The sequence below is a fragment of the Streptomyces sp. AP-93 genome (genome assembly GCF_022808175.1).
GTDB lineage: Bacteria > Actinomycetota > Actinomycetes > Streptomycetales > Streptomycetaceae > Streptomyces.
Window position 1 is genome coordinate 286195 of the sequence record NZ_JALGBX010000005.1, and the last position, 56771, is coordinate 342965.

Below are 56771 nucleotides of genomic sequence, written 5' to 3' on the forward strand. Positions count from 1 at the left end.
CGGGCGTTGGAGGAGTTCGGCATAGGAGTAGGAGCGCGGGCGGGAGACGCCCTTGCCGTGGATGCGCAGCCGCCAGGTGCCGGCGTCGACCCTGGGGACCACGAGAGCGGTGTCGACACGGTAGAACTCCTTGTTCGGTGTGGTGAAGGCGCTGACCCCTGGGATCCGCAGGGCAGCCCCGGCCGGGATCGGCGCGGCCGGCGAAGCGGGAGCGGGCAGGCGTACGGCAGCCCGCGAGGCGGTGGCGCCCTGGCCCCGCCGGCCGGTCAGGGCCCGGCCGAGGGCGCCCGCGCCGGTGGAGGCGATCGCGGTGACCCCTGCCGCGAGGAGGAAGCCCCGGCGGTTCCAGGCGGCGGGCGGGCCGTCCGAGCCGCTTGTCGAGGTGGCCGAGGTGGCGGTCGAGACGTCCGTCGAGCCGCCGACCTTCCCCACCAGCAGGTACAGCACCAGCGCCCCGGCCGCTGCCCCCACGAGCGAGGGCAGTACGTCCGCCGCACCGGCCGTGTCGGGCCGGCCGAGGGCCGCCGCCGCGCCGAGGACGCCGAAGGACAGTACGCCGGCCGCCCCCGTACGGAGGTGGCGCAGGGCGAACACCCCGAGCAGGACCGCCAGGAGACCGACGGTGGCGAGGATGCCGAGCTGGAGGACCAGCTTGTCGTTCTCGCCGAAGGTGCGGATGGCGAAGTCCTTGAGGGCCGCCGGCGTGCGGTCGATGGCCGCCCCGCCGATCACCGTGACCGGTCCCGCCTGCGGCCGCACCAGGGACGCGGTCAGCTCGGCTGCGGCCAGAGCCGCGTAGCCCGCCAGCAGGCCGCTCGCCGCGGCGAGGGCGCCCCGCTCGACTGTCCTTCGGTTGATGCTCACGACCCTCATTCGGTGCGGGATCCCTCCCGGATGGGCCGGTCATCCGAACACGTGAAGATCCGTCGGTGTGTTGACCTGTGCGCGCGGGCCGTACGGCGTCGCTCCGCAGGCCATGGCTCCGTACGGCATCGCTCCGTTCGGCACGGCTCCGTACGGGCCCGCGCACGCGGGCGGCGGCGCCGACGGCCACCGCCTGCGCGGGTCCTGCGGGACCCGGCGGCGCTCAGGAGTGGCGACCCACTCCCCGCCGGTCCGCAGGACCACCGGCCCGCCGCCGCCCCGTAGCCGGCGGCGGGCCGGAGACCGTGGTCCGTGCGATCCGTCAGGCGTTGACGCAGGTGTTGCCGAAGGCGGGGTTCAGCAGCCCGATCACACTGCCCGAGTTGCCGCACGCGTTGACCGGGATGTGGATCGGGATCTGGATCAGGTTGCCCGAGCCGACCCCCGGGGAGTGGGCGGCGAGGCCCTGGGCTCCGGCGTCGGCCGAGGCCACCGAGGCCCCGCCGACGAGAAGGGCGCCCGAAGCGAGGGCGAGTGCGGCAGTCTTGAGGACACGCGACACGACAGATCTCCTTGCTGGCTGTGCGGCGGCGGATTCCGGGGCCGTTCGCCCCCTCACCCGCCGAGCGGCGGCCCCTGGACCGGGCCCGCGACCCTCCTTCGGCCCGGACCCCCGGCGCGGTTTGGTCCAGGGGGCCGGTTCCCCCGAACGGATGCCCTTTCGCGTGTATGCCGGCCAATCCGCGCACGGACCGGCTCCGAAGACAGGGTGAGACAGCAAGGACCCGGCGCGCACCGCGACCCCGGCGGACGGGGAACGGGTGCGCCTGCCACGAAGGATCGTTCATGCGATGGATGGACCGGCGAGACCCGCTCGCGGCCCCGGCGAGCCCGCCCGGGCCCGGCCGTATTCGGGGGCCGCTCAGGTGAACCCCGAGAAGCTGCGCTTCCCCGGCCCCGGCCCCGGCCAGGGCCCGGGCAGCGGCCCAGGTTCCGGCCCGGGCCCGGCCACCGGACCCGGATCGGCCGCGGCCGAACTCGCGGAGCTGATGGCGCGCGTCGCGCAGGGAGACCAGGACGCGTTCTCCGCGCTCTACGACGCCGTGGCCGGAACCGTCTTCGGCATCGCCGTCAAGGTGGTGCGCGACCGCGCACAGTCGGAGGAGGTCGCCCAGGAGGTGATGATCGACGTGTGGCGCCAGGCCGCCCGCTACCGCCCCGACCAGGGGAGCGTCATGGCCTGGGTGGCCACGATCGCCCACCGCCGGGCGGTCGACCGGGTCCGCTCCGCCCAGGCCTCGGCCACCCGCGAGCACGACGTGGGCGTACGCGGCCAGGAACGGCCCTTCGACGAGGTGAGCGAGCAGGTGGAGACCCGGCTCGAACGCGATCAGGTCAAACGCTGCCTGCGCCGGCTGACCGAGCTCCAGCGCCAGGCCGTCACCCTCGCCTACTACCAGGGGCTGACCTACCGTGAGGTCGCCGAGACCCTCCAGACGCCTCTTCCCACGATCAAGACCCGGATGCGCGACGGACTGATCCGCCTGCGCGACTGCATGGGGGTGACCACGTGAAGCACGACGAAGAACTGCACACCCTCACCGCGGCCTACGTACTGGACGCGCTCGGACCGGGTGAACAGGAGGCCTTCTCCCGGCACTTGGCCCGCTGCGCGCCGTGCTCCGGGGACGTGGCGGAGTTCTCCGCCACGGCCGGCCGACTGGCCTCCGCCGTGGCCCTCGTGCCCCCGCCGCAGCTGAAGGCGGAGGTCCTGGCCCGCATCGAGACCGTCCGTCAGGTCCCCCCGAGGGTCGGCGTCCGCCGGGCGGCGAGATTCCTGGACCGGCTCCCGCGCAAGGCCGGTGCCTTCGTCGTCGCCGCTTCCCTCGTCGGGGCGGCGCTCTTCGGCGGGGCCGCGCTCCACGAGAGCGGGCAGGCGGACCGGGCCAGGCAGGAGGCCCGGCAGGCCGAGGCGCGCAGCCAGGAGCTGCGGGCCGTGGTCACGGCCCCGGACGCCCGTACGGTCCACGGCCGCACCAGCGGGGGAGCCGCCGCGACGGTGATCACCTCCGCGGCCCGGGACCGGGCCGTGTTCCTCGCCGACCGGCTGCCGGCTGCCGGGGAGGGGCGCACGTACCAGCTCTGGCTCGCCGACGGCGGCACGATGCGCCCGGCCGGCTTCCTCGCCGGCGACGGGGCGGCCGTGCTGGACGGCGGCCTGGGCACGGCCACGGCGGTCGGCCTGACGCTGGAGCCCGCCGGAGGATCGCCGCAGCCGACGACCAGGCCCCTGGTGCTGCTCGCTCTCCCGGCGTAGGGCGTACGGCGCACCCGGGCGGGTGGCCCGGAGCGAGGGCTCCGGTCACCCGCCGGCGGGGTTCACGGGCCGGCCGAGCAGCGCCGCCGCGTTCGTGTCGAGGATCGCGGCGGCCTCGCGCGGGGGCAGCCCCGACTCGCAGACGTAGGAGACCGCCCGCACGAACACCTCCCCGTCCTCGTAGGGGAAGTCCGTACCGAGGACGAGGCGGTCCGCGCCGAAGGAGGCCGCCGCCGCGACCAGGGCGGGCCCGTGGCAGTGCGCGACGGTGTCGTACCAGAGCCGGCGGGCCGCCACCGAGGGCAGCTCGGGCGTCTCCGGGGACTCGAAAGCCAGGTGGTCGTCGAGCCGGCGGAGCAGCATCGGCAGTGCGCCGCCGAGGTGGGAGGCGAGGATCCGCATCCGGGGGTAGCGCCGGGGCAGGCCCGCCAGGATGAGGTGCATGACGGCGACCGTGTCCTCGACCGGAGCTCCGACCATCCACGTCATGCGGTGCCTGCTGATCAGGGGGCTGCCGGCGCCCTCGCCCGCCGGGTGGACGTACAGCACCGAACCGCGCCGGTCGAGCTCCTCGTACAGCGGATGGAAGAGCGGATCGGCCAGGGTCCGGCCGCGCACGGTCGTGGTGACGGCCGCGCCCACCATGCCGAGCTCGTCGAGGGCGTACGCGAGCTCGCGCAGCGCCGCGTCGACGTGCGGCAGCGGCAGCGCGGCGAAGGCCAGGAAACGCCCGGGCCGGCCGGCGGCCAGCTCGGCGTAGGACTCGTTCACCGCGCGGGCCAGCTCCACCGCGTCGGCCTCCCGGGGCAGGTGCGGCGACTGCGGGGGTACGGAGAGCACCTGCACGCGGATGCCCGCCCGGTCCATGAGGGCGAGGCGGCGGTCGAGGTCGGCCGGTGTGGCGTCCGCGCCGATCCCGCGCTGGGTGCCCGTGTCGGTCCGGCCCAGCCGCTCCAGCCGGTCCAGGTAGGCGGGGGTCCACAGATGGGCGTGCACGTCGATCCGCGAGCCCGGCGCCGGTGTCGGTGTGCTCACCCTTCGATGGAACGCCCTGCCCGCGAACCCGGCCAATCGGGGGCCGCCGCACCGGGCCGCGCCGCACCGGCCCCGCCCGTGGTCTGGCCCCGCCCACGGGGCGCGTGGATCATGAGGGGGCGCCGGAGCGAAGGGGCCCCGGCGCCAGCCACCGAGCCCAGGGGGTCCATGTGCCGTCCGTGCCGTCCGTGCCGTCCGTCGAGCCGAGTTACGCGTCCGGGGCCTGCGAGGTGCCGCTGCTGGGCGACACCATCGGCGAGAACCTGGACCGTACAGTCCGCAGGTTCCCCGGCCGCGACGCCCTCGTGGACATGGATTCCGGACGGCGGTGGACGTACGCGGAGTTCGCCGCCGACGTGGACGACCTGGCGCTCGGACTGCTGGACCTCGGGATCGCCAAGGGGGACCGGGTCGGCATCTGGGCCCCCAACCGCCCCGAGTGGACACTGGTGCAGTACGCCACCGCCCGGATCGGCGCGGTCCTCGTCACCGTGAACCCGGCCTACCGCTCCCACGAGCTGGAGTACGTCCTGCGCCAGTCCGGGATCCGGCTGCTGGTCGCGGCGGACCGGTTCAAGAGCTCCGACTACGCGGCCATGATCGAGGAGGTCGGGCCGCGCTGTCCGGCGCTGGAGTTCACCGCCCTGCTGGACGGCCCGCTCTGGAACTCCCTTCCGGAACGCGGCCGCCGCGCCGACCGGGCCGGACTGGTCCGCGCCCAGGCCGCGCTGAGTCCGGACGACGCCGTGAACATCCAGTACACCTCGGGGACGACCGGCTTCCCCAAGGGGGCGACCCTCTCGCACCACAACATCCTCAACAACGCCTACTTCGTAGGCGAGTTGTGTCACTACACCGAACAGGACCGGGTCTGCATCCCGGTGCCCTTTTATCACTGTTTCGGCATGGTCATGGGAAACCTCGCCTGCACGAGCCACGGTGCGGCCATGGTCATCCCCGCGCCCGCCTTCGACCCGGGGGCCACCCTGGCCGCCGTCGAGGCGGAGGCCTGTACTGCGCTCTACGGGGTCCCCACCATGTTCATCGCCGAGCTGGCCCACCCGGACTTCGAGACCCACGACCTCTCCAGCCTGCGCACGGGCATCATGGCGGGCTCGCCCTGCCCGGTCGAGGTGATGAAGGAGGTCATCGACCGGATGGGCATGCGCGAGGTGTCCATCTGCTACGGCATGACGGAGACCTCACCGGTCTCCACCCAGACCCGCGTGGACGATTCCGTCGAGTGCCGCGTCTCCACCGTGGGCCGGGTCGGACCGCACCTGGAGGTCAAAGTCGTCGACCCGGCCACCGGCCGGACCGTCCCGCGCGGCGAACCGGGCGAACTGTGCACCCGGGGCTACTCGGTCATGCTCGGCTACTGGGACCAGCCCGAGCGCACCGCCGAGGCCGTCGACGCGGCCCGCTGGATGCACACCGGAGACCTCGCCGTCATGGACGGGGACGGGTACCTGAGCATCACCGGCCGGATCAAGGACATGGTGATCCGCGGCGGCGAGAACCTGTACCCGCGCGAGATCGAGGAGTTCCTGCACGCCCACCCCGACGTCCTGGACGTCCAGGTCATCGGCGTGCCCGACCCGAAGTACGGGGAGGAGCTCATGGCGTGGGTGCGGATGCGCGAGGGAGCCGAGCCACTGACCGCGGCGGCCGTGCGCGCGTACTGCGAAGGCCGGCTGGCCCACTTCAAGATTCCGCGCTACGTCCACGTCGTGGAGGAGTTCCCCATGACGGTGACCGGCAAGATCCGCAAGGTCGAGATGCGGGAGACGGCGGCCCGGCTGCTGGGCCTTCCCTCCTGACGGGGGGCAGCCCGCGGACGGGCCCTGCGGTGTCCCGTACCGCCGTCGCCGCGGTACGGGACACCCGGCGGGCGCCCCCGGCCGCACCCGCTCAGCGGGCCGCCCCGGCGCCCTTCCCCGCGACCGTGTTGCTCGTGACCGCGCCGTCGGCGCCGGCCAGGGTCACGGCGTGCCGGACGCCGTCGGAGCCGAGGACCACCACGCGCCAGGCGCTCCCGCCGCCCTCCTGGGCGATCACGCGCAGGGCTTCGGCCTTGCCGCCGGGCACGGCGGCCTCCGCCTTCTCCAGGGCCTGGGCCGCCGGCAGCGCCGGCAGGGGAACGGGGGCCCGGCCGGGCCCGTCCACGACGAAGCCCTCCTCGCCGTCGGGCATCCCCGGCCGCACCATCGCGTCCGGCGGGAAGACCCCCCGCTCGCCCTTCTGGCCCCGCAGGCCGGGCTTTCCGGGCTCGCCCGGCTTCCCGGGGCGAGCGGGAAGCGGAGCCGTCATCTCGCCGCCCCCCTCCCGCTCGACGTCGAACCGGTCCCACATCCGCTCCGCGCGCGTGCGGCGGACGTCATGGTCCTGGTCCGCCACGGCCACCACCGCGCCCCCCGCGCCGGCGGAGGCCACCACCACGAGCCCGAGCGCCACCCAACGTCCCCGGCCCTCACGGGCGAACCGGGTGAAGCGGGCGATCCGGGCGCCGCGCCCCGCCGCCTTGCCGGCCGGGTCGCCGCCACCCTCGCCGCCCTCGCCGCCGCCCTCGCCGGGAACAGCGGCCGGGGGGTACTCGGGCGGCTGCGGACTGGACTGAGTCATCTGGATGCTCCTCGCGTTCTCCGGGCGACGTGCCCGGCTCGGCCGATCCTGCGAGCAGGATGCTGAAGCCCCGCTGAAGCGAGCTGAAGAACCCTTCAGCAAGCCGGCGGCGCGACCTGAGAACCTTGCCCCATGCGCGTACTGGTGGTCGAGGACGAGCGGCGGCTGGCCGCCGCCCTGCAACGTGGTCTGCGGGCCGAGGGCTTCACTGTGGACACGGCACACGACGGCCCGCAAGGCCTGTGGATGGCCGGCGAGCACGACTACGACGCCATCGTGCTCGACATCATGCTGCCCGGCCTCAACGGCTACCGCGTCTGCGCCCGGCTGCGCGCGGCCGGCTGCGAGTCCGGCATCCTCATGCTCACCGCCAAGGACGGCGAGTACGACGAGGCCGAAGCCCTGGACACCGGCGCCGACGACTTCCTCTCCAAGCCCTTCTCCTACGTGGTCCTCGTGGCCCGCCTGCGGGCCCTGATCCGGCGCACCGGCCGCCGCAGCCCGCAGGTCATGGAGTTCGGCGACCTCCTCGTCGACCCGGCCCGGCAGCGCTGCACGCGCGGCGGCGTCGAAGCCCGGCTGACCGCGCGAGAGTTCGCCGTCCTGGTGCACCTGGCGCGCCGGGCCGGCGAGGTCGTACCCAAGAGGGACATCCTCGAGCACGTCTGGGACGCCGCCTACGAAGGGGACCTCAACGTCGTCGAGGTCCACGTCAGCGCCCTGCGCCGGAAGATAGACGCGCCCTTCGGCCGGGCCGCGGTGGAGACCGTCCGGGGCGCCGGCTACCGGCTGGCGGCCGACGGTGGCTGAGCCCGACCGGTCCTGCGCGCCCTCCGGCCCCTACCTGCCCCACGACCTCTACGAGGACCGGGACCGCCCCCGCGCGTCGGCGTACCGCCCGCGCGAGCTCGCGTCCCGGCTGCGCCGGGCCGCGTCCCGGCTCCGTCCCAGGTCCGTCCGCGCCCAGGCAGCCCTCGGCGCGTCCGCAGTGGTGGCCCTGGCCCTCGGAGTGGCCTCCTTCGCTCTGCTCGGGGCCCTGGAGACCAACCTGACCATGAGCGCCCAGGAGGATGCCGAACGGCAGGCCGTCAAGGTGGCCGCGCTGGCGGCCACCGGGCAGCTGGACCCCGTACCGCCCCCGGGCCGCGGGACCGACTTCTTCCAGGTCGTCGACGCGCGGGGCCGCGTGCTCGCGGCCAGCCCCAACCTCACCGGCCGCCCCGCCCTCGTCCCCGAACCACCCGTCGCACCCGGCACGGTCCGCAACACCTGGAAGGGCGGCCGGGCCCGCCAGGAACACCGCCAGCGCGTCGTGCAGGTCACCACCGTCACCGCGAAGGGCCTGGTCACCGTCTACGCCGGGACCTCGCTGCGGGACGCCGACACCGCCGACGCGACCATCATGGCGGTCCTGGCCGTCGTGGTCCCGCTGCTCGTCCTGGTCGTGGCCCTGATCACCTGGCGGGTCACCGGCTGGGCCCTGCGCCCCGTCGAGGCGATCCGCGCGGAGATGGCCGAGATCGGCGACCGCGAACTGCACCGCCGGGTACCCGTGCCGCCCACCCGCGACGAGGTGGCCCGGCTCGCCGTCACCATGAACGCCACCCTGGACCGGCTGGAGGCCGCCGGCATCCGCCAGCGCCGCTTCATCGCGGACGCCTCGCACGAACTGCGCAGCCCCATCACCGTGCTCCGCACCCAGCTGGAGGTCGCGCAGGCCCACCCGGATCCCGAGCTGTGGGGCGAACTGGTCAGCGGCGCGCTGGAGGACACCGTACGGCTCCAGGACCTGGCGGCCGACCTGCTCCTGCTGGCCCGCCTCGACACCTCGGAGCCGCCGCCGGCCGCCGCCGTCGACCTCACGGAGGTGGCCCGCGAAGCGGCCCGTACGCGCAGGGGCGCCCGCGTCCCCGTGCACGCCGACATCGCACCCGGGATCGCGGTCCGCGGCAGCACGATCTGGCTGTCGCGGCTCGTCACCAACCTGCTGGACAACGCCGGCCGCCACGCCGAGCAGCACGTCACCCTCGTCCTGCGCGTGGACGAGCCCCGGGGCGAGGCCGTCCTGGAAGTCACCGACGACGGAGCGGGCATCGCTCCCGACGACCGCGAGCGGGTCTTCGAACGCTTCACCCGGCTCGACGACGCCCGCGCCCGCGACGAGGGCGGCACCGGGCTGGGCCTGGCCATCGCCCGCGACATCGCCCTGCGCCTCGGCGGCACGCTCGCCGTCCGGGACTCCCCGAAGGGAGCCCGCCTGGTCGCCACGCTCCCGCTGGGCCCCTGACGGCGCTCACCCGGCCGGGCTCAGCACACCGGCCGGCGTCCCGCGTCCCGCGCGGCCTCCTCCTCCGCCGCGACGGGCGCGGGCAGCCCCGGGACCGGATCGGGCGGGGTCACCAGCAGGCCTTCGTGGCCCGGGGGGCCGAAGAGCGGGGCGGGCTTCACGGTGACCCGGCCCGTGGAGACGGCCCCCAGGGTGCCGCGGGCCGAGACGTACGCCGGGAAACTGTCCGTGTCCCGCCGGTGGCGGGCCGGCTCCCGGTAGTCGCCGAGGGCCGGGTAGCCGTCCTGCCCGGTGAGCGTGTACGAGGTGGTCACCACGCGGTACGAGGCCTCCGGCCGCAGCGGGACACCGTCGACGAGCACGTCGCCCGGTGCCACCCGGTCCCCGACGGCCCCCGCCGCGTCGAAGGAGTACCGGACGTTGTCCGACACCGCGAGCGGGGCGTACGTCAGCACGCCGGAGGCGTCCAGCGCCCACTGCTGCTCCAGGGCGTCGTGGAGCCGGCGCCCGCTCACCTCGGCACTGACCAGCGGGCATCCGTAGCCGACGGCCCGCCAGGCCCGCTCGAAGCTGACCGGGTCGTTCAGGGCAGTTCCGGCGAGCAGATCGGTGTTGATCACGCTGCGGCCCACGCGCGGGGCGACCGCGATGAGCGCCAGGTCCGCGCCGGACCGGGCGGGCCGGGGACTGGTGTCGAAGGAATCGGGCGCCTGACGGGCGGCCCACAGCGCCCAGTCGGCGACGAGGTTGCCCATGGTGGACTCCCCGGCCGGGGAGAGCCGGCGGCGGAAGGAGGCGCGCTGGCGTCCGATGACTCCCGCCCCGCGCCGCTGCGCGTAGCCCGTCCAGTAGTCGACGACCTCCCCCAGCACCGGATCGGGGTCCACGTCGCGGGTGTTGGGGTGGTTCACGGAGCTGGTGAGCGCGCGGACGACCGTACCGGTGTCCGGGTCGAGCCGCAGGGTGATCTCGCCGATGATCTGCCCGTGGCAGCCGGCCTCGACGAAGGGCCGCGGCCGTCCGTCGGGCCCCGGGAGCATCATGTTGAAGGCGCAGTGCCAATGCCCGGTGACGATCGCGTCGATGTCCGGGGACACGCGCAGCGCCAGCTCGTACGCGGGACCACTGGGCTCGCTGCCGGAGTCGAAGTCGCTGCCCGCCACCGCCCCGTCGTGCATGCTCAGCACGATGGCGCCCACCCCGAGCGCCTTGAGCCGGGCCGCGCACAGGTTGGCGGAGGCGACCTGGTCGAGGGTGGTCAGGCCGGGCTGGAAGGAGTTCCCGAACGCCTCGGTGCCGACGACCGTCAGGTGGATGAACCCGATGGGCAGCCGCTTCCCGCCCGGCGCGTCCACCCACTCGATGTTGTACGGGGGGAGCAGCGTCTCCCCGCTCGCCGCGGACACGGCGTTGGCGCTGTAGTAGCGGAAGTCGGCGCCGTGGAAGGGGGCGCCGCTCGAGTCCGGGAAGGAGTTGGTCAGTCCCGCCCCGTCGTAGGGGACCCCTTCCTCCATGTGCCGGCGCAGGAAGCCGGGCGTGCGGTCGAACTCGTGGTTCCCGGCGGTCGCGAAGTCCAGGCCGAGCCGGTTCAGTGCCTCGATGGTCGGCTCGTCGGCGAGGGTGAAGGCGGGGAACTCCCAGCCGGAGAAGAGGTCGCCCGGCGCGAAGAAGAACGAGTTGGCCTTGCCGGCCCGCAACCGCGCGAGATGGGTGGCCATGTAGGCGACCCCGCCCACCGCGTACGTACGGCCGCCCGCGCCGTAGATCAGGGAATCCCGGGCCGGGGGAGCGGACAGATAACCGTGCAGGTCGGTGATGTGCAGCAGCTGTACGTCCACGTACCCGGCCGCGCTGGCGGTGTCGTGCGCCGCGGCGGTGGCGGCCGCCGCGGTACCGGTGAGCGCCTTGACGCCGACGGCCCCGGCGGCCCCCGCGGCCCGGGCCAGGAACCGGCGCCGGCCGAACTCTTCCACGAGCGCCCCCGATTCCGCGGGCGGGTCAACTCCCGCCCCCTCGAAAGCAGTCTGTAGGCACCCGGTGACCGTCCGTGGCGGGGCGCCCGTCGCCGCGGCGAAATTCCGGGAAACTTCACCCCGTCGACGAACGGCCCGCCGTCGGCGGCGAGCTGCTGGACGGCGAGCACGGGGTTCGGGACGTCGAGCTTTCCGCGTCGGCCGGGTTCGGGTCAGCCCTGCGCGGCCCTGCCCTCCTTGACGGCCTCGGTGATGTCGGCCGTGTCGGCGGCCGGCGGGACCGCGATGTCTTTCGCGACGCCGAAGGACAGGAAGTCCACGTTGACGGTGACGTCCCCGACGGTCTGGTTCAGCCGTGAGGGCATCCCCTTGTCGTCGACCCAGATGTCCGAGACGAGCTCGGTCGCCGTACCCGCGCCCACCGCGCCGAACATCGCCTTGGTGTCGCCCAGTTTGTCCACCGGAACCGTGGCGCGGTAGTGGACGGAGTTCTTCCCGTTGACGTCCTCCTGGCCGACCTTGGTGACGTTGCTGGCCCACTTGAGCGACTTCAGTCCGGCCGTCGGGTCGCTGTTGCCCGCGTTCATCCCGGCGGCGCCGTGCTCGCCGAGCACGGCCGAGGCCTCGACCTTCAGCCAGGTCTTGCCGGCGAACGGGCCGCTCGGCGCCGGATCGATGCCGTAGTAGTACGCCCCCTGGACGAGCCGGTACGTGATCGTTCCGTCGGCGACCAGTTTCTCCATCTGGAGGTCCTCGGCCGGCATCTCCGCCTCCATCGCGAGGCCGTTGCCCCAGGAGTAGACGCCGTTCATCTGGACCGGCTTGCCGCCCGTGTCGGGCATCGTCACGCTCATCTCGACCTCGGCCGAGCCGGCCTTGGAGGCCTCGTCGGAGACCTTCGTGAGCGTCGCGACCAGCGTCTCCGCCGAGTCCGCCGCCTGCTTGCCCACGGAGGCGCCGGCCGTACAGCCGCTCAGGCCCGCCGTCACGGTCAAGGCCGCCGCGATGCTCGCGGTGACTGTTCCCGCCTTCATTCCCCACCCCTTGCTCGGTTGTCGTCCCTGTCCCCCCGGACGGGACCGGATCGTCACACGCTCGCACAACTCTTCGACCGGGAGCGAGGATTTCGGCCTCCACCGCCCGGTCACCGCGTCCCCGGGAGGCCCCGTAAACGCACGGGCGCCGCTCCGAGCAGCCCGTATATCCTGCCCGGCATGCTGCGACTCGAACGCCTGCGGGCCGGTCACGAGGACGCCCTGCTGGCCTTCGAGCGGGACAACCGGGCGTACTTCGCCCGCTCCGTACCGGACCGCGGGGACGCGTACTTCACGGAGTTCGCCGCCCGCCACCGCGCCCTGCTCGCGGAACAGGACACGGGCGCGTGTCGGTTCCACCTGGTGATGGACGCCGCCGGCGAGCTGATCGGGCGCGTCAACCTGGTCGACCTGGCGGACGGCGCCGCCGACCTCGGCTACCGGATCGGCGAAAGGGCGGCGGGCCGCGGCGCGGCCACCGCCGCCGTCCGGGAGGTCTGCCGGCTCGCCGCCACGGAGTACGGGCTCAGCGTCCTCACCGCCTCCGCGGCCCTGGACAACGCGGCCTCGGCGGCGGTGCTCCGGCGGACCGGATTCACGGTCGTGGGGGAGACCGTCCTGGACGGCTGCCCCGGGCTGAGCTACCGGCGGGTGCTCACCGCCGAGGGCTGACCGGCCCCCGCCCAGCCCCGCCCGGCCCCGTCCCGTCGCGAACGGGGCGACAGCCGCGGGCCTGGTGCGTACGGGTGACGGTCCGACAGCGATGCGTCACCCCATCGGTGGCCCCGGCGCGCGCGCACGGCGTTGATCACCGAGTGTGTGGATCACTGGCAGCGTGCGCTGCCCGTCGGCCCCCGCACTGAGGAGTCCCCGGCCCCATGGCTGTCGCCGCCGTCCTCTCCGTCCCGTGCGCCGCCCTCAACGCGAGGGGCGCCGCGCAGCTCGGCCCACGGGCGTGCGCGGGCACCTCGGCGCCGCCGCGCCCGGCCGCGTTCGCGGGTACGGCGTCCGGCCGGTCCGCCGGCTCGACCACGCCTACACCCCGGGCGTGCACGTCGAGCCCGCCGCTTTCCACGAGGCGCTGCGCCGGAGGGCCTTCGTGACCGCGCACGGCATCTGAGACACCCCGCTTCCCGCTTCCCCCTTCCCCCACTAAGGGTTCCCATGTCCCGTCCCGGAGTCGCCCGCGCCCTGGTCGCAGGCAGCCTCCTCGGTCTGCTCCCCGCCGGCCCCGCTGCCGCGCACGAAGCCCCGTACGATCCGGACGCCGCGCGGCCGGCACCGTACGTCGCCCCCGAGCGGGTGCGCCGCGAGATCGGCGCGGACGAGCGGCGCAGCCTCGGTGAGGACCACGCAGAGGAGCACGCCCGTACCCGCCTCGCGCTGCGGGACGCCGCCGACTACCCCGACACCACCCGCCGCGCCCGCCTGAAGGCCCTCACCGAGTCCCAGGCCGAGGCCAATGCCGCTCTGGCGCCGGAGCAGTACGGCGTGTTCAAGGAGTACTTCGACTCCCCGGACTTCGCCGCCCACATCGCGCTGCTGCCCACCGGCAAGGTGCTGCTCTTCTCCTTCGAGCGGATCGAGACCAACCCCACCAAGGAACCGGCCCCCACCAACATCATCGGCCCCACGAACGCCGGCCGCGCCTTCCTCTGGGACCCGGCCAAGGGCACCGGCGCAGCGGCGTTCACCAAGGTCACCCCGCCGGTGGTCGACATGCCCGACGGCACCCACTCACCGCGCCCCGCACCGTTCTTCTGCTCCGGGCACTCCTTCCTGCCCAACGGCATGCTCGGCGTCTTCGGCGGCAACCTCGGCTCCAACGGAGGCAGCGGCGCCAAGCTCTCGCTGGTCTTCGACCCGTGGACGGAGACCTGGAGCCGAAGCCAGGACATGGCCACCGGGCGCTGGTACCCCTCCGTACCCCGGGAGAAGACGGACGTCCCGCGCGACGCCCCGGTCGGGCCGTTCAAGGCGAAGGCCCCCTTCACCCGCGACTACCCCCATCTCTTCTCGCTCCGCGACGGCCTGGTCTACGGGCTCGACAAGCCCCGGGCCTTCGGCCGCACCCAGGACAACACCCTGCTGATGCCCGACGGAACGCTGCTGACGGCGAGCGGCGGATACGACATCCGCGACTACGGGAACGGGGTCCTGAACCCCAACGCCGATCTGAAGTACCGGCAGTTCGAGATGCGCGACGGACAGGGGAACTGGAAGCTCGGCCCCGCCCAGCGGCTTCCCCGCGGCTACCACTCCAATGCCGTCGTCCTGCCCGACGGCCGGGTCGTGGTCACCGGCGACGAACTCCAGCAGCTCGCCAACGACGCCGACATCACCGACGAGATGAACGGCACCATCGAGATCTACGAGCCCGCCTACCTCCACCAGGGCGCCCGGCCCGCCCTCGGCAGGGCGCCCGCCGGCCCGGTCGGCCACAACACCCGCTTCGAGGTCACCACGAGCACCCCCGGCCAGGTCGAGCGGGCCGTACTGCTGGCGCCCACCACCGCCACGCACGCGGTCGACACCAGCCAGCGCCACCTGGAACTGCGGATCAAGCGGCGCGCGGGCGACACCCTCACCCTGCAGGCTCCGCCGGACGCGGCCGCCGCCCCTCCCGGCTACTACATGCTCTTCCTCCTCGACGCCAAGGGAGTGCCCAGCGTCGCCCAGTGGATCAAGCTCGGCGCCGGAGCGCCCGCCGCGCCCCTGCGCTGAATCCGGCCGTTCTCCCCCTGTATGTGAATCCCCTCCCCGTCCCACCGTCACTTGGAGCAAGCCGATGGCCCTCGCCCCGTCGCCGCCCCCGGGCTGCCCCCACACCGGACCCGCCACCGGACCCGCCACCGGACCCGCCACCGGACCCGCCACCGGACCCGCCCGCAGGACCGTGGTCCAGGCGGCGGCCCTCGCCGCCGCCGGAGTCACCGCCGGCCTCGCGCCCACGGCGTGGGCCACCGAAGCCCCGGCCCGACCGGCGGCGGGCCCGGCCGCGGAGCCCGCGCGCAGGGCCACGGACCCCGAACCCCTCCCGCTGCGCACCGACCGCGACTCCCAGGGCGACATCCTCGCCGGGTTCCGCAAGGACCACGCCTGCTTCCTCTTCCTCCACTTCCGCGACGCCGACAAGGCCCGGCACTGGCTGGCCGGCCTGCTGCCCTCGATCTCCACCACCGAGGAAGTGGCCCGATTCAACCGGGCCTTCAGCCGGGCCCGCCGACGCAGCGGCGGCATCGACCCCGACTCCATGGCCACCCTGTGGACCGGGCTGAGCCTGACGCATCCGGGGCTGCTCCTGTTCGCGGGCAAGGAGCCCTTCCCCGCGGCCCCGGCCGGCTCCAGTGCCGAGGCCTTCACCCAGGGCTCCGCCGCCCGCGCGCAGCAGCTCGGCGACACCGGAACCAGCGCCCCGCAGTCCTGGCTGTTCGGCTCCGAGGAGCCCGGCCGCGTGGTGCACGCCGTCCTCACGCTCGCCGCCGACCAGCCCGAACGCCTCGCCGCCGCCGTGGCCGAGCACCGCGCCGGCGCGGGCGCGGCCGGCGCGACGGTCCTCTTCCGCCAGGACGGGGCCACCCTCCCCGGCGAGCTCCGCGGGCACGAGCACTTCGGCTTCCTCGACTGCATCAGCCAGCCCGGAGTACGGGGCTTCGACGAGCCCGACCCGGCCGACCCCACCGGCGTGCTCGGCAAGCCCGGAACCCGGCTGATCCCCGCCGGCGAGTTCGTCGTCGGCGCCGAGCGGGTGGGCAAGCGCCCCACGGGCCTGCCCGCCTGGGCCACCGGCGGCGCCTTCCAGGTCGTACGCCGCCTCGCGCAGGACGTGCCCGGCTGGTGGACCCAGGTCGCCCTGCGCCTCGCCGAACTCCAGCGCGCCGGCGCCGCGCCCGCCGACGCCGGCCGGGAATGGCTCGGAGCCCGCCTGATGGGCCGCTGGCCGGGCGGGATGCCGGTCGCCCTGTGCCCCGCGGCGGAGCAACTGCCCCTGCCGGGAGAGCACCCCGACGCCAAGCTCGACTACAGCCAGGACCCGCAGGGCTGGCGGATGCCGCTGTTCGCGCACATCCGCAAGGGGAACCCGCGCGGCGGCCTCGTCCTCACCCCGGGCCGTCCCCCCGTGGCCCAGGCGGAGCTCGACGCGCGGCGCCTGATGCGGCGCGGAATCCCGTACGGCCCCGTATACAAGCCCGAGCTGGGCGAGGAGCACGGGCCACAGGCCTCGCGCGGGCTGCTCTTCGTCTGCCACCAGTCGGACCTGGTGGGGCAGTTCGAGCTGGTGATGCGCAAGTGGGTGAACGACCCGGACTTCCCGGCCGGCCGCAACCCGCGCACCGGCTGCGACCCGGTGCTCGGCCCCGATTCGCCCATCGCCTTCGAGACCCCCTCGGCCGACGGCACCGGCAGCCGGGCCAACACCCTCCACTTCGCGCGGTTCGTGCGCACCGAGGGCTCCGTGTACGCCTTCAGCCCCTCCCTGCCCGTCCTGCGGGCCCTGGCCAAGGGGGAACTCGACGCGTCCATCGAGTTCCACACCGGTTCCGTCCTGCGCCCCGGCGACGTCCTCGACGCGGGGAAGGCCCGGCTGACCCTCGACGCCTCGGGTGACCTCGCACTGCTCGACACCCGGGGCACCCGTACCTGGCACACGTACACGGGCGGCGTCGGCCACGACGCCGTGCTCACCCAGGACGGCGAACTGCTCGTGCGCGACGCCGACGGCGCCACGGTCTGGTCCAGCGGAACCACCGGCCACCCCGGCGCGCGCCTGCTGCTGCGCCCCTCCGGAGAGCTGGTGATCCTGGACGGGAAGCAGGTGCTGTGGAAGGCGTCCGCCTCGTAGGGTGACGGCATGGCGATCACGGCACCAGTGACAGGCGACACCCGGCTGATCTACGGCTGCATGGCTCTCGGCGGGAGCTGGGAACCCGGCCCGTACCAGGCCGAGGACATCGACGCGGCCGAGGCGGTGATCGAGGCCGCGCTCGACAGCGGCATCACGATGTTCGACCACGCCGACATCTACCGGCACGGAAAGGCGGAAGCCGTCTTCGGCGAGGTGCTCGCCCGCACCCCCGGCCTGCGCGAGCGCATCACGCTGCAGACCAAGTGCGGCATCCGCCTCGCCGAAGGCGACCGCCCCGGAATCTACGACCTGCGGGGCGCGAGCATCCTGCGCCGCGTCGAGGAGAGCCTCACCCGGCTGCGCACCGATGTCATCGACGTCCTGCTCCTGCACCGGCCCGACCCCCTGGCCGACCCGGCGGACATCGCCGAGGCGCTCACCTCGCTGCACCGCCAGGGCCTCGTGAGGCAGTTCGGCGTCTCCAACATGAACGCCGCGCAGTGCGCCGCCCTGCAACGCCACCTCGATGTCCCGCTCGTCGCCAACCAGCTGGAAATGAGCCTGCAGCGGCGGGACTGGCTGGAGGACGGGGTCCTCGTGAACACCCCGGCCGCGGCCGCCGTCGGCTTCCCGGCCGGCACCGTCGAGTACTGCACGGCCAACGGAGTCCGCCTCCAGGCCTACGGGGCGCTGGCCCAAGGCCGCTTCACCGGGCGGGAGTCGAGCGTCGGGGAGCACGCGACCGCCGAACACCTGCGCGACCTGGCCAAGGCCAAGGGCACGACACCGGAGACGATCCTGCTGTGGTGGCTGCAACGCCACCCGGCCCGGATCGCCCCCGTCATCGGCACCGGACGCCCCGAGCGCATCCGGGCCTGCCGCGACGCCGCGCTGCGCGCCCCGGACCTCGGCCACGAGGAGTGGTACTCCCTGTGGCTCACGGCCCGGGGCGGGCCGCTTCCGTAGCCCTGCCCTGTCTTGCCCTAGCCGGGCGAGCCGACCGCGCACACCAGGATCGGGGTGGCGCGGCGCGGGTCGAGGGCGTTGCGCACCATGTGCCAGACGTTGAGGTCGTAGGCCTCGCCGATGTGGCCCACCGGGTCGAAGGGGCAGAAGTCCTGCACGTACTGGTTCTTGACCCCCGGCTCGCGGACGAACGCCGTCTCGGTCGGGGTCACCAGCTCGTCGTAGCGCGAGGTGATGATGGTGTACGCGATCCCGGGCTGGGCCACCGGACCGTCGTTCAGCGCCAGGATCGCGGGACCGCCGGGCACCTCGTCGGCGAGCACCGGGATGCCGATGGTGGTCACGATCTTCTTCATGGCCGCCCGGCCGATCAGCTTGTCGCCCAGGTCCAGCAGCCCGGCGGCGTTCGTGCCGTGGGTCGGGGGAGCGATGGCCACGACTGCCTTGATGTGGGGCTGAATGCCCTGCATCTTGGCGAGGTAGAGGGCCTGGAGCCCGCCCTCGGAGTGGCCGACGACCGAGACCTTGGCCGCGCCGGTCGCGCCGCGCACCTTCTCCACGTACTCCTTGATCTCCAGATTGGACACGGCCACCGGCTTGAGGCCTCCGACCAGCGGGAAGCCGTCGTAGGCGCCGTAGGCCAGGGCGAAGGTGCAGTAGCCGCGGGCGGCGAGGTCGAGCTGGAGGAAGTTGAGGTCCTCGTACCAGGTGGCGAAGGTGCCGTGGAGCAGCACGACGGGCTCGGGGTGCGCGGCGCTCGGCCGGCAGGAGAAGTCGTTGACCCCGCCGCCCGTGACGCCCTCGGTGGAGGCGTGCGCCGGGAAGGCGGCGCCGAGCAGGAGGGCCAGCGGGAGAGCGGCTCTGGCGAGCAGGGTGCGCGTGCGCGACGCACGGGTACGGGGGGCCATACGACATCTCCTGACGGGGGGTCGTGCACGGGGCGGACTGCACAGAATGCTCCGGCGCGCCGCCGGTGTCCCCTGGCGGTACGCGCAGAATGCTTCCTCCCGCGTTTGTGCACGGTGACAATGCCGGGATGGACGACACGGGCGGGACGGCGGGCGGCAGCGCGGGCGTTACGGCGGGCGGGGAGTCCGCGGCCGGGCCGGGGCTCGCCGCCGCGCTGCTGCCCCGGATACCGGAAATGGCGGCCGAGACCGTCGCCCGGCTCACCGCCGACATCCCCGCCTACCGGCTGCTGCCCGACAGCGTCCTCGGCGGAGACCTCGTGGCGAACACCGAAGCCGTGCTGAAGCTGTTCTTCACCACCGTCGCCGAAGGGCGGGCACCCACCGAGGCCGAGCTCGCCGCCCCCGTCGCCTGGGGCGCCGAGCGGGCCCGGGACGGGGTCCCCCTGGAGGCGGTGCTACGGGTCTAACCGCTCGGCGCCCGCCGGGCCTGGGAGCTCGCCGTCGCCGGCCCCGAACCCGTCGCAGACCCGTACGCCCTGGTCACGAGCCTGCTGGCGTTTCTCGGCGAGGTCATGCCCAAGGTCGCCGAGGCCTACCTGCGCGAACAGGCCGACCTCGACTGGGAGCAGCGCGAGCACGGCCGCAACCTCGCCGGGGTCCTGCTCGCGGGCCGCCCGGCCCGGCGCGCGGCCGAACGGTACGGACGCACCCTCGCCGAACGGTACGAGGTGGTCGTCCTGCGGCTCCCCGAGGCACCCAGCGGCGCCACGAACCGCATCCTGCGCGCCCTGCGCTCCGAACTGGACGGGAACCCCGAGGTGCTGGCCGCCTTCAAGGGGGAAGGGGGTGTCCTTCTGGTCCCGCTCGGCCCGGACGGGACGCACGCGCCGGACGGCGCGACCCGGCGGCTGCTCGCCCGCCTCGACACGGCGGCTGAACTGCGGTGCACGGCGGCGGCCGCCGTCGCCGAGGACCACGGATCGATCCCCGGGGCCCAGGCGGAGGCCTCCGAAGTGCTGTCCCTGGCCGAGGACGTGGGGCGCCCGCCGGGTCTCTACCGACTGGCCGACTTCGCCGTCGAGTACCAGCTCGTGCAGCCCGGCCCCGCCCGCGACGCCCTGGCCAGGGTCCTGGCACCCCTCGAGGACCAGCCCCATCTGATCGCCACACTGCGGGAGTTCATCGCGGCCGGGTACCGGCGCACCGAGGCCGCCGAAGCCCTCACGGTCCACCGCAACACCCTGACCTACCGCCTGGGCCGCATCCGGCTGCTCACCGGCCACGACGCCACCGACCCCACCGGCGCCCGCCACCTCGCGGCCGCCCTCACGGCGTACGGCGCGGCCCGCCGCAGCGGCCCCTGAGGCGCGGTCCCGGGCGGGGCGCGGGGAGGTTGCGGTAGCCCCGCGATGGTGCCGGGCCGCCCGGGGCCGCCGACGCGCAGCCGGGAGGTCCGGCCGGCTCAGGTGAGGGGGAGGAGCCGGGACGGCCCGTGCGCCGACGCGGGCGCGGAGGCGGGCGACGCGAGCGGGGAGGCGGGCGACGCGAGCGGGGAATCGGTGTCGGCGCCCAGCGCGCTGCCGGCCAGCCAGGCGTCCCAGCTGAGGTTCCAGTCCCCGAACCCGTTGGCGAACGGGGCCATCGGCTCACCGCCGCTGTTCACCACCGACACCACGTCCCCCTCCCGCACCGTGTCGAAGAACCAGGCCGCGTCGGCCGTGCTCATGCCCGTGCAGCCGTGGCTGACGTTCTCCTCACCCTGCGCGTCGACCGACCAGGGCGCGGCGTGCACGTACTCCCCGCTCCACGTCACCCGGGTCGCGTAGAAGACGGGCAGGTCGTAGAACTCGCTCGTACCGCGCTTGATGCCCACGCTGTCCCCGCGCATCCGCACCTTGCGCTCCTTGCCGAGCACGACCTTGATGCCGGTGCGCGTCAGGAAGCCCGCCTTGCCGGTGGTCACCGGGATGGTCCGGACGGTCCTGCCGTTGCGCCGTACGGTCATCTCGTGCGCGGCGGCGTCCGTGAGCGCCTCGATCCGGTCCCCGATGGTGAACCGCAGGGACTCCGACGGGCCGCCGTACTGCCGCTCCCCGAGCTCGACCCCGTCGAGACCGCTGACCACGTGCACCACGGCGTGGGCCGGCCAGTAGGTACGGGGCCGGTAGTGCAGGGTCGAGTCGTCGACCCAGTGCCAGGCCCCCTCGACCGCCGGCTCGGAGGTGACCCCCAAGGACCGCTCCAGCCGGGCCCGAGCGGCCGGATCGCCGGCGGGGACGGGGTGGCTCAGGGAGGCCGTCACGATCTGCCCCGCCCCGTACGTGCCGGGCCGGGGCCCGAAATCGGCCGTGAGCCGGTCGTCCTCGGCCGCGGGAGCGGTCCGGAACATCATGGTCACGCCGACCGGGGTTCCGGCCACGTCCTGGGCACCGACGCGGACGGTGTAGGTCTCGCCGGCCCGCAACGGCTCGGTGTTGGCCCAGTGGTGCCCCCGGGCGCCCAGGGCGCCGCCCACGTGGCGCCCGTGACCGTCGTGGACGGTGACATACGTGAGGAGCCCCGGCCCGGCGAGGGTGATCTCCAGGGGGCCGGCCGCGTCGGTGGGCAGGACGACGGTGTGCGCGGCCGCCCGGGACACGCCGCGGGACGCGGGATCGCGCACCACGGAACCGGCTCCGCTGGAGGTGGCCCGGACCACCTGCTGTTCCAGCCCGCCGCACAGCCCGGCCCGGAAGGCGTCCATCGCGCACCGCCGGCCGCCGTCCTCCAGCACCCGGCCGACCAACAGCTCGACGGAGCCGGCGTGCTCGGCGCCGGCCTGCCGCCCGTCACCGGACCGCGACGCCGACTGCGGCGCGGCGGCCACGACGAAGACCACCCCGGCCACCGCCCCGGCCACGCTCCACGTCCTGCTCCGTCGCCGGAGTCCTCCACGGTGTGTCGATGACAGCATGCGCGCCACGCAGCCCTCCCAGATCGCCTTCGGCCGGATGGCAGCATCAAAACGATTTCCGGGCAGCCTGATGATCATGAACTCGGCCCGTGGGGCCGAATGGGCACCGAAGAGGGCTCGTACGGAGTAGGGGAGGGCCGCTTCGGGCCGTAGGGGAGCCGCGCGTCAGGCCGTGACGTCGGCTACGGCCGTGACGTTGCCGACGGCCGTGACATTGCCGAAGAACGCGGCGAGGTTCGCGACCGTCCGTTGGATCTTCTCCTCCAGCGTGAGCGACTCGTGGAGCCGTGCGCCCGGGCCCGCGTCCTTCTTGCCCCGTACGTAGAGCGAGCAGGCGAGGTCGCCGCAGATGTAGGCGCCCACGGAGTTCCCCTGCTGCCCGGCCTTGCCCGCCTTCGGCGCGACCATCAGCGAGACGCCCCCGGTGTGGGTGGTCAGGCACAGCGAACACATGCTGCGCCGCGCCTGGGAAGGGGCGGCGGCGGAGGTGCGCAGCGCGAGGGCGACCGGGCGGCCGTCCAGTTCGGTGGCGAGGTAGGCGCGCTCGGGGGCCTTCGGGTCCCACCAGCCGAGGAAGTCCAGGTCGTCCCAGGGCCGTTCGGCCAGATCGCGGGGTACGGACAGGCGCTTGGCTTCGCCCTTGGTGCAGTTCACGAAGGCGGTACGGATCTCTTGCTCGGTCAACGGCTTCATGAGCGGCAGGCTAATTTGCCTAAAGCTTTTAGGCAAATGCATAATGGCTATCGCCAGCTAGGAGGCACATGATGGTTCGAGCAGGACTCACCACGGAGCGGCTGACCCGGGCGGGCGCGGAACTCGCCGACGAGGTCGGCTTCGAGCAGGTGACCGTCTCGGCGCTCGCCAGACGGTTCGACGTCAAGGTCGCGAGCCTCTACTCGCACCTGAAGAATTCCCAGGACCTCAAGACCCGGATCGCCCTGTTCGCCCTGGAGGAACTGGCCGACCGGGTCGCGGCCGCCCTCGCCGGGCGGGCCGGGAAGGACGCCCTCGCCGCCTTCGCCGACGCCTACCGGGAATACGCGCGGCAGCACCCCGGCCGCTACGACGCCGCACGGCTCCGCCTCGACCCCGAGACGGCGGCCGCGAGCGCGGGCGTACGGCACGCCCGGATGACGCGGGCGATCCTGCGCGGCTACGACCTGACCGAACCGGACCAGACGCACGCGGTCCGGATGCTCGGCAGCGTCTTCCACGGCTACGTCAGCCTGGAGCTGGGCGGCGGCTTCAGCCACACCGCCGTGGATCCGCAGGAGTCCTGGAACTGGATCGTGGACTCGCTCGACGCGATGCTGCGTAGGCCCGTAAGCCCGTAAGCCCGCACGCCGGTAACCCCGTAACCCCGACCATCACGAGGCTGAGGCGATGACCACCGACCACGACTGGATCACCACGCCCGTCACCGAGGACCTCCTGCGCGGCGCCCTCGACGTGGAACGCACCGCGCACGGCCTGCTGCCCCACCGGCTGCCCGCCCGGGCCCGCCCGCAGATCCCCGACGACCAGCTGGCCACCGCCGAGGCCCGCCCGTCCGGCGTGCGCCTGGCCTTCCGTACCCGGGCCACCGTCATCGAACTGGACGCCCTGCCCACCAAGAGGGCCTACCGCGGCTTCCCGGCCTCGCCGGACGGCGCCTACGACCTCGTGATCGACGGCGTGCTCACGGCCCGGGCCACAGTGCCCGGAGGCAGGGTCCGCACCCTCGACCTGGCCACCCAGGCCGTCGAACTCGAAGAGGGGCCGCCCGGCACCGCCCGCTTCGCGGGTCTGCCCGCGCGCGACAAGGACGTCGAGATCTGGCTCCCGCACACCGAGATCACCGAGCTGATCGTCCTGCGCACCGACGCCCCGGTCACGCCGGCGCAGGAGAGCGGGCGCAGGGTGTGGCTGCACCACGGCAGCTCCATCAGCCACGGCTCGAACGCGGAGCGTCCGACCGGCACCTGGCCGGCCCTGGCCGCGGCGCAGGGGGCGGTGGACCTGGTCAACATGGGATTCTCCGGCAGCGCCCTGCTCGACCCCTTCACCGCCCGCGCGATGCGCGACACCCCCGCCGACCTGATCAGCGTCAAGATCGGCATCAACATCGTCAACCTGGACGTGATGCGGCTGCGCGCCTTCGCCCCCGCCGTCCACGGCTTCCTCGACACCCTCCGCGAGGGTCATCCGGCCACTCCGCTCCTGGTCGTTTCGCCCCTCCTGTGCCCGATCCAGGAAGACACCCCCGGGCCCCTCGCCACCGATTTCAGTACCGGGACCCTGCGCTTCAAGGCGCTGGGCGACCCGGCCGAACGGGCCGCCGGGCGACTGACGCTGGGCGTCATCCGGGAAGTGCTGGCCGGGGTGGTCGCGCAGCGGGCGGCCGAGGACCTGCACCTGCACTACCTCGACGGCCGCGACCTCTACGGCGCCACGGACCACGCGGAGCTGCCGCTGCCGGACGACCTGCACCCCGACTCCGCGGGCCACGTACGGATCGCCGGGAACTTCGCCCGCCACGCCTTCGCCGCCGGGGGCCCCTTCGCCGCCGTGCCCCCCCTTCGCCGCCGCGACCGGCTGAAACCGCCTGCGGCGTCCGGCCGGTGCAGCCCCCTCGGGTGCCCCGCCGGACTCGCCGCCGACCCGGCCGCGCGCCACACTGACGGCACGCCCGTCCAGTGCCCGGAAGCTTCACCGGCCCGCCATTTTGCATGAACATGCATCATCGCGCATACTCATCCCATGTCAAAGGTTCTCACCTCCCTGCCCACCGGCGAGCGCGTCGGTATCGCCTTCTCCGGCGGCCTCGACACCTCCGTCGCCGTCGCCTGGATGCGCGACAAGGGTGCCGTCCCCTGCACCTACACCGCCGACATCGGCCAGTACGACGAGCCCGACATCGCGTCGGTGCCCGCGCGCGCCACGGCGTACGGCGCCGAGATCGCGCGCCTCGTCGACTGCCGTGCGGCGCTCGTGGAGGAGGGCCTGGCGGCTCTCGCCTGCGGTGCGTTCCACATCCGCTCCGGCGGCCGCGCCTACTTCAACACGACGCCGCTCGGCCGCGCCGTGACCGGCACGCTGCTGGTCCGCGCGATGCTGGAGGACGACGTACAGATCTGGGGCGACGGGTCGACCTTCAAGGGCAATGACATCGAGCGGTTCTACCGCTACGGCCTGCTCGCCAACCCGCACCTGCGCATCTACAAGCCGTGGCTCGACGCCGACTTCGTCACCGAGCTCGGTGGCCGCAAGGAGATGTCGGAGTGGCTGCTCGCTCACGAGCTGCCCTACCGCGACAGCACCGAGAAGGCCTACTCCACCGACGCCAACATCTGGGGCGCCACCCACGAGGCGAAGACCCTGGAGCACCTCGACACCGGTGTCGAGACCGTCGACCCGATCATGGGCGTCCGGTTCTGGGACCCCTCGGTCGAGATCGCCACCGAGGACGTGACCATCGGCTTCGCGCAGGGCCGCCCGGTCACGATCAACGGCAAGGAGTTCGCCTCCGCCGTCGACCTGGTCATGGAGGCGAACGCCATCGGCGGCCGCCACGGCCTGGGCATGTCGGACCAGATCGAGAACCGCATCATCGAGGCGAAGAGCCGCGGCATCTACGAGGCTCCGGGCCTGGCCCTGCTGCACGCCGCGTACGAGCGCCTCGTCAACGCGATCCACAACGAGGACACCGTCGCCCAGTACCACAACGAGGGCCGGCGCCTCGGTCGCCTCATGTACGAGGGCCGCTGGCTGGACCCGCAGGCGCTGATGATCCGCGAGTCGCTGCAGCGCTGGGTGGGTACGGCGATCACCGGCGAGGTGACGCTGCGACTGCGGCGCGGCGAGGACTACTCGATCCTGAACACCACGGGCCCCGCGTTCAGCTACCACCCGGACAAGCTCTCCATGGAGCGCACCGAGGACTCGGCGTTCGGCCCGGTGGACCGCATCGGCCAGCTCACCATGCGCAACCTCGACATCGCCGACTCCCGCGCGAAGCTGGAGCAGTATGCCGGCCTCGGCATCGTCGGTACGACCCACCCTGCCCTGATCGGCGCCGTCGAGGCGCCGGGATCGGGCCTGATCGGCGCCATGCCCGAGGGCGGCGCCGAGGCCATCGCCTCCCGTGGCGAGGTCTCCGGCGACGACGAGCTGCTGGACCGTGCCGCGATGGAGTTCGGCACCGACTAATCGGTACCAGCAGGATGTGAAGCGCCGCCCGTGGTCCCCGCAGGGACCGCGGGCGGCGTTCTGTTTGGCCGGGAGGCCGGTCAGGAGGCCGTGGTCATCCAGGGGGCGACCGCGCCACCGCGGACCCGGCGCACCTCGCCCCGGGAGCCCAGCAGCCGGAGGTCGCGGTGGATGGTCATCGCGCTGACGTCCAGTTCGCGGACGAGGCGTTCGAGGGAGACGTACCCCTCGCGGCAGGCCGTCTCGACGATGTGGCGCTGCCGGGAAGCTGCGGTCAGCTTGCCCGTCGCCAGGCTGATCCGGCGCACGTGATCACTCGCGGCCGTCTCCCCGGAGTCCCGTCGGCTGCTCATCCCGTGCGCTTCCTTCCGTCTGCGTATGGACCAGATGTAGACCAAAAATAGACCACCAGGTGGGTGCGGAACGTGGTCGAAGGTCCCGTGATTCCAGGCCCCTGGACCGGATCGGCCCGAACGGGACTCGTCCTTCTGGTCCATTCCTGGTACAGGCTCGGGCCCGCCGAGGTGAATACTGGAGGGGTGAATCAGCCTCTCGACCTGCGGCCCGTCCTGCGGGACGGGTCGCGGCCCGTCCACGTGCAGGCGCGCGACGCGCTCGCCACCGCGCTCGCCGCCGCCGCCCTCGCTCCCGGAACGCGCCTCCCCTCCGAGCGCCACCTCTGCGAGCGCCTCGGCGTCAGCCGGGTCACGCTCCGCAAAGCGCTGCACGCGCTACAGGAAGAGGGGCGGGTCGGATCGGCGGAACGGGCGGGCTGGCACGTCGCGGCCGGGGCCGGGCCCGCCCCGGCCTTCGAGCACACCTCGGAGCTGATCGGCGGGCTCAACGAGTACGGCCGCCGGCTCGGGTTCACCCCGACCGCGCGCGTCGTCGCCGCCAGGCTGCGCCCGGCGGACTTCGAGGAGGCGGACACCCTCCAGGTGCTGCCCGGGGCGGAGATCCTCGAGCTGGACCGGGTACGGCTCTTCGACGAGGCGGTCATGTGCCACGCCGTCACCCTCGTCCCGGCCGAGCGCGCCCCGGGCATCGGCGAGGCCGACTACACCACCGCTTCGCTGTACACCGAGCTCACCGCACGCGGCGTCGTCCCTACCCGCGCGAGCTACGCCGTCCACTCCGCCCTCGTCCCGCCGGACGAGGCCCCCCTGCTCGACCTGTCCGAGGGCTCTCCCGTCCTGCACATCGAGCAGCTCACCTACGACCAGCTCGGCCGCCCCTGCGAGTACAACCGCGTCGTCTACCGCGCCGACCGCTACCGCTTCCACGCCACCCTGGCGGCCGGTCCGGGACGGGACTGAGCGCCTTAGGCCGCCGAGCGCCGTACGTGCAGGTGGCCGTCGAGCGGGAAGGCGGGCGGCGCGGCCGGCAGGATCCCGTGGAACCCGTAGCCGGCCTTCTCCGCGACCCGGCAGGACGCCGAATTGTCCACCTGGTGGAGGAGTTCGAGCCGCTCCAGACCCTGGGCCCGGAAGACGTCGAGGGACCAGGCGGTGACGACCTCCAGGGCGCGCGGAGCGACCCCCTGCCCACGGGCCGAAGCCGCGGTCCAGTACCCGACCTCGGCGGAGGCCTTGCCGGGGGAGAGCTCCTTCACCACCACGCTGCCCACCAGCCGTTCCTGCGGCGCTCCGGGCGCGGCCTTCAGAACGGCGAAGCCGAGCCGCTCGCCCGCCGCCCACCCCCGCTCCTGGTCACGCACCCAACGCAGCCCGTCCTCCTCGCTGTCCACCCGAGAAGTCGCCCACCGGCGCAGCCCGGGGTCCCGGTGGATCTCGACGAGCGCGGCAACGTCCGCCGCCCGCCAGGGGCGAAGGGCGAGGGCGGGAGCGGTGGTTGTCGCGGCAGCCGTGAGCGTGATGTGAGGGGGCACGGGCAGATCTTATGAGTCGCCCCCGCTGAACGGGCCGCCGTCCTGGCAGGATCGGGGCATGGAACGTGTGCTGGGAATCGGTGGGTATTTCATGCGGGCGGCAGATCCGGCGGCCCTGGGCGCGTGGTACCGCGACTGCCTGGGGCTGGACTCGGACGAGCACGGTCTGTGGCGTCAGGGAGCCGGACCGACGGTGTTCGCGCCGTTCGAGTCCGGGACCGACTACTTCGGTTCCCCCGCCCAGCAAACCATGCTCAACTTCCGGGTCCGCGACCTGGACGCGATGCTCGCGCAGTTGCGCGCCAAGGGGGCCGACGTGGCGCCGGAGACCCAGGACATGGCCGGTGTCGGCCGGTTCGGCTGGGTCACCGACCCCGAGGGCAACCGGATCGAGCTCTGGCAGCCCGCCTGATCACGCCTTCACGCGGTCCCTCACGCGGTCCCTCAGGCGGTGGCCGTCGCGGCCGGCTCACGGGTGGCCGCTGCCGGGGATACCTCAGGCGCGGGTACGGGTGCCGGCGACGGCTGGGCCGCGTACACGGCCTCCGCCGGGAGGTGGCGTTCCAGCCGGGTCAGGGCGAGTGCCGCGCCGAGCGCGGCGACGGTCAGGAAGGCCCAGGGCAGGCGGCCGTCGAGCGCGAGCAGCCCCGTGAAGAGGGACGGGGCCAGCGCGGTGGCCAGGGAGTACGACAGCTGGTAGGTGGCGAGGTAGCGGCCGCGTACGGCCTCGGGCGCGGCCGAGACCGACAGGGCGCCGCCCGAGGGACTGTGGACCAGCTCGCCGACCGTGTAGACCACCACGATGACCAGCAGGGCGACCAGCGTCGCGGTCTGTCCGGGCCGGACCGTGCCGAGCACGATCTGCCCCACGAAGGCGGCGGCGAAGAGCAGCGCCCCGAGCGCCGCGGCGCGGGTGCGGCGGGCTCCGGAACGGCGGACCCGGCTCGCGATCAGGACGCCGATCCCCGCGCAGAGGGCGGTGTTGACGGTGAAGGCCGCACCGGTGAGGGAGTCGGGTCCGTGCAGCCACGTGGTGATGTAGAGCGGGAAGAGGACGGACAGCGCCGAGTATCCGAGCGCGGTCAGGAAGTTGGCGGCGGTCAGGCCCAGGAAGGGCCGGTCGGCGAGCACCATCCGGTAGCCGGCCGGCGGACGCTTGGCCGTGCCGGGTGCGCCGTCCGTGCCGGGCTCGCCGTTCGCGTGGCCCCGTAGCGGCTTCACGCGGCTGACGAGCAGTCCGGCGAGCGCGAAGGCCAGCGCGTTGCCCCAGGCGGTGTAGGTGAACCCGTCCGTGCCCCACAGGGCCAGTACCCCGGAGACGGCCAGGGCGCCGGCGCCCATGCCCGCGTTCTGCAGGGCCCGGATGGAGGCCTGGAGCCGGTCGCGGGCGCCGCCCCGGGCCACTTCCCCGATGAGCGACTGCTGCACGATGGAGAAGGACCGGTCGGCGAGGGCCGTGACCAGTGCGACGGCGGCGAAGGCGGGGAGCGACCCGGCGAACGGATAGAGGGCGAAGCCGAGTGCCCGGACCGCGTAGAGCAGCAGGTTGACCTTCCTGGCCCCGAACCGGTCGACGGCCGAGCCGGCGAGCGGCATGACCGCGAGTCCGGCCAGGCCGGTCGCCGTCAGCACGATGCCGACGAGGGCGAAGGAGAGGCCGGTGACGTGGTGGAAGAAGACGAGCGAGAAGGGGATGTACATCCCGATCCCGATCGCGCTGATGCCCACTCCGAGGAGCAGCGACCGTTCGCCCGCCACCCGTTCCTCGCGCATGCGCATGCCCTTGACCACGTCGATCTCTCCCCCGAATAGATTGCTGGAAAGTAGCTTATCGCTAAGATGCTTTGGGTCAAGGGGGTTTCCTCGCGGCCGCGGGCGGAGCCGGCTACTCGCCGCCCGGGGCCTCTGCGCCGCCGAGGTTCCACGCCTCGATGTCGCGGTAGTGGATCGGTCCCGGGCCACGGCCGATGTTGCTGCCGACCAGGTGCAAGCGCTCCGTCCGCCAGCGGCGCCCCGTGAACCCGGTGAGTCCGGCAGCGGCCTCCACGGCCGAGGAGGCGTCGTTCCGGCGGGCCCGCGCCAGCGTCAGATGGGGGCGCAGCGGCCGGTCTTCGAAGGGGATGCCGCAGTCCTTGACCACGGCGCGCACCTCGGCGGCGAGCCGGTGCAGCCCGTCGAGATCCCCGTCGATCCCGCTCCAGAGCACCCGCTCGCCGAAGTGCCCGCCCCCGCGCAGGGCCAGGCGTACGGGACTGCGCGCCGCCGCCAGCTCCGCGAGCGGCGGCCGCAGGAGGGGGACGGCCTCGACCGGCAGCTCACCGAGGAACGCCAGGGTGATGTGCCAGTCCTCGATGCGGTTCCACCGCATGTGCGGGTACGCGGCGTAGGCGGGGCCCAGTTCGCGCGCGAGTTCCTCCTTCGCGTCGTCGGGCGGGGCGAGCGCGATGAACACGCGAAGGGTCGTCGCGGGCCGGGTCTGTTCGTTCACATCGTTCACAGGAGACTTCGTACAGTCCTTCGGGCGGTCCGGTCGTTCCACGGGTCGACGGGTCGACGGGTCGACGGTTCGACGTGGTCAGGTGTAGTCCGCCGTGTTGTGCACGTCCCCGAACCGGGGAAAGATCCGCTCCACGGTGAACTCGTGCTCGTCGGCGGCGAAACCGGACATGGCGTCGGCGACGAACTCCAGCTCGTAGCCGTGGTCGCTCGCGGCCCGCGCCGTGGACTCGACCCCCATCGTGGTGACCAGTCCCGCGAGCACCAGCGTCTCCACGCCCATCCCGCGGAGCCGCTCGTCCAGCCCGGTGCCGTGGAAGGCGCCGACGGTGTGCTTGACGATCAGGACGTCGCCCGGCTGTTCCAGCCCGTCGGCGAAGCCGCTGCCCGGCGGCTGCTCCGCGACCCCCGGCCGGTCCACTCGGACGAGCACCACCGGGCGCCCGTCCGCCCTGAAGGCCTCGGCCAGCCGGAGGCAGCGGGCCAGTACCTCTTCACCGGAGTGCGGGGCGACAGGCAGGCCGATGATGCGGGGCATCAGGTCGATGAGGATCAGCGCGGAGGTCACGGGAACGATCATAGGACAGGGGCCCTGCCGGCGCCGGGGCCGTCGCACCAGGGCGTGCTCGTGAAGGAACGGCGGTAGGAGCGCGGCGGAACTCCCCTGCGCCGCACGAACTGTTCGCGCAGGACCGCCGCGCTGCCGTAGCCGACCCGGCGGGCGATCTCCTCGACGGGCAGGTCCGTGCTCTCCAGGAGTTCCTCGGCGCTGCTCAGGCGCAGGTTCCGCAGCCAGGCATGCGGGGTGGTGCCGGTCGCGGCGGTGAAGCGGCGGGCGAAGGAGCGCTTGCTCATCACGCGGCCCGGCGGGCCAGCTCCGTCACGGGAAGCGGCTCGTGGAGGTGCTCGCGGGCCCAGGCGAGCACCTCGGAGAGCCGCTCGTCCCGGCAGTCCTCGGGGACGGGCGCCGCGACGTACTGGGCCTGCCCGCCGTCGCGGTGCGAGGGCAGCACCATGTCCCGGGCGACGGCGTTGGCCATCGCCGCCCCGTGCTCCCGCCTCAGCAGGTGCAGGCACAGATCGAAGCCGGCGGCGGCTCCCGCACCCGTGACGATCCTGCCTTCGTCGATGTAGAGGGCGTCCGGTTCGACGGCGACGCCCGGATGGCGGTGGGCCAGCAGCTCGGCGAACCGCCAGTGCGTGGTGGCCCGCAGCCCGTCGAGCAGCCCGGCCTCGGCGAGCGCGAAGGTGCCGACGCAGTGGGCCGCGAGCAGGGCGCCGCCCCCGTACGCGCAGACCAGCGCGTCGAGTACCGCCGGACCGGGCGGTGTACGGAAACCGGCCCCCGGCAGAGCGATCACCAGATCGGCGGCGGCCAGCCGGTCGAGGCCGTGCTCGATCGCGAGCGGCACGCCGATGTCGGTGGGGACCGGCCCGGGCCGCTCGGCGCACAGGGCGAAGCCGAAGCCGGGCAGCCCCTGCCCGTGCGGGCCGAAGACCTCGGTGACGATCCCGACGGCGAGCATGCCGACACCGGGCGGGACGTACGCGGCGACGGTCGTGAAAGGGGACACGGGGGCAGTCTGCCACCAGTGGCACGAATCCTGCGATCACTGGCATGTGTGCCACTCGTACGCTCCCCACCGGCGCGGAAGGATGACAGCCATGACGAAGACGACGACAGACATCGCGGCGCGCACGACGGCGCGCACGACGGCGCACACCACGGCTCACGCCACGTCGGCCGGTGCGGCAGACGCCAAGGTCACCCCGCAGGATCTCCGCACCGACGCACCGCTCGGCCGCAGCGCCGTCTACAAGGTCCTGACCACCGGCTACGTCGGCTCCACCGGCCCCGGGGTCGCCGCCACCGTCTCCTACGTATCCGATGCCGGCCGGCACCTCATCTTCGACCCGGGCATGGTGGCGAGCCACGCGGACATCCTCGGCCCGCTCGCGGAACTGGGGCTGGGCCCCGAGGACATCACCGACGTGGTGCTCAGCCACCACCACCCGGACAACACCATGAACGTGGGCCTGTTCGGCCGGGCCCGGGTGCACGACCACAAGGTGGAGTACCAGGGCGACCAGTGGACGAACCGGGACGCGGAGGGCTACGACCTCACCCCCTCCCTGCGCCTGATCCGTACCCCCGGGCACAGCCACGAGGACATCACCCTGCTGGCCGGAACGGACTCGGGCGTGGTGGCCTTCGCCGGTGACCTGTGGTGGCACGCGGAGGGCCCCGCCGACGACCCGGTCGCCCCGGACCGCGAGGTGCTGCGCGCCTCCCGGCTGCGGGTGCTCGCCGCGGCGGACCTGATCGTGCCCGGCCACGGAGGCCCGTTCGCCGCCGGCGGCACCGTGCCGCTCTAGGCAATCCCTCCCGGATCGCGCCGGTGGATGCTGTTTTGCGTCAACTCTCCGCTCATTTAGGAGAGTTGCTGCCACCCTGACCTATCTTCCATGGGGCATACCGGTTCGCCCCAGGAGGTCAGATTGCAGTCCAGGCGCTTCCTCGCCCCACCCCGCGCGCTGCGCCGGTCCAGGCTGCTGCTCATAGCCTTCGGTCTCGGCGCGCTGCTGATCGGCTTCACGCCGTGGCTCGGGGTCGCGAGCCCAGCACCCACCCCCGCGCCCATCGAGGAGCAGGCGGCGCAGCAGTCGCCGCACCATGGCATCGCGCCGGCGAACGCCATGGAGCCGACGGCCCCCGTCCTCGACCGGACCGGGTGGACGGCCGCGGCGAGCGACGAGGAGACGGCCGGCGAGAACGGCCGCGCGGCCAACGTCCTCGACGGTGACACCGGCACCCTCTGGCACAGCAAGTGGTCGGGCACCGCAGCCCCCTTGCCGCACAGCATCACCATCGACATGCACCGCACGGCGGTCGTCTCGGCGCTCGTCTACACCCCGCGCACCAACGGGGCCAACGGACGCGTCGGCGAGTACACCCTCAGCGTCAGCGCGGACGGAGCGACCTGGACGGCCCCGGTCGCAAGCGGCACCCTCGCGGACGACGGCAGTGCCAAGACGCTCGGGTTCGCCCCGCAGGGGGCCCGGTTCGTACGGCTGACGGCGCTCACCGAGGCGGGCGGCCGCGGCCCGTGGACCTCCGCCGCCGAGATCAGCCTGCTGGGCGACCCCGGCACCCCGGAGGCCACCGTGGACCTGGCCCGGACCGGATGGACGGCCGCGGCGAGCGACGAGGAGACGCTCCGCGAGAACGGCCGCGCCGCGGGCGTCCTCGACGGCGACACCAGCACCCTCTGGCACAGCAGGTGGTCGGGCACCCCGGTGCCCCTGCCGCACAGCATCACCATCGACATGCACCGCACGGCCGCGGTCTCGGCACTCGTCTACCACCCCCGTACGAACGGCCCCAACGGCCGGGCGGGCGCCTACACCGTCACCACCAGCACCGACGGCACCGCCTTCGGCACACCGGTGGCCGCGGGCACGTGGCGCGACGACGACACCGTCAAGACCGCCACCTTCACCCGCAGCGCGAACGCCCGCTTCGTACGGCTGACCGTGACCACCGAGGCCGGCGCCCGCGGCCCGTGGACCTCCGCCGCCGAGATCCGCCTGAGCGGGCCGGCGAGCCCCGCCGTCCACGGATCCTGGGGCCGGATCACCGGCTTCCCCCTGGTCCCCGTGGCCACCGCCGTCCTGCCGGGGGACAAGCTGCTGGCCTGGTCCGCGTATGCGGTGGACCGCTTCGGCGGCAGCAACGGATACACCCAGACCGCGATCCTCGACCTGAAGACGGGCAAGGTCACCCAGCGCCGCATCGACAACACCGGGCACGACATGTTCTGCCCGGGCATAGCCATGCTGGCCGACGGCCGCGTGCTGGTCACCGGGGGCAGCAACGCGGAGAAGGCCAGCATCTACGACCCCGCCACCGACGACTGGTCCGCGGCCGGCAACATGAACATCCCCCGCGGCTACCAGTCCATGACCCTGCTCTCCACCGGCGAGGCCTTCGTCCTGGGCGGATCCTGGAGCGGACCCGCGGGGGACAAGGCCGGCGAGGCCTGGTCGCCGGAGACCGGAACCTGGCGAGGGCTCCCGGGCGTTCCCGCCCTCCAGGCGTCCACGGCCGACCCGGCCGGACCCTACCGCGCCGACAACCACATGTGGCTGCACGCCACTTCGGGCGGCAAGGTGCTGCAACTGGGCCCGAGCAAGCAGATGAACTGGATCTCGACCACCGGTGCGGGCAGCATCACCCCCGCCGGCACCCGGGCCGACAGCGCCGACGCCATGACGGGCAACGCCGTCGCCTACGACATCGGCAAACTGCTCACCCTGGGCGGCTCGCCCGCCTACCAGGACACCCCCGCCACGCGCCGCGCCTACACCGTCAGCATCACGGGCAGCCAGGTCGAAACCGCCCGCACCGGAGACATGGAGTACGCCAGGGCCTTCGCCAACAGCGTGGTCCTGCCCGACGGCAAGGTGATCGCCTTCGGCGGACAGAGCCGCCCGGTCCCCTTCAGCGACGCCACCTCGGTCCTGACCCCCGAACTGTGGGACCCCTCGACCGGCGCCTTCACCCCGCTCGCCACCATGGCCGTCCCGCGCAACTACCACAGCGTGGCCAACCTGTTGCCGGACGGGCGGGTCTTCTCCGGCGGCGGAGGCCTCTGCGGCGACTGCGCCACCAACCATCCCGACGGGGCGGTCTTCACACCGCCGTACCTCCTCAACCCGGACGGATCGCCGAAACCGCGCCCCGAGATCACGGGAGGCGTCCCCACCAGCACGCACCCCGGCACCTCCCTCACGCTCTCCACCTCCACCCCGGCCGCATCCTTCGTCCTGATGCGGGCCGCTGCCGCGACCCACTCCACCGACAACGACCAGCGCCGCGTCCCCCTCGCCTCCACGGCCACGGGAACCGGCACCTACACGGTGTCCATACCCGCCGACCCGGGCGTGGTCCTGCCGGGCACCTACATGCTCTTCGCCCTCGACACCCAAGGAACACCGAGCACAGCCCGGTTCCTCACCATCTCCTGACCCTCACCCGCACACGCCGCCCCGCCGGCCGGCCCCGCAGCTCCCCGCCCGGCCGGCCGGCCCCCGACCCGCACCGTCCCGTCTGCGAAGCGGCCATCAGCTACGGAGCCCATGGCCCATGCGCCACTACACTCTGCCCATGGCTGAGGACTGGCGGATGGACCGGATCGGGAGCGCGCTGCGCGGCGAAAACCCTACGGTGCTGCGGCGCCTGCAGGCGGGGTTCGCGGTGATCGGCGATGTGCAGTTCCTGCCGGGCTACTCGGTGCTCCTGGCGGACGACCCCGACGCGGAGAGACTGTCCGACCTGCCCAGGGCGAAACGGCTGTCCTTCCTGTCCGACATGGACCATCTCGGAGAGGCCGTCGAGCGGGCGTCCCGCCGCGCGGATCCGGCCTTCCGGCGGGTCAACCTGGAGATCCTGGGCAACACCGACGGGTTCCTGCACGCCCACGTATGGCCACGCTTCGACTGGGAGCCGACCGACGTGGTGGGCAGTCCGGTGTGGCTCTACCCCCGCGACCGCTGGGCCGACGCACAGTTCGCCCTCGGTCCCCGGCACGACCCGCTGCGCAAGGCGATCGCGGATGAACTGGACCGCCTCAGCGTGGAGAACTGACTCCGCCCCCCGGGGCGGTGACGAAGCCCGGCTCGTCACGCGGGTGCGGGTGCCGGTCGACGGCCCGGAGCCGTCGGCAGCAGCCGCGAGCCGTCCAACAACGCCCGCGACTGGCTGCCCGGACCCGCCTCCTCCGACACCCCGTGACCCTGCCGGCACCGCTGCGGCCCGGCACCCGCGCGGTGCGGGGCCGGGCCGGAGCGTCGTACGGTCGGCTCAGGGCGCGAGGAGGTAGGCGTTCGTGATCGTCTCCCGCACCGTGTTGCCGGCCTTGTCCCTGAGGTCCACCCGGAACGACACGGCCTTGGCCGACGCCGGGTGCTTCACGGTCACCGACCGCGCGCCCTTCGGGTCCTTCGCCACTGCGAGGAGGCTCCAGGTCTTGCCCCCGTTGTAGGAGACCCGCACCGCCAGCGCGGCAACCTGCCCTTCCGCGGCGGCCGCCCCGCCCAGCACCAGCGGCACCTTCAGCGCACCGCCGGCCGGCGCCGTCCCGCTCAGGCTCAGCTTCGGCGCGAGCCGCACCGTGGACAGGGGCAGCGCCACCCGCTGGTCCGCGCCCGTGCGGGCCGAGGTGAACGTCCAGCTCGCCCGCACCTTCGTGCTGGTGGCGGTGTCCTTGGCGGACCGGGTCGCCTCCTTGGTCAGGCGGTACACCGCGGAGCCGGCCGGTGCCTCGGCGCTGATCCAGCCGTTGGGCCCGGTCTCCGCGAGGATCCGGCCGCCGGACTCCAGCCGGGTGAAGCCCCCGGTGGTGATGGACGAACCTTCGTGACCGCCGGCGTCGTTGAACAGCCCGACGTTGGCGTCCAGGTAGTCACCGGTCCGCCACGCGCCCTGTTCCTCCCCGGCCTCCACGTCGGGTCCGACCACCGCGGTGTTGAAGTTCAGCGTGTACCGCTTGCCGGGCTGGTAGGACGCCTCGTTCTGCGTGTAGATCATGCGTGCCTCGCCCCGGGCGTCGACCTGCGAGGCGACCCAGCTCCAGCGCACCCCGGCGGTGTTGACGTACTGCGTGCTCGCCAGCGGCAGGCTCTGCTCGGACGGGTCCGTGATGCCGGAGGTGTAGCCGTCGTCGCCGGTCGGGGTCGCGTGGATCAGGCCCTTCGCGCCGGTGACCGAAGCGCCGAAGCCGAGCTTCACCTCGGCGACGTCCGCCCGGGTGAGCTTGCGGTCGAGCCCGTCGAACCAGGTGCCCTTGCGGTTGAAGGCCAGCCGGTAGTCGACGTTCTTGCCCGCCGCCCCCGGCGTCTTCCACAGGCCGTTGTACTGCGCGCTCAGGGTGGTCCCCTTCGGGCCCAGGTGCTGGGTGAGGATCCGTGTGGTGCCGTCGGTGGCCCACATGTCACCCACGCCCGCGGCCTCGTCGTAGAACCCGGCGTACGCGCTCACCAGCTTCGCCGACGGATCCGGCGGGGTGACGGCGAACGGCTTGGCCTTGCGGGAGTCGAAGGTGACCGTGGCCTTCCCGGTGACCTTCAGCACCGGCTGGACGAAGAAGCCCAGGGTGGCGTCCGGGCCCCAGACGACGCCCTCCAGCAGGTAGTCGCCCTTGGGCAGCCGCTGGACGACGGTGCCGCTCGGGTCGTACGGGACCTCGAAGCGGGCGTCCATGCCCTCGCCGAGCTTCGTCACCGTGGTGTAGTAGGTCGACGGGTTCGCACCGTTGACGTCCAGGTGCTTCAGCGTGATGTCGTAGGACTCCACCTCACGGTCGACCACGAGACCGGTGCGCACTTCCTGCCCGCCCCCCGAGGCCAGCACGGTGCCGCCGAAGGCGCCGTCGACGCCGCCCTTGCGGGTGTCCGCGGTGACGGTGGTCTTCGCGGTGCCCCCGGCGGGGACGGTCAGCTGGGCGTCCTTGACGGTGAACATCCCGGCCGGGGCCGGGCGGCCGGACTGGTCGGTGCCGGACGTGCTCAGCTTGAGCGTGACGGGCTTGGTGCCGTGGTTGCGGTAGGTGAGGGACTTGGCGACCGGCTTGTCGTCGGCGTGCGGCCAGGAGTGCGTGCCGAAGGCGAGGGAACCGGGCTCGGAGGTGACGACGGCCTTGACGGCCCGTGCCAGGTCGGTGCGGCCCGCGCCCTGCTGGTAGGCGTTGAGCGCCGGGTTGGGCTTGGCGGAGCCGGTCAGCAGGGCCTTGATCCGGGCCGGGCTCCAGTCCGGGTGCTGCTGGCGGACCAGGGCCGCGGCGCCCGCGACGTGCGGGGTGGCCATGGAGGTGCCCGACATGCCGACGTAGCCGTCCGCGGGCCCCGGGTCCGGGCTCTGCGTGGTGTGGGCGGCGGTGATGTCCACGCCCGGGGCGGTGATGTCCGGCTTGGCCGCTCCGTCGGCGCTCGGGCCGCGGCTGGAGAACTCCGCGAGCTGGTCCTGCTTGTCCACCGCGCCGACCGTGAGCGCCGCGGGGGCGCTGCCGGGGGTGCGCAGCGTGCCGGCCTCGGGGCCCTCGTTCCCCGCGGCCACCACGAACAGCGCCTTGCCGGAGAGCTGGGCGACCGCTTCCTCCATGGGGTCGACACCGGGCTCGTCGGCGGAGCCCAGGCTCATGTTGACCACCGTCGCACCCTGGTCCACGGCCCACTGCATGCCGCTGATGATGCCGGAGGAGTCGCCGTAGCCGTCGTCGCCCAGGACCTTGGCGTCCAGGAGCTGCACGCCGGGCGCCACCCCCTTGTACAGGCCGCCCGATCGCGCGCCCGTCCCGGCGATGGTGGAGGCCACGTGCGTGCCGTGCCCGTACCGGTCCGCGGAGTCGGGCGAGCTGCTGAAGTTCCGCTGGGCCGTCTCGACGCCCTTGAGGTCGGGGTGGGTCTCGTCGACCCCCGTGTCCAGGACGGCCACCTTGACGCCCTTGCCGGTGTAGCCCGCCTGGTACATGGCGGGCGCGCCTATCTGAGCCACGCTCTTGTCCAGGCCGGCGCTCACCTTGGCGTCCAGCCACAGGTGGGCGACGGGCGGCACCGGGGCGCCGCCCGCCACGCGGGCGTTCGTCCGGCCGGTGACCGCCGCCCACAGGGCCGCGGCGTCGGCCTTCGGGGCGTTGAACGCCTCGCCGGCCACCGCGGGCAGCGGGCGGCGGTCGCGCGCGACCCCGGCGAGCGTGTCGCCCGAGGCGCCGAAGGTCATGGCCCCGGAGGCGTCCCGCCGGTAGCCGGCGATCAGCGGCAGCGCGCTGCGGTGCGCGTCGTCGTACCCGTCCTTGACCAGCTGGGCAACGTCGAACAGCCGCCGGTCCAGTACCCCGTCGGCGACCAGGCGCAGCGCGTCCTGCGGGACGACGTACGTGTGCGCGCCCTCACGCCGCACCGAGAAGGCCGTCCCCTCACGGCCCGCGCCCCGGACGAGCCGCTCGACGCCGCCGTCGCCCTTGACGACGACCCGGTCGCCGGTGATCAGGGTCACCGTCGCCGACGGCTTCGCGTCCGCCTTCGGCCTGCCTGTCGCCGCGGCCCTCGTACCGCCCTGCGCCGGCTGGGCGCCGGCCGACACGGTTCCCGCGATCAGTGTCCCGGTCACCGCTGCGGCGAGCGCCGCCGTCCTGGCTTTCCTTGCGAATCCCACCCGTGTTCCCCCGTGTTCGTGTGCAGCCGATCGTGTCGGCTACCACGCGACGCGGGCCCGTTCGGTTCTCCGTGGGACGGGAAGATCCGGGAGAGGCCGAATAGTTGGCCGGATGCGGCGTCACCAGATGACGGGGAGCTCCCGCAACCCGTGGACGATGGCGTCCCGTTGGAACACGAGCTGCTCCTCGAGTACCGCCAGTCGCAGGCCGGGCAGCTTGCGCAGGACGGTCTCCAGCATGATCTGAAGCTCGACGCGCGCCAGGGTGTGTGGCCCAGGCACTGGTGCGGACCGTGGCCGAAGGCCACGTGGCGGCGGGCGTCCGGGGTCACGTCCAGCTCGGCCGGACAGGCCGGGCCGGCGCCCGGGGCATCGGTGGGTTCGTTGGGTTCGTTGGGGTCGGCGGGGCCGAAGAGCTCCGGCTGCCGGTTGGCGGTGGACAGCATGCAGATCACCCCGTCCCCGGCACGGATCGCCGCCCCGCCGACCGTGACGTCCTCGGTGGCGGCGCGGCCCAGGCCGAGGTGGATGATCGTGAGGTAGCGCAGCAGTTCCTCCACGGCCCCCGGAATCAGGGCCGGTTCGGCCCGCAGCCGGGCGGCCTGGCCGGGGCGTCGGAGCAGGGCCAGGACACTGAGCGCCGCCATGTTGGTGGTGCTCTCGTGGCCGGTGATCAGCAGCACGAAGCCGAGCGAGGCCGTTTCCCGCGCGGTCAGGTCGGGCCGGACGGCGAGCCGGCTGAGGATGTCGTCCCCGGGATCCCGCCGCTTCCACTCGGCAAGCCCGGCCAGGTAGCCCATCAGCTCGCGGTGGGCCTCGGCGGCCCGTCCGGGGTCGGTGGTGTTGTCGAGGAGGGTCCGGCTGAGCGACTGGAAAAGCGCGTGGTCCTCGTACGGGACCCCCAGCATCAGGCAGATGACCAGTGACGGGACGAGCAGCGCGAAGTCCGCCACGAGGTCGGCGGTCATCGCCCGGGCGGCGGCCTCGACCACGTCCGAGATGGCCGGGCGCAGTTCCTGGACCCGGCGGGTCAGGAAGTCCTTGGCGACCATCCTGCGCAGCCGGGAGTGTTCCGGGTCGTCCATCCGGATGAAACTCGGCTGGGTGGTGGCCAGTTGACGCTGACCGGGGGAGAGGAAGGGGAATCCGGGGTGCGTGCGTCGGCGCTGAAGCGGACGTCGGCGAGCACCGACCGCACCTCGTGGTGGCCCGTCACGAGCCAGCAGGGTGTGCCGTCGGGCAGCTCGGCGCGGCTGACGGGAGCCTCGGCGGCGGCCTGCGTGTAGCCGGGCGGCGGGTCGTAGGGGCAGGACCCGTACGGGGTGGGCAGGGAGAGCGGGGCCGCGGCCGGGATCCCTCCGGTGGCGGAGGTGGAAGAGGTGGCGGAGGTCGCGGAGGTGGCGGAGGTCGCGGAGGTGGCGGAGGCGACGGAGGTGGCGGAGGCGACGAAAGCGGTCGGCGTGGTGGTGACGGTCATGGTGGCGGATCTCATCCGGAGGGGATTCGGCCGCCGTCGGGCGGGGTGTGGAGGGCGCCGAGCGTCGCGCACATGGTGGCGGACTGCCCGGCGAGGATCAGCAGTTCGATCAGCTGGTCGGGCGCAGTCCGCCCGCCAGCCGGTCCCACAGCGGCTGGGGCACCGGCCCACCGGCCGCGAGTACGTCGGACACCTCCAGCAGGGTCAAGTCGTCGGCAGGCCAGGTGTGTTCGGCAAGGGCTGAAGCTGTCGCCGCCACCTCCCGGGGGTCCAGCCCGGCGTCGGAGGCGACCGCGCTGTGACGGTCGAACACGAAGGACCCGCCGCGGCGGTGCGCGGTGCGCAGCACCACCAGCTCCCACTGACGGCTCGTCAGGGTTCCCTCGTGGGTCAGGACCCGGGCGAGCGAGAGCCAGGCGTGTGCGAGGCCGGGGTGGTGGGCGAGGGTGCCGAAGAGGTTCACCCGCCCGGGGCCGTCCTTGGCGGATCCGGCCGGCAGTCCGCGCAGCGCGGGCGCCCACTGCTCGGGCGGCAGCGGGGTGATGCGTACGGGACGCTCGGGCGGTTCGTTGGTCATCGGGCTGACGACGACGCCGGCGCTGGCGCCGCTCGCGAACCCGAACATGCCCACCAGATCGCCCGGGTGGAGCCGGTCGGAGTTCAGGGCGGTGGCCAGTTGCAGCGGGATGGTGTTGGTCGCGACGTTGCCGTGTGCGGGGAAGGTGGACAGGATCCGCGGCGGATCCACCCCCACCCAGCCGCACGCCACCCGGGTGAAGGGAACGGACGGCTGGTGCACGCAGACGAGGTCGAAGTCCTCCACGTCCACCCCGAGTTCGCGCACCGCCCCGCGCACCTTGGCCGGCATCCCGTCGAAGGAGGCCACGAGCCGGGCCGAATCGATCTCCAGGCGGCCCATCCTGCGGTGGTTCGCGTACGGATTGGGCAGTGTCGCGGCCTGCCAGCCCCAGGAGTTGGCGAAGAACCGGCTCCCGAGGATCCCGGGCCTCATACTCGCGGCGACCAGTACCGCCGAGCCCATGTCGCCGGTGCTGAGGCTCGGCAGGGCGCCCAGCACCTCGTCCGGGTCCGTGACGCTCCAGCGGCTTTCCCGCGTACTGACCTCGGCACTGGTGATCAGCACCCGCCGGTACTGTCCGGTCCGGACGAAGGCGTCGGCCACCTCGAGCGCGTTCAGTACCCCGTTGCAGGGGTTCTTCAGGTCGAACACCGGGCAGTCGAGGCTGAGTTGGGCGGCCACCACATGGGCGGTGGCAGGTTCCTCCATGTCGGCGAGCATGCCGGCGTACAGCAGCAGGTCCACCTTCCGGGTGGGGGTGCCGCTCTCCTCCAGCAGCCTGCGGGCGGCGTGCACCGCCAGGTCGGAAGGCTGCTCCTCGGTCGGTCCACCGTGCGCTGGACCAGCCCGTACATGTGCTGGAGCACGCCCCGGGACATCGGGATGCCGGGGCTGCCCGCCCGGAAGCGGTCCTCGACCGCGGCGACGCTCTGGCGCTCCCGCGGTGCGTGGACGGTGGCGTGGACGACGGCACTGTGAAGGGCCAAGGGTACGAAGCCTTCTGCTGGTGGGGGCGGTGGCGTTCAGGGCGCGGTGAGGAGGAGCACCACGTTGTGCCCGCCGAAGCCGAAGGAGTGACTGACGGCGGCACCGACCCGCTGCTCACGTACCGTGCCGGTCACGCAGTCGATGTCGTAGGGAGAGCCGCCGGAACCGCATCCGGCGCCGCCCGCCGCGAGGTTGGCGATCGGCGCCACCCGGGAGTCCCGGATGGTGAGGGCGGTGAGCGCGGCCTCCACGGCGCCGGAGGCGCCGAGGCTGTGGCCGAGCACCCCCTTGGGGGCGGTCACGCTGGGGCCGTGCGGCAGGACGCGGGCGATGAGTCCTGCCTCGGTGCGGTCGTTGAGGGGGGTGGAGGTTCCGTGGGCGTTGACGTGATCGACGTCGGCCGGGGACAGCCCGGCCTCGGCGAGCGCCGCCCGCAGGGCCGCCTCGGCGTACTCGCCGCCGGGGGACGGCGCCGTCGGGTGGTGTGCGTCCGAGGTGAGGCCGGCTCCGGCCAGGTGCGCGTATCCGCGCCGCCCGCGGGCCGCTGCGTCCGCCGGCCGCTCCAGTACGAGCACTGCGGCCCCCTCGGCGATGACGAAGCCGTCCCGGTCCGCCGCGAACGGCCTGGAGGCCAGGGCCGGCTGGTCCACCCGCCCGGACAGGGCGCCCATCCGGGCGAACCCGGTGGTGACCACCGGGGTCACGGCGGCCTCCGAGCCGCCGGCGATCGCGATGTCGCAGGCCCCGGACAGCAGCAGGTCGCGGGCGACGGCCAGGGCGGTGGCCCCGGAGGCGCAGGCCGTCTCGGTGGCCAGGGAGGGGCCGTGGGCGCCGAGGTCCGCCGCCACCTCGCCGGCGGCCATGTTGGGGATGAGCATCGGGATGAGGGAGGGCGAGACGAGGTCGGATCCCCCCTGGTGGTGGCGCAGGGTCTGGGTCTCCAGATGCACGGCCCCGGCCAGTCCCGTGCCGATCACCACGGCCACGCGCGCACCGTCCCAGGAGGCGGTTTCGAGTCCCGCGTCGGCCACGGCCTCGCGGGCCGCCAGGACCGCGAGCTGCGTGAAACGGCCCATCCGCCAGGCCTTGCCGCCGCCGATGCGCTTCTGCTCGGGGGTCATGGCGGGGATACGGCAGGAGAAGTCGACCGGGCAGTCCTTCAACTCGGGATCGGTGTCCGCCGTGGAGCGGCCCCGGAGCACTCCGGCCCAGGTGTCCTCGCGGCCGATCCCGGCCGGGGTGATCAGCCCCAGGCCGGTCACGGCGACGGCGCGGGGGTGCGGGGAAGCCGTCACAGGGCGTCCTGCCCGGTCCGCTCGGAGTGGAGCACGGCCACGAGCTCACCGATGGTGGTGCGCTGGGCGGCCTCGTGTTCCTCGACCTTCACACCGAGCTCCTCCTGGAGGACGAGGGCCAGTTCGGCGAGGGCGAGCGAGTCGAGGTCGAGGCTCTCCAGGGTGGCGTCGGGCAGGACGCCCTCGGGGGAGACTTCGAACTTCTCGGTGAGCACGGCGGTGAGGATGGTCTGGAGCGGGGGCATGGCGGATGTCCTCCCGGGACGGGTGATGATCGGCGAGCGGGCATGAGGTAGCAGGCGGCAGGGCAGCAAGCAGCCGGAGCCGGAGCCGGAACAGGGGCCCGGATGAGGTGCCGGGTCGGAGGTGATCGCTCAGGGATCGGCGATCGGCCATCGGGGGCCGAAGGCCGCTTCTGCGCGGGTGTCGCGCGAGGAGAGAGCGCGCGGTGAGAGGGCGCGGTCAGCGGGCGAGGCGAGGGGGCGAGGCGAGCGGGCGAGACGAGGGGGCGAGGCGAGCGGGCGAGACGAGAGGCGGAGGCCGGGGGGAAACGGGGTGAGGGCGAGGGCCGCCCTCAGGGTGCCGGTTCGATGCCGGGCACCGCGCGCTCGAACCGCGGCCAGAGCACGGCCGCCGACCCCCAGGTGAGCCCGGCCCCGAAGGTCGTGAGCAACACCCTTTCCCCGGCGTGCAGTTCGCCGCGCGAGGCGGCATCGGCCAGGGCGAGCGGGATGGACGCGGCGCCGGTGTTGCCGACCCGCTCGATGTTGGTCACCCGGCGCGGTCCGGGGGCGGGCAGACGCTCCCCGACGGCCTTCACGATGCGGGCGTTGGCCTGGTGGGCGCAGAAGCGGTCCACGTCCTCGGGCGACCAGCCCGCGTGTTTCAGCACGGTCTGCGAGGACCGGGTCATCCGGGTCACCGCGTGCTGGAACACCTCGCGCCCCTGCATGCGGAAGTGCCGGTCGCCGGGGCCGTAGGAGTCCGGGGCCGACCGCTCCCGGGCTCCGCCGCCGCGCACCTCGATCAGCTCGTCGCCCGAGCCGTCGCTGCCGAGGTCGAAGGCGAGGATGCTTCCCGCTTCCCCCCAGTGGCCCCGGCGCAGCACGACGGCGCCCGCGCCGTCGCCGAAGACGATGCCGGCCGAGCGGTCCCCGGGGTCCAGGAGCGTCGAGTACAGATCGGCCGCCACGAGCAGGACCCGGTCCGCGCAGCCCGACAGCAGGGCTCCGGCGGCGGTGGCGAGCCCGTACAGGAAGCCGCTGCAGGCGGCGTTCACGTCCCAGGCGGCCGCACCGCCGAGGCCCAGCCGGGTCGCCAGCTGCGGAGCCATGGCCGGCATGGGCCGGTCCGGGGTGGAGGTGGCCACGAGCACGGTGTCCACCGGAGCGCCGCCCGCCACGGCCAGGGCACGGCGCCCGGCTTCGAGGGCGAGCTCGCCGGTGGACACTCCGGGGTCGGCCCGGCGCCGCTCGCGGATCCCGGTGCGGCGGTGCACCCAGGCGTCGTCGATGCCCCAGGCCGAGGGGAGTCCGGCGTTGGCTACCACCCGGGGCGGAACGTATCCGGCGATGCCCTCCAGCACCGCCGCGGGCGGGGCGGACCGGGTGGCCGATGGTGTCAACTGCTCTTCTGGGCAAGGCAAGAGGGAAGTCACGCACGTCTCTCAGGAGGGATCTCGGGGGAGCGGCACGACTGTAGGGCGGGTCAAGATCACGGCGGGCGCCGACGCGCACGGGAACGGATGTGCTGAACGCCGGGTCGGGCGTCATCGCCGCAGCTCAGGGGCGTGAAGGAAGAAACGTTACGGCCGATGGGCCATCAGGGGATCGCCCCAAAGGCTGAACCGGGTACGGCTGACCAGGCGTCCTGCTGACGTCGCGGTGCAGCCGTCCTAGGGACCATCAACCGCTCCTACGGGGCGAGGGCAACGGTGCGCAAGGGGTGCGGCTGTTGAACGTGTTGCACACGCACCCCTCCGGGCCCCCGCGGCAGGCGGGGGCGCTCGCCCGTCAGTCGACCTGGAGCTCGCCCATCCGGCTCCAGCCGGTCGCACCCTCGATGGTGGTGCTGACGATCTCCGGCGTCCGGGTGACCAGGGGGCGCATGGTCTCCAGGGCCGCGCGGAAGTGCCCCGAGGTGACGTGTGCCTCCGCGGCGTCGTCCTGGAACGCCTCCACCAGTACGTACGTGTCCGGCTCTTCCAGGCTGCGGGACCACTCGAACCACAGGTTGCCCGGCTCGGCGCGGGTGGCCTGCGTGAACTCCGCGACCAGCTCGGGCCACTGATCGACGTACTGGGACTTGACGGGGAATTTGACCACAATGAAGATCATTCGAACATTGTAGGCGCGAGCCCGCCCGGCTCACGGTGCCCTCAGGTCTGCTCCGGAGCCGCCCCCGCTCCCGCGCCCGCCCCCGCTCCCGGCGACGCCCCCGGCGCCGGTGCCGGGAAAGCGACGGCGGTGAGTGTCGCCGCGAGGCCCTCCTTGCGCATCCGCTGGTCGACGTAGATCAGGGCGATGACCAGTTGCGGAAAGCTGAACTGGAACAGCGAGCTGATGACACCGCCGAGCAGCATGGTGGCCCCGTAGACGAGGAACCCGAAGATCAGCGTGCCGGGGTCCGGCGAGGGATCGTCCGGCCCCGGCAGGTTCGGGAAGAGCGCGAACATGCCGACGAAGCCGAAGGGCATCTGGATGGCGTACCCGACGGCCATCGCCACGAGGTGCCCGAGCATGGAAAGGCCGAACACCCGCCACCAGCCGTCGCGGACCAGCTGCGAGGAGCGCCGCAGGGCCGCGACGGGGCCGAGCCCTTCGCACACCGCCGCGGCGGGTGCGAGGCTGAACCGGGCCACGAGCCAGATGGAGAAGGGCACGCACAGGAGGGAGCCCAGGAGGAGCAGGCCGAAGGCGGCCGGCGGGCCGGAGCCGTCCAGCTCCGTGGACATGATGATCAGCGGGATGCAGATCGCGTACAGCAGGAGCGCGGGCCCGCCCGCGATCAGCGCGGTGAGCAGGAGGGCGCCGAGCACCGACGGCAGCCGTGACCAGCTGCGGCGCCACATCGCGCCGAAGGAGGCGGGGCGGCCGAGCACCGCCTCCTGGATCAGTGCGGGGCACAGGGCGCTGAACATCGCGGCGCCCACCGTCATCACGACGAGCAGGACCACGCCCGCCGGTATGAAGGACAGGAAGAGGGCTGCCACGTCCGAGCCCTCGGGGTCTTCTCCCGGTGCGAGGTCGAAGACCGCGGAGAACCGGTCGTGCCGGACCGCGAGGGAGATCGCGAGCGTGGCGGCCACGAGGAGGATCGCGATGCCCTGTACCACGGTCATGACGCCGATCAGCGGCTTCCAGTACCGCCGGAAGGTTCCGAAGGCGCCGTTGATCACATCGCCCGTACCGAGCGGACGCAGGGGTATGACGCCCGGCTGCGGCGCGGGCGGTGGCATCCAGCCGCCTCCCCACTGCGGCGGTGCGGGCTGACCTGGGTGTTGACCCCACCCGGTGTGGTGCGACATCGCTGTTCCCCCTCGAATGAAAGGGACACGGTAACCCGCTGGTGAAAGCGCCCCGTCAAGGCCCCCGGTCCGCCGGTCCTCAGCGGGTGTCCCCGCCCGCCCCGTCCAGGGGGACCACGAGTCCGATGGTCTCGGCCGCCACGGCGATGGCGTAGTCGAAGAACGCGGCCTCGTCCCGGACGCTGTCGTGGGTACGGCTGAAGACCTGGAACACCAGGAGTCCGATCAGGCTGCTCCACAGCACGATCCCGCGCTCGATGACGTCCGAGAACGGAGCCGGGGGCAGGCCGCCGAAGGCCTCCACGGCGGCCGGCAGCAGCAGTGGCGGCCCGGGCACCGTGCGCCGCGGCGGGGTGAGTTCGCCGCCCGCCAGGGCCGCGCCCACGATGCCGGCGAGGACGCCGGGCGTGCGCGAGGCGGGCAGGACGGTGTCCTGCGGGGCGTGATAGCCGGGTACGGGCGAGCCGTAGATCAGCGTGAACTCGGCGGGGTGGTCGAAGGACCACCGGCGCAGCGCGCGCGTGACCGCGAGCAGCCGCGCACCCGCCGACGCGTGGACGGCGGTGGCGGCCTCGTCGGCCTGCTCCATCGCGGCGCCGGACGTGTCGTAGGCGTCGATGACGAGCGCGGTCAGCAGGTCGTCCCGGTGCGGGAAGAGGGCCTGCACCTCGCCGACGGCACGACCGCAGTCGCGCGCGACGGCGTCCAGGGACAGCCCTGCGCCGCCCAGCTCCAGCAGGTGCAGGCGCGCGGTCTTCTTGATCAGCTCTGACAGGATCGCGTCGCCGGATGTCGAATTCGTTGCGTGATCGTCCATGCCGAAACCGTACCGGCCGTCGGCAACTGCCCTGCGTGCGGCCCCCGTAGGGGCGCGGACCGAGGCCCCGGGCCGGTGGCGGCGCCCCAGTGCGCTCATGTCGTCGTACGCGACTCCTCTCCGGGTGCGTGAAGATCGGGCGAGAGCGACGCGGGCGAGAGCGACGCGAACGCCTCCGCCACGACACGCGGGCGGGTACGACCGCAGACGGAGGGCTCCATGGGATCCACGGGCACGGGCAGGGGCAGGGGCACGGGCACGGGCACGGATACGGATACGGACCGGCCCGGCCGGGTCGAGGCCCACGGCATCGACCACGTTCCCGACCGGGAGCGCCACGGCCGTGCCCGCGAGCTGTTCCCCGTCTGGGCGGCGGCGAATGTGAACTACCTGAGCATGGTGGTCGGCGGCGCCCTGATCCTCATGGGCCTGAGCCTGGGTCAGGCCATCGCGGTCATCGTGCTGGGCAGCCTGTTCTGGGCGCCGATCGGCCTGCTCGCCGTCTCGGGACCGGCCTCCGGCACGCCGAGCGAGGTGATCGCGCGGGCGATGTACGGCGTCCGCGGCAACCGGGTGAACATCGCCGTCAACGGCTGGCTGCTCTGCATCTGCTACATCGCCCTCAACCTGGCCGCCGCCGCGGTCGCCGGCTTCGTCCTCGTGGAGAAGGCGGGCATCGACACGAACAGCGCGGTCAAGACCGCCGTCGTGGTGGTCATCGCCGCCCTCACCCTGGCCATCGGCGTCTACGGACACGCCACCATGGTCAAGCTCTACCCCCCGATCGCCATCGCCCTCACGGTCACGTTCGCCGTCGTCGCCGTATACGTGTGCACGCGCGCCGACCTCGGACGCCAGCCCGCCGAACCACTGACCGGCGGCGCCCTGTGGGCCACCCTCGCGGCCGGCGTCACGCTCATCGCCTCGGGTCCGCTCTCCTACACCAACAGCGCGGACTTCTCCCGCTACCTGCCGCGCACGGCCTCACGAACGGCGGTCGCGGGCTGGACCGCGCTCGGCGGATTCCTGCCCGGCGTCCTCCTCACCTCGCTGGGCGCCCTCGCCGCGACCGTCGTGGACATGGCCGAGCCGCAGGCCGGGCTGGAGAGCATCCTGCCCTCCTGGTTCTCGCCCGTGTTCCTGTTGGCGATCGTGCTCGGCACGATCGCCAACAACGCCATGACCGCCTACAGCTCCGGCCTCGCCCTCCAGGCCGCCGGCGTCCGCGTCCGCCGCTCCGTCGGCGTCCTCGTCGACGGAGCCCTCGGGGTCGTGTTGACCCTGTACGCGCTCCTCGTCTCCAACTTCCTCGACACGGTCGGCAACCTCCTCCAGCTGACCGTCGTCGTCCTGGGCCCCAGCACGGCCGTCTACGCGACCGACATCCTGCTGCGCCGCTGCCGCTACGACGGCCCCGCGCTCACCGACGAGAGCCCCGGCAGCCCCTTCTGGTACACCGGGGGCGTCAACTGGGCGGGAGCGCTGGCCCTGACGGCGGGCATCGCGGCGGCAGCCCTCTGCGTGGACACCCTGTACACGGGCCCCGTCGCCCGGGCCCTGAACGGCGTGGAGCTCTCCCTGCCCGTCGGCATCGCCGTGGCGGCGTCCCTCTACGCGCTCCTGATGCACCGCTCCCTACGAGGCCGGGCTGCCGCGCCGCAGGCCTGACCGGGTACGCACCCTCTACGACGGGGCGTGCAGCTCACCGGTCATCGCCACGCGGGCGTACCAGCGCGCGCTCGATTTGGGTGTGCGCTCCAGGGTCTCGTAGTCGACGTGGACCGCACCGAACCGCTTCGCGAACCCGTACGACCACTCGAAGTTGTCGAGCAGCGACCAGAGGAAATAGCCGCGCACGTCCACCCCGTCGGTGATCGCCCGGTGCACGGCGTCGAGGTGGGCGTGGATGTAGGCGGTCCGCTGCGGATCGTGGACCGTGCCGTCCGGACCGACCTCGTCCTCGTACGCCGCCCCGTTCTCGCTGACCACGAGCGGCAGCCCGGGGTACCGGGCGGCGGTCCGGGTCAGCAGGTCGTACAGGGCGCTCGCGTCGACGGGCCAGCCCATCGCCGTACGTTCACCCGGTGCCCGGTGGAACGCCACGCCCTGCGCGCCCGGCCACGGCGAGTGCTCGCTGTCGCCGTGCCCGTCGTCCTGCGGCACCCCTTCGCCCTCCGTCGCGCGCGAGACGACCGTCGGGGTGTAGTAGTTCACGGCGAGCAGGTCCAGGGGCTGGTGCACCGTCGCGGTGTCACCGTCCCGGACGAAGGACCAGTCGGTCAGGTGCGCGGTGTCCGCGAGCAGGTCCTGCGGATAGGCGCCCTCCAGCATCGGGCCCAGCCAGATCCGGTTGCCGACGGCGTCGATGCGCCGGGCCGCCTCCCGGTCCTCGGGCGAGGGGGTCAGGGGACGGACCTCGTGGAGGTTGAGGGAGACCGCGACCCGGCCGTCCCCGGGCAGCGCCGCCCGCAGGGCCTGCACCGCGAGGCCGTGGCCGAGGTTGAGGTGGTGGGCCGCGCGCAGGGCGGCGACCGGGTCGGTCCGGCCCGGGGCGTGCACCCCGGAGGCGTAGCCGAGGAACGCGCTGCACCAGGGCTCGTTGAGGGTGATCCAGTGCTTCACCCGGTCTCCGAGGGCGTCGGCCACCAGGCCCGCGTACACGGCGAAGCGCTCGGCGGTCGCGCGCTCCGGCCAGCCACCCGCGTCCTCCAGGTCCTGGGGGAGGTCCCAGTGGTAGAGGGTGAGGGCGGGGGTGACACCGGCGGCGAGCAGCTCGTCCACCAGCCTGCGGTAGAAGTCGAGGCCCTTCTGCACCGCCGGCCCCCGGCCGGTCGGCTGGACGCGCGACCAGGAGACGGAGAACCGATAGGCACCCAGGCCGAGTTCGGACATCAGCCGGACGTCTTCGGAGGACCGGTGGTAGTGGTCCACGGCCACGTCACCGGTGTGGCCTTCGAAGACCTTGCCCGGGGTGTGGGCGAAGGTGTCCCAGATGGACGGAGTCCGTCCGTCCTCGCGGGCGGCGCCCTCGATCTGGTACGCGGCGGTGGCCGTGCCCCACAGGAAGCCGGCGGGGAAGGAACGGACGGCGGTGAGCGGCCGGGTGTCGGACGCGGTCATAGGAGAGGGCTCCCCACTCGAATGCGGATGAGGTGGATGAGGCGGATGAGGCGGGTAAGGCGCGCAGGGAAGGCAGGGCTGCGTCGCGGGCCGGTCAGTTCTTGACGGCGCCGGCGGTGATGCCGCCCACGATGTGCTTGCCGAGCACGGCGAAGACCAGAAGCAGCGGCAGCGTCGATATGAGCGCGCCGGTCAGCACGACGGCCTGGTCGACCGTGTGGGCTCCCGCGCCGAGGCCGGCCAGGGCGACCTGGAGGGTCGGATTCCCGTCCGGGGTCAGCGCGATGAACGGCCAGAAGAAGTCGTTCCAGGCCTGGACGAAGACCAGCATCCCGAGGACCGCCATCGCGGGCCGGGCCACCGGGAAGACCACGTGCCAGATGATGCGCAGGCTGTGCGCACCGTCCATCCTGGCCGCTTCCACCAGCTCCGCCGGCAACGCCTCGATGAGGTACTGCCGCATGAAGAACACGCCGAAGGCGGCGACCAGCGAGGGCAGGACGACCGACTGGAGTTGATCGACCCAGCCCAGATCGGTGATGATCTGATAGAGCGGGATCACACTGAGCTGCGGCGGAATCGTCATGGTCGCCACCACCAGGGCCAGCAGGGCGCCCCGGCCCTTGAAGGCCAGTTTGGCGAAGGCGAAGCCGGCCAGGGTGGAGAACAGGACGGTGGACAGGGCCACCAGCCCGGCCACGACGGTCGTGTTGACCAGCGCCTCGCCCATGTCGACCTGGTTCCAGGCGAAGGAGAGGTTGTCGAAGAGCCGGGGACCGGGCAGGAGCGGGGCCGGGGCCTCGACCACCCGCTCGCCGGTGTGGGAGGCGGCTACGAGGTTCCAGTACAGCGGGAAGAGGGAGACGAGGGCAGCCAGGCCGAGGAGGACGTACGTCAGCGGTCCCGCGTGGTGCTGACGGCCTGCCGACTGGCGGAACATGCGGGCCATGGCTCAGCTCCCCGACTTCTTGCGCTTGTGGTGCGAGCGGGTGATCAGCGTCTGGATGCCGCCGATGAGAAGGAGGAGCAGCAGCATGACCCACGCGATGGCGGAGGCCTGGCCCAGCGCGCCGGTCACCCACCCCTTCTCGTACATGAGCAGGCTCAGCGTCTGGAACTGGTTCCCGCTGCCCCCGCTGATGCCGACACTGCCGCCGAAGAGCATCGGCTCGCCGAACAGCTGCGTGGCACCGATGGTGGAGACGATGACCGTGAAGAGGATCGTCGGCCGGATGGAGGGGATGGTGACGCTGAGGAACTGGCGCAGGCGCGAGGCGCCGTCCAGTGCGGCGGCCTCGTAGAGGTCCTGCGGTACGGCTTGCATCGCCGCCAGGTAGATGAGCGCGTTGTAGCCCGTCCAGCGCCAGGTCACGATCGTCGAAATCGCGATCTGAGCGGGCCACTTGGAAGATTCCCAGGCAACCGGCTCGAAACCGGCCCAGCCCAGGACCGTGTTGATCAGCCCGTAGTCGGTGTTGAAGAGTTGGGCGAAGACGAGCGTCGCCGCCGCGATCGAGGTGGCGTACGGGGCGAGGACCGCGACGCGGAAGAAACCCCGGCCGCGAAGCCGGTAGTTGAGCAGGTGCGCGAGGCCGAGGGCCATCAGCAGCTGCGGAACGGTGGAGATCACGCCGATGGTGAAGGTGTTGGCAAGCGCGTTCCAGAAGAACTCGCTGGTCGCCAGGGAACTATAGTTCTCCAGCCCCTTCCACTGCGCGCTGCCGCCGAGCTCGACCCGGTGGAGCGAGAGCCAGCCCGTGTAGATCAGCGGGAAGAGGCCGAAGGCCGCGAAGGTGAGGAAGAAGGGGGCGACGAAGACGTAGGGGACCGCCTTCAGCTCCAGCCGGCGGAGCACACGACGCCGGCCGGCCCGGCCGGACGGGCGCCCGGGGGAGTCGGGGGAGTCGGGGGAGCCGGGGGAGCTTGGGGAGCTTGGGGAGGGAGCGAGGGCGGGGCCGGCGTCGCAGGGCGGTTCCGGGCTACCGTTCGTCGCCCGTACGGAGGTGGCCACGGAGGGCGTCCTTCCAGGTGGGTGCGTGCGGGTGGGGCGGACGGTGACGGCCCGCTGCCCATGGGGGAGGCGGCGGGCCGCGACACGGTCCCCGCTACTGGTCGATCTTGTCGTCGACCAGCTTCTTGACGTTCTCCCAGGCCTTCGCCGGGTCGGTGCCGCGCTGCTCGATGTCGAGGATGCCGTTGTCGGTGAGGAAGGTCTTCACCTGGCCGTCCCAGCGGCTGATCGGGGCGGGCGTGATGCCGGCCGCGGCCTCCGAGTAGATCTTGCCGACCGGGGTGTCGCCGAAGTACGGCAGCTTGGCGTCCTGGACCGCCGCCGAGGTGAGCGTGTCCTTGGTGGAGGGGATGTTGCCGTTCACGCCGAAGACCTTGGCGTGCTGCGCCGGTGCGGTGAGCCAGGCGGCGAGCTCGGCCGCCTCCTTGGCGTGCTTGCCCGATTTCGGCACGGCGAGGAACGACCCGCCCCAGTTGCCGGCCACGGGCGGTGCGGCGATGTCCCACTTCCCCTGGTTCTCCGGGCCCGCCTGGTCCTTGATGATGCCCGTCATCCAGCTGGGGCAGGCGACGGTGGCGAACTTCGAGTTCTTGAAGGCCGCGTTCCAGGTGCCCTTCTCGTCGAACTGGCGCAGCTTGCCCGTCAGTTCGCCCTTCGTCGCCGCCACGGCGGTGTCCCACGCCTTCTTCACGCCCGGGCTGTTCTCGTAGTCCAGCTCGCCCTTGGTGCTGGCGTACTGCACGGGCTGGCTGGAGATCACCGCGTTGAACAGGCCGCTGGCGGAGTCGTGGAAGGAGGTCCCTTCGGGGGCGCTTCTCTTGTACGTCTCGCCGGTCTCGATGAACTTCGCCCAGTCGCCGGCCCAGAGCTTGGCGACCTCGGTGCGATCGGTCGGGAGCTTGGCCTGGGCGAAGAGGTCCTTGTTGTAGCAGATGGCCATCGGGCCGATGTCCGTGCCGAGGCCGATGACCTTGCCGTCGCCCGTGGTGGCCTGCTTGACCTTCCAGTCGAGGAACGCGCCGAGGTCGGCGCCGCCCGTCGTGCCGAGGTCGGTCCACTTGTCCGCCATGGCCGGACCGGTCGCCTCCGCGATGTAGCCCACCTCCAGGGCCTGGATGTCCGCGAGGCCGCTGTCGCGGGAGAGCCGCAGTTTGAGCGTGTCCCAGTACTTCTGGCCGTCCGCGACGTTCGACTCTTCGATCTTGATGTTCGGGTGGGCCTTCTCGTACTCCGCGTAGAGCTTGGCCCCGGTGGCGTTGTCGTAGCCGAAGGAGCCGAAGGTGCCGATCCGCAGCGTGATCTGCTCGCCGCCGGCCGCGCCGTCTCCCTTGCCCTTGCCCTTGTCGCCGTCGCCGTCGCCGTCGCTGCCGCAGCCGGCGAGCAGGGCCGCACCGGTCGCCACGACGGCGACCGCGGCGACCGCGTTGATCGCGGTGCGGCGTCCGCGTCCGTGTCTGCTGCTGGAAGTGCGCATTCCACTCTCCTCGTCCAAGGTGGTGCTCGTTGTGCGCCAGGGGGTCCGGCGGGCGGGTTCGCGGCTCGGCGAGGGCCCTGCCAGGACCTGATGTGAAGGTCGTTCTCGCATCCCAGAGTGGGAGCGCTCCCACGTCGTTGCCGGAAGATTGCTGCTTGGTGGGTGCGGGTGTCAAGACGTGAACGCGAATTCGTGACGTGACGGCCTCCGGTGCCCCTCAAGCCCCGCTTTCCGGCGGGGCGTCGTCGGGCCCTGAACGCGGCCATGGCACCGGGCCGAGATCGTGAGTATTGTGGGAGCGCTCCCACTCGGTCTCCCGGGCATCGGATCGGCGTAACGTGTTCCGCGTGAGACGGGGGCGGGATCCGCTTCTTACCTGATCAGCCGCGACCGGCCCGGGCACGCACGGGCCCGGAGCGCGAGAGCGCACGACGGGAGTTCGAGACACGTGAGCGGACGGCAGAACGGCAGACCCACCCTGGAAGAGGTCGCGGCCCTGGCCGGTGTCGGCCGGGGTACGGTCTCCCGGGTGATCAACGGCTCGCCACGGGTGAGCGAGCAGGCCAGGGACGCCGTCGCCCGAGCCGTCGCCGAGCTGGGGTACGTACCCAATCAGGCGGCCAGGGCGCTGGCCGGGAGCCGGACCGACGCGGTCGCCCTTGTCATCCCGGAGGCCGAGGCCAGGCTGTTCTCGGAGCCGTACTTCCTCGACCTCATCCGCGGGGTCAGTGCGGAACTGGCCGAAGCCGACAAGCAGTTGCTGCTCACCCTGGTTCGGACCGAGGTCGAACGCCGGCGGTTCGAGGACTACCTGGCCGCCCAGCGGGTCGACGGCGTGCTGCTGGCATCCGTCCATGGCGACGACCCGCTGCCGGACCGGATCGCACGACTGGGGCTGCCGGTCGTCATGAACGGGCGGCGCTCCGAGGCCGAACCCGTCGCCTACGTGGACTCCGACAACATCGGCGCGGGACGGGCGGCCGTCGCCCACCTGGTGGGGCGGGGCCGGAGCAGGATCGCGACCATCAGCGGGCCGCTCGACATGTACGTGGCCCGGGCGCGTCTGGGCGGCTACCGCGCGGGGCTCGCAGAAGCCGGGTTCCGGCCCGACGAGTCGCTGGTGGCGACCGCGGACTTCACCGAGGAGGGCGGCCGTCTGGCGATGCGCGAGCTCCTGGAGCGTGCCCCCGGCCTGGACGCGGTCTTCGCCGCCTCCGACGTGATGGCGGCCGGCGCGCGCGGGGTGCTGCGCGAGGCCGGGCGGCGGATCCCCGAGGACGTGGCCCTCGTGGGCGTCGACGACTCCGCGGTGGCCCGCCTGATGGACCCGCCCCTGACGAGCGTGCGCCAGCCGATCGAGGAGATGGGCCGCACGATGACCCGGCTGCTGCTCCAGAAGATCGCGGACGCGCCGGGGGCCGGCTCCGTGTCGGCGCAGGAGACGGGCGAGGAGCCGCGCAGGGTCCTCCCGACGGAACTGATCGTGCGCGATTCGTCCTGAGGCGGGATCCCTCCCGGATCCGGATCCGGTTCCGGTTCCGGTTCCGGTTCCGGTTCCGGTTCCCCAGAGCGTGCCGCGGCCGGAGCCGTACGGAATCCAGAGGTTTCCGTACGCCTCCGGCCCATGCGCGGGGCGGGGCGGTCAGCTCACCGGCGGCGGGTCACAGCGCCGGGTGGGCGTTCTTCATGAGCTCCTGGAACTGGGCCGAGAACCACTGGCCCGACAGCGGCGCGTTCTGGAGAGACCCCGACATGCTGTTGCCGTTGCGCGCGTTGCCCGTGTACGTCGGGTCGCACATGCGGTCGAAGCCCTTGCCCTCGTCGTTCGGGATCTCCCTGCTCGCCCCGTCCGACTCGCCCGGCGGCTTGATCCACACGTAGGCGTCGATGCCC

At 73.1% G+C, this 56771-nt stretch carries 51 protein-coding genes and 1 pseudogene (2 of these 52 only partly in view); 22 read left to right on the forward strand and 30 right to left on the reverse strand.

Annotation, left to right across the window (positions count from 1 at the left end):
- Both MTF69_RS11085 and MTF69_RS11090 read right to left on the reverse strand, forming a co-directional pair.
- Positions 1-873, reverse strand: the 5' portion of a protein-coding gene (locus MTF69_RS11085) for a molybdopterin-dependent oxidoreductase (RefSeq protein ID WP_243333085.1). 741 nt of this gene lie to the left of the window's left edge; the window shows 873 of its 1614 coding nt (coding positions 1-873); its start codon is at positions 871-873; the stop codon falls past the left edge of the window.
- A gap of 313 nt (positions 874-1186) precedes the next feature.
- A complete protein-coding gene (locus tag MTF69_RS11090; RefSeq protein WP_243333086.1) occupies positions 1187-1426 on the reverse strand; it encodes a chaplin in 240 nt (79 codons plus the stop codon).
- Between the two features lie 487 nt (positions 1427-1913).
- On the opposite strand from MTF69_RS11090, the gene sigK reads away from it, so the two are divergent.
- Positions 1914-2438, forward strand: a complete 525-nt coding sequence (sigK, locus tag MTF69_RS11095; RefSeq protein WP_243333252.1) for an ECF RNA polymerase sigma factor SigK — start codon at positions 1914-1916, stop codon at positions 2436-2438.
- Positions 2435-3181, forward strand: a complete 747-nt coding sequence (locus MTF69_RS11100) for an anti-sigma factor domain-containing protein (protein ID WP_243333087.1) — start codon at positions 2435-2437, stop codon at positions 3179-3181. The genes sigK and MTF69_RS11100 overlap by 4 nt, the downstream gene beginning before the upstream one ends.
- Positions 3182-3226: 45 nt before the next feature.
- Here the strand turns inward: MTF69_RS11100 and MTF69_RS11105 are convergent, their stop codons facing one another.
- Positions 3227-4216 (reverse strand): amidohydrolase family protein, encoded by a 990-nt coding sequence (locus MTF69_RS11105; protein ID WP_243333088.1) that lies wholly within the window; start codon positions 4214-4216, stop codon positions 3227-3229.
- Positions 4217-4386: 170 nt separating this feature from the next.
- Between MTF69_RS11105 and MTF69_RS11110 the strand changes: the two genes are divergently transcribed.
- Entirely contained in the window at positions 4387-6036 is a 1650-nt protein-coding gene (locus MTF69_RS11110) for an AMP-binding protein (RefSeq protein ID WP_374322719.1), read from the forward strand.
- A 91-nt stretch (positions 6037-6127) separates the two neighbouring features.
- Here the strand turns inward: MTF69_RS11110 and MTF69_RS11115 are convergent, their stop codons facing one another.
- Positions 6128-6838 (reverse strand): PepSY domain-containing protein, encoded by a 711-nt coding sequence (locus MTF69_RS11115; protein WP_243333089.1) that lies wholly within the window; start codon positions 6836-6838, stop codon positions 6128-6130.
- A gap of 132 nt (positions 6839-6970) precedes the next feature.
- Between MTF69_RS11115 and MTF69_RS11120 the strand changes: the two genes are divergently transcribed.
- Both MTF69_RS11120 and MTF69_RS11125 read left to right on the forward strand, forming a co-directional pair.
- On the forward strand, positions 6971-7648 hold the full coding sequence (locus MTF69_RS11120; RefSeq protein ID WP_243333090.1) for a response regulator transcription factor: 678 nt from the start codon (positions 6971-6973) through the stop codon (positions 7646-7648).
- Positions 7641-9125, forward strand: a complete 1485-nt coding sequence (locus MTF69_RS11125) for a HAMP domain-containing sensor histidine kinase (RefSeq protein WP_308401391.1) — start codon at positions 7641-7643, stop codon at positions 9123-9125. Before MTF69_RS11120 ends, MTF69_RS11125 begins: the two co-directional genes overlap by 8 nt.
- Before the next feature lie 20 nt (positions 9126-9145).
- On the opposite strand, the gene MTF69_RS11130 is transcribed toward MTF69_RS11125, so the two are convergent.
- Together MTF69_RS11130 and MTF69_RS11135 are read right to left on the reverse strand one after the other, a co-directional pair.
- Positions 9146-11098, reverse strand: coding sequence for a bifunctional UDP-sugar hydrolase/5'-nucleotidase (locus tag MTF69_RS11130; RefSeq protein ID WP_243333091.1), 1953 nt, complete (start codon positions 11096-11098; stop codon positions 9146-9148).
- A 212-nt stretch (positions 11099-11310) separates the two neighbouring features.
- A complete protein-coding gene (locus tag MTF69_RS11135) occupies positions 11311-12132 on the reverse strand; it encodes a hypothetical protein (RefSeq protein WP_243333092.1) in 822 nt (273 codons plus the stop codon).
- Between the two features lie 180 nt (positions 12133-12312).
- Between MTF69_RS11135 and MTF69_RS11140 the strand changes: the two genes are divergently transcribed.
- The 5 genes from MTF69_RS11140 (at position 12313) to MTF69_RS11160 (ending at position 17944) form a co-directional block, all read left to right on the forward strand.
- Positions 12313-12804, forward strand: coding sequence for a GNAT family N-acetyltransferase (locus tag MTF69_RS11140; RefSeq protein WP_243333093.1), 492 nt, complete (start codon positions 12313-12315; stop codon positions 12802-12804).
- Positions 12805-13087: 283 nt separating this feature from the next.
- Positions 13088-13252 carry a hypothetical protein gene (locus MTF69_RS11145; protein WP_243333094.1) on the forward strand — a complete coding sequence of 55 codons (165 nt, stop codon included), beginning with the start codon at positions 13088-13090 and terminating at the stop codon, positions 13250-13252.
- Positions 13253-13296: 44 nt separating this feature from the next.
- Positions 13297-14856, forward strand: a complete 1560-nt coding sequence (locus MTF69_RS11150) for a galactose oxidase early set domain-containing protein (RefSeq protein ID WP_243333096.1) — start codon at positions 13297-13299, stop codon at positions 14854-14856.
- 64 nt (positions 14857-14920) lie between these two features.
- A complete protein-coding gene (locus MTF69_RS11155; RefSeq protein WP_243333098.1) occupies positions 14921-16975 on the forward strand; it encodes a peroxidase in 2055 nt (684 codons plus the stop codon).
- 9 nt (positions 16976-16984) lie between these two features.
- Positions 16985-17944 (forward strand): aldo/keto reductase family oxidoreductase, encoded by a 960-nt coding sequence (locus tag MTF69_RS11160; RefSeq protein WP_279345599.1) that lies wholly within the window; start codon positions 16985-16987, stop codon positions 17942-17944.
- A gap of 17 nt (positions 17945-17961) precedes the next feature.
- Here MTF69_RS11160 and MTF69_RS11165 read toward each other — a convergent pair whose 3' ends face one another.
- Positions 17962-18852: a triacylglycerol lipase gene (locus tag MTF69_RS11165; protein WP_243333100.1), complete on the reverse strand. Its 891-nt coding sequence runs from the start codon at positions 18850-18852 to the stop codon at positions 17962-17964.
- Positions 18853-18980: 128 nt separating this feature from the next.
- Here MTF69_RS11165 and MTF69_RS11170 point away from each other — a divergent pair, with 128 nt between their 5' ends.
- Both MTF69_RS11170 and MTF69_RS11175 read left to right on the forward strand, forming a co-directional pair.
- Positions 18981-19322, forward strand: a complete 342-nt coding sequence (locus MTF69_RS11170; protein ID WP_243333102.1) for a hypothetical protein — start codon at positions 18981-18983, stop codon at positions 19320-19322.
- Positions 19323-19427: 105 nt separating this feature from the next.
- Positions 19428-20219 (forward strand): CdaR family transcriptional regulator, encoded by a 792-nt coding sequence (locus MTF69_RS11175; RefSeq protein WP_243333103.1) that lies wholly within the window; start codon positions 19428-19430, stop codon positions 20217-20219.
- Positions 20220-20317: 98 nt separating this feature from the next.
- Here the strand turns inward: MTF69_RS11175 and MTF69_RS11180 are convergent, their stop codons facing one another.
- Complete coding sequence (locus MTF69_RS11180; RefSeq protein ID WP_243333104.1) at positions 20318-21754, reverse strand: Ig-like domain-containing protein; 1437 nt, start codon at positions 21752-21754, stop codon at positions 20318-20320.
- 219 nt (positions 21755-21973) lie between these two features.
- Positions 21974-22501: an FBP domain-containing protein gene (locus tag MTF69_RS11185; RefSeq protein WP_243333105.1), complete on the reverse strand. Its 528-nt coding sequence runs from the start codon at positions 22499-22501 to the stop codon at positions 21974-21976.
- Positions 22502-22572: 71 nt separating this feature from the next.
- On the opposite strand from MTF69_RS11185, the gene MTF69_RS11190 reads away from it, so the two are divergent.
- From MTF69_RS11190 to argG, 3 genes are read left to right on the forward strand one after another with little or no spacing between them, the layout of a single operon-like run.
- Positions 22573-23142, forward strand: a complete 570-nt coding sequence (locus tag MTF69_RS11190) for a TetR/AcrR family transcriptional regulator (RefSeq protein ID WP_243333260.1) — start codon at positions 22573-22575, stop codon at positions 23140-23142.
- 49 nt (positions 23143-23191) lie between these two features.
- Positions 23192-24520, forward strand: coding sequence for a GDSL-type esterase/lipase family protein (locus MTF69_RS11195; RefSeq protein WP_243333106.1), 1329 nt, complete (start codon positions 23192-23194; stop codon positions 24518-24520).
- 27 nt (positions 24521-24547) lie between these two features.
- On the forward strand, positions 24548-25996 hold the full coding sequence (gene argG, locus MTF69_RS11200) for an argininosuccinate synthase (protein WP_243333108.1): 1449 nt from the start codon (positions 24548-24550) through the stop codon (positions 25994-25996).
- 80 nt (positions 25997-26076) lie between these two features.
- Here the strand turns inward: argG and MTF69_RS11205 are convergent, their stop codons facing one another.
- Positions 26077-26349, reverse strand: coding sequence for a DeoR family transcriptional regulator (locus MTF69_RS11205; RefSeq protein WP_243333110.1), 273 nt, complete (start codon positions 26347-26349; stop codon positions 26077-26079).
- Positions 26350-26535: 186 nt separating this feature from the next.
- On the opposite strand from MTF69_RS11205, the gene MTF69_RS11210 reads away from it, so the two are divergent.
- A complete protein-coding gene (locus MTF69_RS11210) occupies positions 26536-27312 on the forward strand; it encodes a GntR family transcriptional regulator (RefSeq protein WP_243333112.1) in 777 nt (258 codons plus the stop codon).
- A gap of 5 nt (positions 27313-27317) precedes the next feature.
- Here MTF69_RS11210 and MTF69_RS11215 read toward each other — a convergent pair whose 3' ends face one another.
- A complete protein-coding gene (locus MTF69_RS11215) occupies positions 27318-27884 on the reverse strand; it encodes a GNAT family N-acetyltransferase (protein WP_243333113.1) in 567 nt (188 codons plus the stop codon).
- A 58-nt stretch (positions 27885-27942) separates the two neighbouring features.
- Between MTF69_RS11215 and MTF69_RS11220 the strand changes: the two genes are divergently transcribed.
- The gene (locus tag MTF69_RS11220; protein ID WP_243333115.1) at positions 27943-28296 is read left to right on the forward strand and encodes a VOC family protein; all 354 of its coding nucleotides are present in this window, start codon (positions 27943-27945) and stop codon (positions 28294-28296) included.
- Positions 28297-28328: 32 nt separating this feature from the next.
- Here MTF69_RS11220 and MTF69_RS11225 read toward each other — a convergent pair whose 3' ends face one another.
- From MTF69_RS11225 to MTF69_RS11240, 4 genes and pseudogenes are all read right to left on the reverse strand, one after another.
- The gene (locus tag MTF69_RS11225; protein ID WP_243333117.1) at positions 28329-29675 is read right to left on the reverse strand and encodes an MFS transporter; all 1347 of its coding nucleotides are present in this window, start codon (positions 29673-29675) and stop codon (positions 28329-28331) included.
- 94 nt (positions 29676-29769) lie between these two features.
- Entirely contained in the window at positions 29770-30372 is a 603-nt protein-coding gene (thpR, locus tag MTF69_RS11230) for an RNA 2',3'-cyclic phosphodiesterase (RefSeq protein WP_243333262.1), read from the reverse strand.
- 87 nt (positions 30373-30459) lie between these two features.
- Positions 30460-30948: an isochorismatase family protein gene (locus tag MTF69_RS11235; protein ID WP_374322727.1), complete on the reverse strand. Its 489-nt coding sequence runs from the start codon at positions 30946-30948 to the stop codon at positions 30460-30462.
- 8 nt (positions 30949-30956) lie between these two features.
- Positions 30957-31906, reverse strand: a pseudogene (locus tag MTF69_RS11240) (GlxA family transcriptional regulator).
- A gap of 139 nt (positions 31907-32045) precedes the next feature.
- On the opposite strand from MTF69_RS11240, the gene MTF69_RS11245 reads away from it, so the two are divergent.
- From MTF69_RS11245 to MTF69_RS11255, 3 genes are all read left to right on the forward strand, one after another.
- Complete coding sequence (locus MTF69_RS11245; protein WP_243333121.1) at positions 32046-32756, forward strand: MBL fold metallo-hydrolase; 711 nt, start codon at positions 32046-32048, stop codon at positions 32754-32756.
- 123 nt (positions 32757-32879) lie between these two features.
- The gene (locus MTF69_RS11250) at positions 32880-35408 is read left to right on the forward strand and encodes a discoidin domain-containing protein (RefSeq protein WP_243333123.1); all 2529 of its coding nucleotides are present in this window, start codon (positions 32880-32882) and stop codon (positions 35406-35408) included.
- A 139-nt stretch (positions 35409-35547) separates the two neighbouring features.
- A complete protein-coding gene (locus MTF69_RS11255) occupies positions 35548-36027 on the forward strand; it encodes a diadenosine tetraphosphate hydrolase (protein WP_243333125.1) in 480 nt (159 codons plus the stop codon).
- A 216-nt stretch (positions 36028-36243) separates the two neighbouring features.
- Here the strand turns inward: MTF69_RS11255 and MTF69_RS11260 are convergent, their stop codons facing one another.
- The 10 genes from MTF69_RS11260 to MTF69_RS11305 form a co-directional block, all read right to left on the reverse strand.
- The gene (locus MTF69_RS11260; RefSeq protein ID WP_243333129.1) at positions 36244-39591 is read right to left on the reverse strand and encodes a S8 family serine peptidase; all 3348 of its coding nucleotides are present in this window, start codon (positions 39589-39591) and stop codon (positions 36244-36246) included.
- Positions 39543-40676 (reverse strand): cytochrome P450, encoded by a 1134-nt coding sequence (locus MTF69_RS11265; protein ID WP_243333131.1) that lies wholly within the window; start codon positions 40674-40676, stop codon positions 39543-39545. Before MTF69_RS11265 ends, MTF69_RS11260 begins: the two co-directional genes overlap by 49 nt.
- The gene (locus tag MTF69_RS11270; protein WP_243333132.1) at positions 40622-41068 is read right to left on the reverse strand and encodes a hypothetical protein; all 447 of its coding nucleotides are present in this window, start codon (positions 41066-41068) and stop codon (positions 40622-40624) included. The genes MTF69_RS11265 and MTF69_RS11270 overlap by 55 nt, the downstream gene beginning before the upstream one ends.
- 109 nt (positions 41069-41177) lie before the next feature.
- Positions 41178-42443 carry a 3-oxoacyl-[acyl-carrier-protein] synthase III C-terminal domain-containing protein gene (locus MTF69_RS11275; protein WP_243333133.1) on the reverse strand — a complete coding sequence of 422 codons (1266 nt, stop codon included), beginning with the start codon at positions 42441-42443 and terminating at the stop codon, positions 41178-41180.
- Positions 42444-42670: 227 nt separating this feature from the next.
- Positions 42671-43930, reverse strand: a complete 1260-nt coding sequence (locus MTF69_RS11280; RefSeq protein ID WP_243333134.1) for a beta-ketoacyl-[acyl-carrier-protein] synthase family protein — start codon at positions 43928-43930, stop codon at positions 42671-42673.
- Positions 43927-44175 (reverse strand): phosphopantetheine-binding protein, encoded by a 249-nt coding sequence (locus MTF69_RS11285; protein WP_243333135.1) that lies wholly within the window; start codon positions 44173-44175, stop codon positions 43927-43929. Before MTF69_RS11285 ends, MTF69_RS11280 begins: the two co-directional genes overlap by 4 nt.
- 329 nt (positions 44176-44504) lie before the next feature.
- A complete protein-coding gene (locus MTF69_RS11290; protein WP_243333136.1) occupies positions 44505-45554 on the reverse strand; it encodes a beta-ketoacyl-ACP synthase 3 in 1050 nt (349 codons plus the stop codon).
- A 388-nt stretch (positions 45555-45942) separates the two neighbouring features.
- Positions 45943-46266 carry a putative quinol monooxygenase gene (locus MTF69_RS11295; protein WP_243333137.1) on the reverse strand — a complete coding sequence of 108 codons (324 nt, stop codon included), beginning with the start codon at positions 46264-46266 and terminating at the stop codon, positions 45943-45945.
- Between the two features lie 41 nt (positions 46267-46307).
- Positions 46308-47387 (reverse strand): hypothetical protein, encoded by a 1080-nt coding sequence (locus MTF69_RS11300; protein WP_243333138.1) that lies wholly within the window; start codon positions 47385-47387, stop codon positions 46308-46310.
- Positions 47388-47535: 148 nt separating this feature from the next.
- Positions 47536-48273, reverse strand: coding sequence for a TetR/AcrR family transcriptional regulator (locus tag MTF69_RS11305; RefSeq protein ID WP_243333139.1), 738 nt, complete (start codon positions 48271-48273; stop codon positions 47536-47538).
- A 219-nt stretch (positions 48274-48492) separates the two neighbouring features.
- Here MTF69_RS11305 and MTF69_RS11310 point away from each other — a divergent pair, with 219 nt between their 5' ends.
- On the forward strand, positions 48493-49941 hold the full coding sequence (locus MTF69_RS11310; protein WP_243333141.1) for a cytosine permease: 1449 nt from the start codon (positions 48493-48495) through the stop codon (positions 49939-49941).
- Between the two features lie 15 nt (positions 49942-49956).
- On the opposite strand, the gene MTF69_RS11315 is transcribed toward MTF69_RS11310, so the two are convergent.
- The 4 genes from MTF69_RS11315 to MTF69_RS11330 all read right to left on the reverse strand — a co-directional run bounded on the left by MTF69_RS11315 (position 49957) and on the right by MTF69_RS11330 (position 54878).
- Complete coding sequence (locus MTF69_RS11315) at positions 49957-51393, reverse strand: GH1 family beta-glucosidase (RefSeq protein ID WP_243333142.1); 1437 nt, start codon at positions 51391-51393, stop codon at positions 49957-49959.
- Positions 51394-51487: 94 nt separating this feature from the next.
- Positions 51488-52342: a carbohydrate ABC transporter permease gene (locus MTF69_RS11320; RefSeq protein WP_243333143.1), complete on the reverse strand. Its 855-nt coding sequence runs from the start codon at positions 52340-52342 to the stop codon at positions 51488-51490.
- Between the two features lie 3 nt (positions 52343-52345).
- Positions 52346-53404, reverse strand: a complete 1059-nt coding sequence (locus MTF69_RS11325) for a carbohydrate ABC transporter permease (RefSeq protein ID WP_243333144.1) — start codon at positions 53402-53404, stop codon at positions 52346-52348.
- A gap of 94 nt (positions 53405-53498) precedes the next feature.
- Positions 53499-54878 carry an ABC transporter substrate-binding protein gene (locus tag MTF69_RS11330; protein WP_243333145.1) on the reverse strand — a complete coding sequence of 460 codons (1380 nt, stop codon included), beginning with the start codon at positions 54876-54878 and terminating at the stop codon, positions 53499-53501.
- A 448-nt stretch (positions 54879-55326) separates the two neighbouring features.
- On the opposite strand from MTF69_RS11330, the gene MTF69_RS11335 reads away from it, so the two are divergent.
- A complete protein-coding gene (locus MTF69_RS11335; protein ID WP_243333146.1) occupies positions 55327-56379 on the forward strand; it encodes a LacI family DNA-binding transcriptional regulator in 1053 nt (350 codons plus the stop codon).
- A 160-nt stretch (positions 56380-56539) separates the two neighbouring features.
- Here MTF69_RS11335 and MTF69_RS11340 read toward each other — a convergent pair whose 3' ends face one another.
- Positions 56540-56771, reverse strand: the 3' portion of a protein-coding gene (locus MTF69_RS11340; RefSeq protein ID WP_243333147.1) for a glycoside hydrolase family 6 protein. The gene runs 1565 nt beyond the window's last position; the window shows 232 of its 1797 coding nt (coding positions 1566-1797); its start codon lies off the right edge, out of view; its stop codon occupies positions 56540-56542.

Excerpts from the sequence above, each read along its gene's own strand:
- MTF69_RS11265 (WP_243333131.1), bottom strand. The coding sequence starts at position 40,676 with ATGGACGACCCGGAACACTCCCGGCTGCGCAGGATGGTCGCCAAGGAC.
- MTF69_RS11205 (WP_243333110.1), bottom strand. The coding sequence starts at position 26,349 with ATGAGCAGCCGACGGGACTCCGGGGAGACGGCCGCGAGTGATCACGTG.
- MTF69_RS11160 (WP_279345599.1), top strand. The coding sequence starts at position 16,985 with ATGGCGATCACGGCACCAGTGACAGGCGACACCCGGCTGATCTACGGC.
- MTF69_RS11330 (WP_243333145.1), bottom strand. The coding sequence starts at position 54,878 with ATGCGCACTTCCAGCAGCAGACACGGACGCGGACGCCGCACCGCGATC.
- MTF69_RS11170 (WP_243333102.1), top strand. The coding sequence starts at position 18,981 with ATGGACGACACGGGCGGGACGGCGGGCGGCAGCGCGGGCGTTACGGCG.
- MTF69_RS11115 (WP_243333089.1), bottom strand. The coding sequence starts at position 6,838 with ATGACTCAGTCCAGTCCGCAGCCGCCCGAGTACCCCCCGGCCGCTGTT.
- MTF69_RS11300 (WP_243333138.1), bottom strand. The coding sequence starts at position 47,387 with ATGCCACCGCCCGCGCCGCAGCCGGGCGTCATACCCCTGCGTCCGCTC.
- MTF69_RS11285 (WP_243333135.1), bottom strand. The coding sequence starts at position 44,175 with ATGCCCCCGCTCCAGACCATCCTCACCGCCGTGCTCACCGAGAAGTTC.
- argG (WP_243333108.1), top strand. The coding sequence starts at position 24,548 with ATGTCAAAGGTTCTCACCTCCCTGCCCACCGGCGAGCGCGTCGGTATC.
- MTF69_RS11315 (WP_243333142.1), bottom strand. The coding sequence starts at position 51,393 with ATGACCGCGTCCGACACCCGGCCGCTCACCGCCGTCCGTTCCTTCCCC.
- MTF69_RS11310 (WP_243333141.1), top strand. The coding sequence starts at position 48,493 with ATGGGATCCACGGGCACGGGCAGGGGCAGGGGCACGGGCACGGGCACG.
- MTF69_RS11220 (WP_243333115.1), top strand. The coding sequence starts at position 27,943 with ATGGAACGTGTGCTGGGAATCGGTGGGTATTTCATGCGGGCGGCAGAT.
- MTF69_RS11185 (WP_243333105.1), bottom strand. The coding sequence starts at position 22,501 with ATGAAGCCGTTGACCGAGCAAGAGATCCGTACCGCCTTCGTGAACTGC.
- MTF69_RS11245 (WP_243333121.1), top strand. The coding sequence starts at position 32,046 with ATGACGAAGACGACGACAGACATCGCGGCGCGCACGACGGCGCGCACG.
- MTF69_RS11140 (WP_243333093.1), top strand. The coding sequence starts at position 12,313 with ATGCTGCGACTCGAACGCCTGCGGGCCGGTCACGAGGACGCCCTGCTG.
- MTF69_RS11165 (WP_243333100.1), bottom strand. The coding sequence starts at position 18,852 with ATGGCCCCCCGTACCCGTGCGTCGCGCACGCGCACCCTGCTCGCCAGA.
- MTF69_RS11195 (WP_243333106.1), top strand. The coding sequence starts at position 23,192 with ATGACCACCGACCACGACTGGATCACCACGCCCGTCACCGAGGACCTC.
- MTF69_RS11190 (WP_243333260.1), top strand. The coding sequence starts at position 22,573 with ATGGTTCGAGCAGGACTCACCACGGAGCGGCTGACCCGGGCGGGCGCG.
- MTF69_RS11305 (WP_243333139.1), bottom strand. The coding sequence starts at position 48,273 with ATGGACGATCACGCAACGAATTCGACATCCGGCGACGCGATCCTGTCA.
- MTF69_RS11135 (WP_243333092.1), bottom strand. The coding sequence starts at position 12,132 with ATGAAGGCGGGAACAGTCACCGCGAGCATCGCGGCGGCCTTGACCGTG.
- MTF69_RS11255 (WP_243333125.1), top strand. The coding sequence starts at position 35,548 with ATGGCTGAGGACTGGCGGATGGACCGGATCGGGAGCGCGCTGCGCGGC.
- MTF69_RS11295 (WP_243333137.1), bottom strand. The coding sequence starts at position 46,266 with ATGATCTTCATTGTGGTCAAATTCCCCGTCAAGTCCCAGTACGTCGAT.
- MTF69_RS11175 (WP_243333103.1), top strand. The coding sequence starts at position 19,428 with ATGCCCAAGGTCGCCGAGGCCTACCTGCGCGAACAGGCCGACCTCGAC.
- MTF69_RS11150 (WP_243333096.1), top strand. The coding sequence starts at position 13,297 with ATGTCCCGTCCCGGAGTCGCCCGCGCCCTGGTCGCAGGCAGCCTCCTC.
- sigK (WP_243333252.1), top strand. The coding sequence starts at position 1,914 with ATGGCGCGCGTCGCGCAGGGAGACCAGGACGCGTTCTCCGCGCTCTAC.
- MTF69_RS11155 (WP_243333098.1), top strand. The coding sequence starts at position 14,921 with ATGGCCCTCGCCCCGTCGCCGCCCCCGGGCTGCCCCCACACCGGACCC.
- MTF69_RS11320 (WP_243333143.1), bottom strand. The coding sequence starts at position 52,342 with ATGGCCCGCATGTTCCGCCAGTCGGCAGGCCGTCAGCACCACGCGGGA.
- MTF69_RS11120 (WP_243333090.1), top strand. The coding sequence starts at position 6,971 with ATGCGCGTACTGGTGGTCGAGGACGAGCGGCGGCTGGCCGCCGCCCTG.
- MTF69_RS11270 (WP_243333132.1), bottom strand. The coding sequence starts at position 41,068 with ATGACCGTCACCACCACGCCGACCGCTTTCGTCGCCTCCGCCACCTCC.